Origin of the sequence: Variovorax paradoxus (genome assembly GCF_000834655.1) — a bacterium.
Classification (GTDB): domain Bacteria; phylum Pseudomonadota; class Gammaproteobacteria; order Burkholderiales; family Burkholderiaceae_C; genus Variovorax; species Variovorax paradoxus_F.
Genome location: NZ_JXQQ01000097.1, coordinates 1 through 56169 on the forward strand (window position 1 = coordinate 1; position 56169 = coordinate 56169).

The window sequence follows — 56169 nt, forward strand, 5'->3', positions numbered from 1 at the left end:
ACGACGGCGTTCGATACGCAGCAGCGCCTCAAAGAGCGCCGCGTGCCCCCACCCCTGCCCTCCCCCGGAAGGGGAGGGAGCCAATCCAGGCCGAGTTGAGCAAAGCCCATCGTCGTAGACAGAGCCAAGCCAAGCCAAGCCAAGCCAAGCCAAGCCAAGCCAAGCCGAGCGAAGCAAAGGCCCGAGCGACCGCCGAGCGCAGCGATGGCGTGTCCGGTGTCGAAATCCCTTCTGGCTGCGCCGAGGAGCGGAGCGCTTCGCGGACAAGGGCTCGCCGTTGTCTGAGCGAAGCGAGTTCGGCGAGACCCCGCGAAACGCGAGCACCGCAGGTTGCCCGTAGCGAAGCGCAGGGACGCAGACAGCAGGGTCGCCTTTTCTTTGCTTACGTTCTTTTGGCGAAGCAAAAGAAAGTAAGTCGGCCGCCGGGCCGAGACCCGGCCTCGGGAAAGAAAAGAAAGCACATCCCTCATCAAACCCAGGCCCGGTGGCGAGGGCGACGGCAATGCCAATGCCCCGTCTGAGTGCCATATGCACCATAACAAGGGTATTCACGGACAAGCTGGCTCCATCCCCCCAACCTCGCTGGTACTTCCTGGCTGCACCCGTTGCGTGCAAAGTCGCAGCCGAGATTCACCTATTGGAGAAACCCGATGACCACGTCCCGCCGTCTCCCCCTCCAGCTGGCCCTGCTGGCCGCCACCCTCACGCTCTGCGGCATCTCGAACGCACAGACCAAGGAGGTCACCTTCGCCCACCAGGACATGCTCGTCCCACTGCGCCTTGTCATGGAATCGGGCGAGGTCGAAAAGGCCACCGGCTACAAGATCAACTGGCGCATGTTCTCCGGCGGTGGCGACGTCATCCGCGCGATGGCTTCAGGCGACGTGCAGATGGGTGAAACCGGCTCCAGCCCGCTCACTGCGGCGGCGAGCCAGGGCCAGGACATCAAGCTCTTCTGGATCTCGGCGGACATCGCCAACGCCGAGGCGCTCATCGCCCGCAATGCCTCGGGCATCAACAGCATGAAGGACCTCGCGGGGAAGAAGGTGGCCACGCCATTCGTGTCGACCGCGCACTACCAGCTCATGGCCGGCATGAAGATGGACGGTGTCGACCCCAAGAGCGTCAACGTGATGAACATGCGCCCGCCGGAAATCGCCGCCGCATGGGAGCGCGGCGACATCGACGCCACCTTCATCTGGGACCCGGTGCTCTCCAAGATCAAGGGCACGGGCAAGACCATCGCCACCTCGGGCAGCATCGGCAAGCGCGGCGCGCCGACGTTCGAGGGCATCGTCGTCAACGCCAAGTGGGCCGCGGCCAACGAGCCTTTCATGATCGCGTTCGTGAAAGCACTGAACCGCGCCAACGAGGAATACAAGGCCACCGGCAAGAGCTGGACGCCCGATTCGCCGCAGACGAAAGCGATGGCAAAGTGGACCAAGGCCGACCCGAAGGACGTGGGCGCGGCCATGTCGCTCTACACCTTCCCGACCATGGCCGAGCAGGTCTCGCCCACGTGGCTGGGCGGCGGTGCGGCCAAGGCAATGGCGGGCACGGCGGCGTTCCTGAAGGAGCAGGGCCGCGTGCAGGAAGTCAAGCCCGACTACGGCGCCTACGTGACCACCGTGTACGTCGACAAGGCGATGAGCAGCAAGTAAGCGGGGCCCACTCGATGCCCACGCTCGACATCCGCGACCTCACGGTCAACTACGCCGTCAAGGGCGGCACGCTGCAGGCGCTGGCGCCCGTCAACCTCACGATGCACGACGGCGACTTCGTCGTCGCGCTCGGTGCCTCGGGCTGCGGCAAGACGACGCTGCTCAACAGCATCGCGGGCTTCCTGCCGCCATCGACCGGCGAGATTCTTCTGGACGGCAAGCCCGTGGTCGGCCCCGGCGCGGACCGCGGCGTGGTGTTCCAGAAGCACGCGCTCATGCCGTGGCTCAACGTGCGCGACAACGTGTCGCTGGGGCTGCGGCTGGCCGGCACGGGCAAGGCCGAGCGCGACCGCATCGCCGAAGACAAGCTCGCGCTCGTCGGCCTGCAGCAGTACGCCGACCGCGCGGTGTACGAACTCTCGGGCGGCATGCAGCAGCGCGTGGGCATTGCGCGCGCGCTCGCGAGCGACCCGGCCGTGCTGCTGATGGACGAGCCCATGGGCGCGCTCGATGCGTTCACGCGCGAGCAGGTGCAGGAGATCCTGCTCAAGGCCTGGTCGAAGTCGAACAAGATGGTCTTCTTCATCACGCACTCGGTGGAGGAGGCGCTCTTTCTCGCGACGCGCCTCATCGTGATGAGCCCGAGCCCGGGGCGCATCTCGCACGTCTACGACAACGTGCCGTTCTCGCGCCAGTTCCTCGCGCACGGCGATTCGCGCAAGGTGAAGTCGGAGCCCGAATTCATCCGCATGCGCGAGGAGGTCTTGTCGATCATTCATCATCGCGAGGCCGCCCATGCCTGAGGTCACCATCGCATCGCCTGCCGCCGTTGTTGCCATGACGCCGCCTTCCAAGCCCGCCGCATCGCCGCCGCCCGCACCGGGCACCAAGCTCAAGACCAGCGCATTCAAGGTGCCGGGCGAGGGCTCCAGCGTGACCATCAGCGTGGTCACCGTGGTGGCGCTGGTCGTGCTGTGGTTCGTCGTCACCAACATGGGCTGGGTCAAGCCGCTCTTCCTGCCGACGCCGCAGGCGGTGTTCCAGCAGTTCTACGAATACCTCACGGGCCAGGCCAACGACAAGCCGCTGTGGCAGCACTTCCTGGCGAGCATGTTCCGCGTGTTCTCGGCCTTCTTCCTGGCGTGTGCCACCGCCATCCCGGTGGGCATCGCGATGGGCATGAGCCGCTTCTGGCGCGGCATCTTCGATCCGCCGCTGGAGTTCTATCGGCCGCTGCCGCCGCTCGCGTACCTGCCGCTCATCATCATCTGGTTCGGCATCGACGAGCTGCCCAAGGTGCTGTTGATCTTCTTGAGCTGCTTCGCGCCGCTGGCCCTTGCCGCACGCTCGGGCATGCGCAGTGCGTCGCAGGAGCAGATCAACGCCGCGTACTCGATGGGTGCGAGCTACATGCAGGTGATCCGCCACGTCATATTGCCCTCGGCGCTGCCCGACATCCTCGTGGGCATGCGCATCGCCATCGGCTTCGGGTGGACCACGCTCGTGGCCGCCGAGATGGTCGCGGCCAACATGGGGCTGGGTCAGATGGTGCTGAACGCGTCGAACTTCCTGCGCACCGACATCGTGATCATGGGCATCATCGTCATCGGCGTGGTGGCGTATCTGTTCGACCTGCTGATGCGGTGGCTCGAGCGACGTCTTGTGCCCTGGAAAGGGCGCATGTAGGCGGCGAGACGGGCGACGTGACGGTCGAGATCGGCGACACCTGCAACGCGGGCGGCATCGCCGGCATGGCGGGCGGGTCGCCCAGCGGCGCCATCGATTTCTCGAGGAAGTCGAGCATCGCCCGCATCGCCGCGCTGTTGTGGCGGCGCTGCGAATACGCTGCGTAGAGCCAGTGCTCGTGCGGCATGTGGTCGCGCAGCACCGGCACCAGCGCACCGCGCTCCAGGTGCGATTGCGCCAGCGGTTCCGGCACATACGCCACGCCCACCCCGCGCAGCGCGAGCTCGATGAGCGCGATCGCGTCGTTCGCCTCCATGCGGCTGTGCACCGCCACGTCGTGCGCGCGGCCATCGGTCTCGAAGGGCAGGTGCGTGGTCGGCATCGACGAATAGCTCAGCACGTCGTGCCGCGCCATGTCCTCGGGCACCTGCGGAATGCCGCGCCGCGCCCAGTAGGCGGGCGAGGCGCACACCACCATGTCGTATTGCACGAGGCGGCGCACGATGAGGTTCATGTCGTCGATGCGCCCGCCGGTCAGGTGGATGTCGATGCCTTCCTCGATCAGGTCGATGGCGTTGTTCGTGAACACCAGGCTCACGTACACATCGGGGTAGAGATTGATGAACTCGGCGATCACGTCGGACATCCAGCCCGCGATCAGCCCGTTGGGCGCGCTCATGCGCAGCCGCCCGCGCGGCGTGGCGCCGTGGCCCTGCAGGTCGTTGAGCGTGTTCTCGGCCATCGCCACCAGTTCGGTGCTGCGATCGAGCAGCACCTGGCCGGCATCGGTGAGGCTCAACGCGCGCGTGGAGCGGTTCAGGAGCCGCACGCCGCTGCGCGTTTCGAGCTCGGCCACGTAGCGGCTCACGGTGGCCTTGGACATGCCGAGCGAATCGGCGGCGCGGGAAAAGCTGCGGCGGAAGGCAACTTCGCGGAAGGTTTTGATGAGGTCGAGGCCGTCCATGGGGGCGCATTGTTCCAGCATCGGGGGAGGGGCTGCCCGGTGTAGGGGCATCGGCCTGGCCGGCGGCCGGCCAGGCTCAGGCCCTCATCGCCTCGGCCGGCGCAGGCGGATCGGCCCGCCGGGAGACATCGCATCGACCTCTTCCGCGCCACGGGTCACCGTCAGCGAGCCCCTGGCTGCCAACGCGGCGGCCACCCGGCGCACCTCGGGCATGAGCGCCCGCCAGGCGGGCTCCCCGGTCGCCAGCGCGCGTGCGACATCCGACGGGCAGATCGAGGCCGTGGCATCGCGCTCGTGCAGCAAGGCGAAGATCGTCTTCGCGATCTTCTCGTCGCTGGCGTGCAGGGGTGCGTGGCTTGTCATCGGTCGATCGGCTTGGCCTGTGGGAGCCTAAAGAGAATCCGGCCGTTGGCGCATGCGATCGGCGGTGCGCCGTATCGCGGCAAGCTCATCGGCGCTGAAGCGCCGCAGGTTCTGCGTCATCACTTTCGTGCGCGGGTTGTTCTCGAGCATGCGCGCATGGCGCGCCACGAAGTCCCAGTACATCACCGTCATCGGGCAGGCATCTTCGCCGCTGCGCGTGCCCGGGTTGTAGCGGCAGCCGTCGCAGTAGTTGCTCATGCGGCGGATGTAGGCGCCGCCGGCGGCGTAGGGCTTGGTCACGAAGCGCGCGCCATCGGCGTAGAGCGACATGCCCACCGTGTTCGGCAGCTCGACCCACTCCACCGCATCCACATACACCGACAGGTACCACGCATGCACCTGCGCGGGCGCCACGCCGAAGGTGAGCGCGAAGTTGCCCGTGACCATCAGCCGCTGGATGTGGTGCGCATGGCCGCTTCGCAAGGTCTGGCCGATCGCCTGCTTCATGCAGTTCATGCCGACGTCGCCTGTCCAGTACCAGCCGGGCAGGTCTTCGTGATGGTCCAGCGCGTTGGCATCGACCAGCTGCGGCATGCGCCACCAGTACACCCCGCGCATGAACTCGCGCCATCCGAGGATCTGCCGCACGAAGCCCTCCACCGATTCCAGCGGCGCGACGCCCGCGCGCCACTGCGCCACGGCCGCATCGATCACCTCGCGCGGATCGAGCAGCTTCAGGTTCAGCGACGACGACAGCAGCCCGTGATAGAGCACCGGCTCGTCGGTCCACATCGCGTCCTGGAAGCGCCCGAAGTCCTGCAGCCTGAAAGCCATGAAGTCGTTCATGGCAGCGAGCGCCTGCCCGCGCGTGACCGGCCAGTCGAACTGCGCGGCGCTGCCGTAGTGATCGCCGAAGTGCGCTTGCACATCGGCCAGCACCTCGCGCGTGATGGCATCGGGCGCGAAGGAGGGCGGTGGCGGCAGCATGCCCGGCCCGTTGCGCCCGAAGGCGCCGCGGTTGTCGTGGTCGAAATTCCATTGACCGCCTTCGGGCTTGCCGCTCTCGTCGAGCAGCACCTCGTGCTTGAGCCGCATGCGGCGGTAGAAGTCTTCCATCACGAGGCGGCGCTTTCCGTGCGCGTGCTCGGCGAATTCGGCGCGGGAGGCCATGAAGTGCAGGTCGTCGCGCACCGCGAGCCGCACCTGCGCGGCCTGGCACACCCTTGCGATCGTCTGTTCGAGACGCCATTCGCCTGCCTCGACCATCACGACCGCATGCGGGCGATGGTGAGACAGCGCGTGCGTCAGCGCGGCTTCGATCGAGGCGAAGTCGTGCGTGCCCAGCTTCAGGTAGTCGATCGGCATGCCGCGCGCGGCGATGGCCTCTGCAAAGTGGCGCATCGCGGACAGGAAGAGGGCCGTGCGCATCTGGGTGCTCGGCACGTGCTCCGATTCGTCGCGCACCTCGGCCATCCACACGCGGTCTTGCGCGGCATCGAAGCCGTCGAATGCCACGCTGGAGAGGCTCAGTTGGTCGCCGAGGACCACGACGAGGTTGCGGATGGGCACGTTTCGATGAAAGGAAGGAAGTGCCTGAAGCGTCGGGCGGTTGGCTGTCTGGCGATGTCAGCGCGGGGCTGATCTTGTTGTGGTGCGTGGCTATACTGCGCCGGTCATGTCAAAAACAGGCGTGATCGGGATTGGTCTCCCGAAGCATCTCTGCGACGCAAGCCGCAGTTACCCCCGCAGGGTCTGCGGCTTCGTCATTCGTGCCCCAATAGTTTTTTGGCGGCTCGACGGGCGGGCGCAAGCCCGGCCGGTTCTCGCAAGAGGTGCCCGGTAGACCAACTCGTCGAGTCGCCGCCTCCGATTGGTCTCGGGAGCGGCGGTTTCAGTAAACCGCACCTCTTGGAGGCCATTGATGGCTCACGTTCCCTCGTTTCCCGGACCGCCCGAAACCCTCAGCGCGCAATCGCTCGCGCTGCATGCAAGCGATGGCATCGACAGCCTTCGCGTTGTGCAGCGCGCGTATGCGTGCATTGAAAAACTCATCGGCCCGCATCACACGAGCAATGCGGAGGAGTTCTGTCCGGACCGCACGGAGCTCAGCGCGTTGGTCGGTCTGGTCAATGAAGAATTTCAGCGGCGGATCGATGCGGCCGATGCGACGGCGCAGTCGCTGCGCACCGCCTTGAGCGAGGCCGGAAAGGCCAAGCAGACATAGAAAGAACGAGCACCTGCTCCGGATTTCTTCAGGCGTCGGCAGGTTGCGCTTGCGTTCCCGCCAACGCCTGCGCCAGAAACTCCACCAGCGCCGCCACGCGCCGGCTCGGCGTGCCGTTGGCGTGAACCGCATACAGGTCGACCGGCCCTGCCACGTAGTCGTCCAGCGCAGTCTCCAGTTGACCCGTCGCCAGTTCGCGGCGCACATCGCAGCCGTTCTTCAAGACCACGCCGACGCCTTCGATGGCCCACTGCCGCAGCACGTCGCCATCGCTGGCCTGCCGGTCGCCCACGACTTTGACGTGGAACGGCCGCCCGCCATCGCGAAACGGCCATGCGGCCAGCGGTGCCCCGGGCCTCGCCAGGATCAGGCAGTTGTGGCCCGCCAATTCGTCCGGATGCGCCGGCCGGCCGCGACGACGCCAGTACGCCGGTGAAGCGCACACGTGCCGCGTGCCGGGCACCAGCAGCCGCGCGTGCAGGCCCGAGTCGGGCAGCGGTCCGTAGCGAAGGGCGAGGTCGATGCGCTCGTCGATCAGGTCGATCGTGTTGTCGCCCAGCAGCAGGTTCACCGACAGCCCCGGATGCTGTGCCTGGAACCGGTCCAGCAACGGCCGCAGCTGGGCCCGCCCGAAGTCGTTGGTGGCCGTGACGCGGATGGGCCCCGACAGCGCGCCGTCCTGGCGCATGCCCTGCCAGGCCGCGTCCCATTCGGCGACGATGCGGCGCGCGTCCTCGAGCAGCGTTTCGCCTTCGTGGGTCAGGGCGAGGCGCCGCGTCGATCGCGCCATCAGGCGCGCGCCGAATTCCTGCTCCAGCTGGCTGACCGCAAGCGTCGCGGTCGAGGTGGCAATCGACCGCTCGCGCGCCACGCGCGAGAAGCTGCCCGCCTCGGCCACACCAATGAAAAGACGCAGGGCGTCGATGCGATCCATCTTTTGAAAACCTCGAACAGTGATTTGCGAAGCCGGCGAATTGTGCGCCGTTGCAAGCAGAAATACGATCCGGGCAATCCATCGATACGGCTTTTAGCCCCCGGGCTTTTCTCACCACCATGCACATCCAGTTCAACCAGCGCCGCGTTCTCGTCACCGGCTCCACGAGCGGCATCGGCTTCGCTGCGGCCCGCGCCTTCCTGGCGGCGGGGGCCCACGTCGTCATCAATGGGCGCAGCGACGCCAGCGTGGCCGCCGCGCTGTCGCGGCTCGGCGATGTGCCGCAAGTCGCGGGGTTCGCCGGCGACCTCGCGACGCAAGCGGACTGCGCGCGGCTGTTCGAGGCGCACCCGTCCTTCGACATCGTCATCAACAACCTCGGCATCTACGGGCCTGAGGATTTCTTCGAGACGTCCGACGACACCTGGGCGCACTTCTTCCAGACCAACGTGATGTCGGGCGTCCGGCTGGCACGCCACTACGCGCCCGGCATGGTGGCGCGCGGGTGGGGCCGCATCGTGTTCGTGTCGTCGGAGTCCGCGCTGAACATACCGGCGGACATGATTCATTACGGCTTCACCAAGACCGCGCAACTGGCCATCTCGCGCGGCCTGGCCAAGCGCCTTGCCGGAACAGGCGTGACGGTCAACGCCGTGCTGCCGGGCCCGACGCTCTCGGACGGCGTGGCCGACATGCTCAAGGCCGACGTCGAGCGCTCGGGATCGAGCCTGGAACAGGTGGCCGCCGACTTCGTCATGGCGCACCGCGGCTCGTCGATCCTGCGGCGCGCAGCCACCGTGGACGAGGTCGCCCACATGATCGTCTACGCCAGCTCGGAGCAGGCGTCGGCCACCACCGGCGCGGCCTTGCGCGTGGACGGCGGTGTCGTCGACAGCATCGCGTAGCGCAACTCCCTTCTTTTCTTCCGCTTCGTCTCTGCGTGCGCCGCCCTGCGTTCGGGCAGGGCGGGGATGTCGCACGCTTTTTTTCGCAACCACAGAGGACCCCTCATGACCCATCCCGCACTGAGCGCCATCCACGAGCGCCGCACCACCAACCTGTTCGACCCCGCGCATCGCATCACCGACGCGCAGATCGAGGAACTCGTGCGCCTGGCCACCAGCGCGCCCACGTCGTTCAACCTGCAGAACTGGCGCTTCATCGCCGTGCGCACCGACGAGGCCAAGGCGCGCCTGCGTGCGCTGGCCTGGGACCAGGCCAAGATCACCGAGGCCGCGGTGACGTTCATCGTCGTCGGCCAATTGGCCGATCACCGCGTGATGGCGGACCGCCTCGCCCCGGCAGTGGCGGCCGGAATCATGCCGGCGGCCATGGTGCCGGGCTGGGAGGCGGCGGCCAAGAGCCTGTACTTCGAGCAGCCCCAGCGCCAGCGCGACGAGGCGGTGCGCAGCGCCACCTTTGGCGCGGGCACGTTGATCCATGCCGCACAGGCCCAGGGGCTGGGCTCCGCGCCGATGATCGGCTTCGATGCGTCGGCGGTCGCAGAGGCGTTCGGGCTGGCCGAGGACGAAGTTCCGGTGATGCTGCTCGCAATCGGCCAAGCCCTGCCGGAGAACTGGCCGCGCAAGCCGCGCCGCCCGCTGCAGCAAGTGCTGGCGCTGGTGTGAGCAAGGGCTCCCACGCATGACGCCCCTCGTCGAAGCCATCTTGCGCAGCCGCTGGTTCGTGCTGCTTGCGCGGCTCGCGCTGACCTTCGTGTTCTGGAGCGCCGGGCTGGCCGGCATCTTCGACTTTCCCGCGAAGGTTGCCGAGATGCGCCAGGTCGGGCTCTCGCCCGCACCGGCCTACGCGGTCGCCGTGACGCTGGTGCAACTGGGCGGCGCCGCGCTCGTCATCTCCAATCGGTGGGCCTGGCTCGGCGCGGGCGGCCTTGGCGTGTTCCTGGCGATGACGATCCCGATCGCGCATCCCTTCTGGACGATGAGCGAGCCGCAGCGCACCTTCGAGTTCTACGTGGTGCTGGAGCACGTGTCGCTGATCGGCGGGCTCATGGTGGCCGCCGCGCTGGGGCAGCGAACGCATGCGGGCCGATAGCCCGGCCGCGCGGCACCGCGTTTCGTTACTTTCTTTTCTTCGTGGCCACGACCTTCAAGACGATGAAAAGGACGACTGCGAGCGCGCCAGTGGCAATCGAGATGATGGTCAGTAGGTCGATGGCATTGTCCAGGTCCATGCGGGGTGCTCCTTTTGCGGCCAGTGTGGGGTAGTGCGGTCGGTGCGTCGATTGCTCGAAGGCGCTACGTCTTTTGGCAGGCGCCGGGGCGTTGCATTGCATTCGGTGGGGGCGCCGCGCCGTCGATGAGCGAGCGCTCCGCCTGAGTAAGGAAGACTGCTTTGCGGTCGCGTGAGGGCAGGGTATCGTTATCGGGAACGTCGATGGCCTCTTCGGCCACGGACATCCAACCGGTGTCACCCATCCTCATGAGCGAAGCATCTTCCAACGCGCCGCCGCTGCAACCCCGGATCGAAAGCCGCATCCTGTCGCTCCGCGACCAGCGCGTGATGCTCGACTCCGACCTCGCGATGCTCTACGACGTGCAGACCAAGGTGCTGGTGCAGGCGGTCAAGCGCAATGCCGAGCGCTTTCCGGCCGACTTCATGTTCCAGCTCTCGCCCAAGGAGTGGGCGGCTTTGAGGTCACAAACCGTGACCTCAAACCCCGGCCGCGGCGGCCGTCGCACAGCGCCTTATGTGTTCACGGAGCAGGGCGTGGCGATGCTCTCGTCGGTGCTCGGGAGCCCGCGCGCCATCGCGGTGAACATCGAGATCATGCGCACCTTCGTGCGCGTGCGCGCGCTGATCGCCACGCACCAGGATCTGGCCAAGCGGTTGAGCGAACTGGAGCAGAAAACCGGGCAGATCGATATGCGGCAGGACGCCTTCAGCCGGAATACGCGCAATCAATTGCTGCAGGTGTTCGAGGCGATCAAGGCGCTGACGGTGCCGGATGATCCGCCGAGGCGGCCTATCGGGTTTGGGACGGGGGAGGAGAAGAAGGCGAAGGGGCGGGGGGAGAAGTAAGCAATTGCGAAGGGCGGGTGCCCGTTGGGCTCGCAGCCGAGGATCGGCGGCTTGCTGCTCGAAAAGCGCCCTGGACGATCCCGGAATACATCCCAAAAGCCGGAAACCGCCACCCGATAGCCGGCGGCTCATCCAAAGCTCGACTTGCTGCGTACATCTCCCAGCAGCACCCACCTGGCGTGCCCACCGAGGAGAACCCGCCATGCCCCAAGCCCTCACCTCCGCCCTCCACTGGGTAGAAAAAGGCCTAGTCCCCGACCCCTTCATCCGCCGAGGCATCCGCCGCCTCCTCAAGGACCGCCTGACCGAACTCCACGCCGGCGACCCCTTGACCGCGGCCGACCTCACCCAAGCCTTCGTGGCCCAGATGCGCTCATCCCACCTGGCGCCTCTCCCCGAAAAGGCCAACGAACAACACTACGAAGTCCCCGCCGCCTTCTTCGCCCAGGTGCTGGGCAACCACCGCAAATACAGCAGCTGCTACTGGCCCGAAGGTACCCAGACGCTGGAGCAAGCCGAAGCCGCCGCCCTCTCGGCCACCTGCGAACGCGCCGGCCTCGTCGACGGCCAGGACGTCATGGAACTGGGCTGCGGCTGGGGCTCCCTCACGTTGTGGATGGCCGAGAAGTACCCGAACAGCTGGATCACGGCCCTGTCCAACTCCAATTCCCAGCGCGAATACATCGAAGCCCAGGCCGCGCAGCGGGGCCTGGCCAACGTGCGCGTGCTGACCCGCGACATCAACGCCTTCGACACCGACGACCGCTTCGACCGCATCGTCTCCGTCGAGATGTTCGAGCACCTGCGCAACTGGCCGCAGGCCTTCGCCAACGTGGCTCGCTGGCTCAAGCCGGAGGGCCGGTTCTTCATGCACGTGTTCGCGCACCGCGAGGCGCCGTATCCGTTCGAAGTGCGCGATGCGAGCGACTGGATGAGTAAGTATTTCTTCTCCGGCGGCATGATGCCCAGCGACGACCTCGCACTGCACTGCCAGGACGACCTGCGCCTCCTGCGGCGCTGGCGGTGGGAGGGCAGCCACTACCAGCGCACGGCCGAGGCGTGGCTGCGCAACATGGACGCGCGCCGCGACGAGCTGCGCCCGCTGTTCAAGGCCACCTACGGCGCGGAGGCCAATGTGTGGTGGACGCGATGGCGGTTGTTCTTCATGTCGGTGGCGGAACTGTTCGGCTTCGATGGCGGGCAGCGCTGGTGGGTGAGCCACTACCTCTTCGAGCGACGCGCATCATGAGGCTCGTCCCCAGGCTTCGCGCACTTCGTGCCGCTTCTCCTTCCCCCTGCCGGGGGCAACAACGATGGCCCGGCGAAGCCGGTTCCATGGTGTTCCTCGAAAGTCCGGGAGCGGCTGTCTTATGAGCGGTATCGCCCTGGCTGGATTGGCATGGACCGCGCTGGTCGTGCTGCTGACCTGGCTCGCCAGCCTCGCGCGCCATGACGTGAGCCTTGTCGATCGCGTGTGGCCCGTCTGCATCGTGGGCGCGGGGCTCGTGTATTTCGCGCTGGTGCCGGGCCACACGCCGCGGGGCCTGTGCATGGCGGTGCTGGGCACGGCGTGGGCGGTGCGGCTGTGCCTCTACATCACCTGGCGCAACTGGGGGCACGGCGAAGACCGCCGCTACCAGGCCATTCGCGCGCGCAACCAGCCGGGCTTTGCGTTCAAGAGCCTGTACCTCGTGTTCGCGCTGCAGGCGGTGCTCGCGTGGATCGTCTCCGCGCCGTTCCTGCCGGGCATGACGGCGGCGCGGCCGCTCGGGTGGATCGACGTCGTCGGCATCGCGCTCGCGCTGTTCGGCCTGTTCTTCGAGGCCATCGGCGATGCGCAGATGGCGCGCTTCAAGGCCGACGCCGCCAACAAGGGCAAGGTGATGGACCGTGGCCTCTGGCGCTACACACGCCATCCCAACTACTTCGGCGAGGCCTGCGTCTGGTGGGGGCTGTGGCTCATCGCCATCGGCGGCGCGGGCCTGGGGGGCGCATGGACCGTCGTCTCTCCGCTGCTCATGACGTGGCTGCTGCTGAAGGTGTCGGGCGTGAGCATGCTCGAAGCCGACATCGGCGAGCGCCGCCCCGCGTACCGCGACTACATCGCGCGAACCAATGCTTTCGTGCCGGGGCCGGTGCGCCACTCAAAGTCCGAGGCATCATGAAAAAAGAACACTGGCTCTTCGCGTTGGCGCTGCTGGCGAGCGGCGCTGCGTCGGCAAGCGGCACGGCCACCGGGCCCGCGAGCGGCGAATGGAACTTCCGCGTGCTGCTCGACGATGCGCCCATCGGCGAGCACCGCTTTGCGCTCGCGGCCAACGGCGAAGAGCGCAGGCTGACGAGCGAGGCGGCGTTCGCGGTCAAGCTGCTGGGTGTCACGGTCTACCGATACCGGCACACCGCCACCGAGAACTGGCGCGGCGACTGCCTGCGCCAGCTCGTCTCCAGGACCGACGACGACGGCACGCCCGAGAAGGTGGACGCCAGCGCAACCGGCGACAACGTGCTGGCCGTCACCACGCCCAAGGGCACGCAGCCGGTCGACGGCTGCGTGATGAGCTTCGCTTACTGGAACCCCGCCATCCGCAAGCAGGAACGGCTGCTCAATTCGCAAAGCGGCAAGCTCGAGGCGGTGCAGGTCAGCCGCGCGGGCAGCGGCACGGTCGAGGTGCGCGGCCAGGCGGTGGCGGCCACGCGCTGGCGCATCGCGACGCCGGCCCAGCCGATCGACGTCTGGTACTCGGCGCAGGGCGAATGGATCGGCCTGGACTCCACCGTCAGCGGCAGCCGCAAGCTCAGCTACCGGCTGAAGTAGATCGCCGCCTCAACGCGAGGCGACGACGACGGGCGCATCCGCCGCATCCGCGGGTGAGGGGCTGCGCCCGATCATCCATGCGCACAGCGCCGACACCGCCCCCGCGAACAGCACGTACATGCAGATCTGCCACGGATCGCCGCCGCCCGATTTGAGCAGCGCGGTCGCGATGATCGGCGTGATGCCCGAGGCGAAGATGCCCGAGAACTGGTAGACGAAGCTGATGCCGGTGTAGCGCACCTTCGCGTCGAACAAGTCGCAGAACAACGCCGCTTCGGGCCCGTACACCGAGGCATACAGGATGCCGAACGGCACGATGATCGCGAGCCACACCAGCAGCACGTTGCCGCCGCTGTGCGTCATGAGCCAGAAGCCGGGGAAGGCCGACACCGCGGTGATGATCGATCCCCACATGTAGACCCTGCCGCGCCCCATCTTGTCGGAGAGCCGGCCGAAGAAGGGGATGAAGAAGATCATCACGATCGCCGCGGCCATCACGCCCAGCAGCGCATCGGTGCGGCTGATCTTGATGGTGCTCGTGAGGTAGTTGATCGAGAACACGCCGAAGATATTGAAGAACACCCCGTCGATGTAGCGCGCGCCCATGCCCTTCAATACATTGCCGGGGTAGCGGCGGATCATGTCCATGAACGGAATGCGCAGCTCGGCGTTGCGCGCCTTCACGGCCGCGAACTCGGGCGTTTCCTGCACGTGCAGGCGGATGTACATCCCCACCAGCACCATTACGCCGGAAATTAGGAAGGCGATGCGCCAGCCCCAGGACATGAACTGCTCGTCGGTGAGGAGCGACGACAGCAGCGCCACCACGCCCGAGGCCAGGCACAGGCCGATGGCCAGCCCGATCTGCGGCAGCGAGGCATAGAAGCCGCGCTTGTCCTTCGGCGCGTATTCGTATGCCATGAGCACCGCGCCGCCCCATTCGCCGCCCAGGCCAATGCCCTGCGCGATGCGAAGCAGCAGCAGCAGCACGGGCGCCGCGATGCCGATCTGCGCATAGGTGGGCACCAGGCCGATGAGGAAGGTGGCCACGCCCATGATCATCAGCGTGATGATGAGCATGCTCTTGCGGCCGATCTTGTCGCCGAAGTGGCCGAAGATCACGCCGCCCAGGGGCCGCGTGACGAAGCCCACCGCGAAGGTCGTGTAGGCCAGCAGCACCGACACCACCGGATCGCTCCCCGGAAAGTACAGCTTGCTGAACACGATGCCGGCCACCACGCCGTACAGGAAGAAGTCATACCACTCGATGGTGGCGCCCACCAGGGCGGAGATGACCACCCTGCGAATCGCTTTCTCGTCGGTTGCGCTCATGTGTTTGTCTCCAATGCGTTGTTGTCGGGGTGGCCTCTGCGGGCCTTCGGGTGCTAGTGCCTGGCGTCCTCTCTGATCAGGTCGACGGCCTTCTCGGCCATCATCACGGCGGGTGCGTTGGTGTTGCCGGACACCAGCGTCGGCATCGCCGAGCAATCGATCACCCGCAGGCCCGCGATGCCGTGCACGCGAAGGCGCGCATCGACGACGGCGAGCGGGTCGCTTCCCATGCGGCAGGTGCCGGTGGGGTGGAAGATGGTGGCGCCGTTGTTCCGGCAGAACTCGAGCAGGTCTTCGTCGCTCGCCGCCGCGGGGCCGGGCTTCACTTCGCGCTTCACATACGGCTTCATCGCGGGCGCGTCGGCAATGGCACGCGCGGCCCGCACGCCGGCGACGGTGGTCGCGCGGTCGAGCTCGGTCGCCAGGTAGTTGGGCTGCATCTCGGGCGGCTCGGCCGCATCGAGCGAGCGGATGCGGATGTGCCCGCGCGACTCGGGCCGCAGCTGGCACACCGACATCGTGAAGCCCGAGTACGGATGCACCTTGCCGCCGGCCATGTCGGCCGAGAGCGTGGCCACGTGGAACTGGATGTCGGGCGTCGCGGCCACGGGGTTGCCGTGCCGGTCTTTCAGCGCGCGCATGAAGCAGCCGCCCTGGTTGATGCCCACCGCCAGCGGGCCGGTGCGGTGCAGCAGCCACTCCATGCCCATGCCGATCTGGCCGGTCCAGGAGTTGAGCTGGTCGTTGGTGGTGATGGGCTTCGTGCACTCGTAGCCGAGGCGGATCTGCAGGTGGTCCTGCAGGTTTTCGCCGACGCCGGGAAGTTCGTGCACGACAGGGATGCCGAAGCGATCGAGCAGCGCGCGCGGCCCGATGCCCGAGAGCTGCAGCAGCTGAGGCGACTGGATCGAGCCGGCCGAAAGCAGCACCTCGCCGCGGCAGCGCGCGGTCTTCGATTCACCGCCTTGCCGGTAGGTGATGCCGACGGCGCGCCGGCCTTCGAACACGAGCTTGCCCGCGAGCGCGTCCGTCTCGATGCGCAGGTTGGGGCGGTGCTTCGCTGGCGTGAGGTAGGCCTTGGCCGTGCTGCAGCGCCAGCCCCTGTGCGTGGTCAGCTGGTAGTAGCCCGCGCCTTCCTGCGCTGCGCCGTTGAAGTCTTCGGTGCGGGGCACGCCGGTCTGCCGGGCGCCGTCGATGAAGGCTTCGATCAGTTCGTGTTTCGCAGCGATGTCCGACACCTTCAGCGGCCCGTCGCCGCCGTGGAAGGCGTCGCCGCCGCGCTGGTTGCCCTCGGACTTGATGAAGTAGGGCAGCACGTCGTCGTAGCCCCAGCCCGCGTTGCCGAGCGCGGCCCAGTGGTCGTAGTCCTCGCGCTGGCCGCGGATGTAGATGAGGCCGTTGATCGCGCTCGATCCACCCAGCGTCTTGCCGCGCGGCCAGTAGATGCGGCGGCCGTTCATGTTGGGGTCGGGGTCGGTCTCGAAGCGCCAGTTGTAGGTGGGGCTCCACATGGTCTTGCCGTAGCCGATGGGCAGGTGGATCCAGAGCGACTTGTCGGGCGGCCCGGCTTCGAGCAGCAGCACGCGCGTGGCCGGGTCTTCGCTCAGCCGGCCCGCCAGCACGCAGCCGGCCGATCCGGCGCCGACGACGATGTAGTCGAACTCTTCATCACGCATGCTGGGCACCCGGGGAGTGGAACAATCGCTTCCGATCCGCCGCATCCTAGGTTATTGTTTTTCGGAACGCAATGTTCCATTTTTAAGGTTTACCCGCATGCCACGAGCCGCGCGCGCGCCTGCCGCAGTGATTCCTGCCGTTCCTGCCGCACCTGCTGTGGAGGAGTCGGCCTCCGGTTCGTCCGCCGAGCGCAGCTTGCGTCTGCTGGCATTGCTGGCCAACGAAGGACGGGCGCTGACGCTCGCCGAGCTGGCCGCGCAGCTCGGGTTGCCCAAGGGCACGGCGCACCGCATCTGCACGCAGTTGCTGGCCACGGGGTTCCTGGCACGCGACGTGGACGAGCGCTCTTTCAGCGTCGGGCCCGCGCTGCGCAAGCTCGCCTTCGATACGCTGAATCACGGCGTGGTGCGCGGCCTGCGGCACGAGGTGCTGTCCGAGCTCGTGCGCAAGGTGGGCGAGACCTGCAACCTCACCACGCTCGACGGCGCGCAGGTGCTGTACCTGGACCGCGTCGAGGCGCAATGGCCGCTGCGCCTCACGCTCGACGTGGGCTCGCACGTGCCGCTGCATTGCACCGCGAGCGGCAAGCTCTTCCTCGCGCAGATGCCCAAGACGGCGCGCGATGCGCTCATCGACAACCTGCCGCTCGAACGCATGACGGCCAACACGATCACCAAGGCCGATGCGCTGCGCACCGAGTGCGACGAGATCGCCAAGCGCGGCTATTCGCGCGACCGCGAGGAGTTCATCGCGGGGCTGGTGGCGGTGGCGGTGCCGGTGCGCGATGCGGCCGGCGACGTGCGCGCCGCGCTCGCGGTGCATGCGCCGACGGCGCGGATGTCGATGGAAGATGCGGTCAAGCGCATCGATGCGCTGAAGGCGGCGGCGGGGAAGATGAGCGGGCTGCTCTGAAGGTTCTTGTTCGCGCTGCGTTCAGGGCATGCGCACAGGCCACCGGGTGCTCCCCTCCGCGAATGTCCCCCGGGGCTTCGCCCCTCCTCCTTGATTTCGCTGCGGGGAGCACCCGATGCCCTGCGCGCACAGAGCGCTGTCGTGGTGCGGAGCGATCAACCGCTGCGGCGGTGGCGCACGCGGCTCATTGCTCGTAGCAGATGTCCAGTCGGGTCAAGGCGCCGCGACTGTCGATGCGGTCGGCGCGGAAGTAATAGCGGCCGCGGTAGCTGTCCAGGTGCAGGGGCAGGTCGACCGGATCGCCCCAGCTCGTCAATGCGAAGCCTTGTTCGCGCAGCCATTGCAGCAGGGCGTTCAGGCGCTGAGGGTCTGCGTCGGTGCGGATGTCGGCGTCCGCGGGAGGTGTGCCTTGCGGATCTTGCTGCCAGCGCGCGAAGCTCCCGAGCAACGTGAAGGCGTGGCCTTGTTCGCGCAGCGCGTCGAGCAGCGCGGCGGTGGCTTGCAGGTCGATGCGCTCGCGCTGCTTGCGGAAGACCAGCGCGTATTCGTGGCGGCGGTCGGTGCGCCCATCGACATGGGTTTCGTCGCTCTCGTGCGGATAGACGAGCACGCGCTCTTCTTCCATGACGAAGAGCGAGCCGAGGATGCGTGCGAGGTCGAAGGCCAGCGGCAGCACGCGGTCGCCGAGGCGGATGTTCTCCACCATCGCGATGCAGGCGCCGCCTTCGGGCAGGCCTGAGCGGACGCGGTGGAACACGTCGCGCAGGCCGTCGAGGTGTTGTGCGTAGCTTCGGCTGTCGTAGAGCTGGGAGGCCGCGGGCGCGCCGGTCCAGCGGCAGCCGAAGTAGGGCACGTTGGTCAGGCAGAGGTCGAAGGGCGGGAGCGCGTTGTCGTCGAGCGCATCGCACGAGCCATGCAGGATCGTCGTGCCCTGTGCGAGTTCATGGCGTGCCAGCCGTTCGCGGATGAGGTCGATGCGGCCTGCATCGACCTCGCAACCCGAGGCCAGTCGGTCTTCGAGGCGCGCCGCCAGCAACGTCGTGCCGAAGCCCGCGAACGGATCGAACACCGTGTCGCCCGGTCGCGAGAACTGCCGCACGAAGGGCAGCATCTGCTCGACCCACCCGCAGTCGCGCCCATTCATCGGATCCCGGGCGCGCAGGTCGTCCGGCAGCCGGTAGCGCGGCGTTTCGCGATCGAGCATCGACCAGCTGTGGCTAGCCATGGGCGAGAAGCTGCTCGCTGCGGGTGTCGAGCAGTACGTCGTGCCCCGGCTCCCAGCCGGCGCAGAGCTGGCCGTCTGCAAAGTAGACGAGCTTGTAGATGTCGCCGGTCGCGTGGCGTTCGTGCATGGCGCCGTAGTCGGCGCTCTCGAAGACGACGTCCAGCCCGACCGAAGTGCGCAGGCGCAGGTTCCAGAAGTAGTAGCCCTCGGTGAGGGCGTCGAGGGTCCATCCGCGCGAGACCCCGGGGTCGTCGAAGCAGGCGGTCAGCAGCGCGTCCATCGACACGCGCTCCGCGCGCAGGTAGCGCGCGGTGGCGTTGTCGCGGTAGCCGTCGTCCAGGCGCGAGAACTCGCGGAAGACGACGGTGCCGGCGCCGCATTGACGTGCCCACGAAAGGTAGGCCGCCACGTCCTGCGGATGCGCGACGCCGCCGCGCTGGAGGATGCACACGAGGCGCAGCGGCACCGCATCGGCCAGGTGCCGCGCGGTGCGCTCGAACACGGCCTGATCGCCGATCGCCACCTCGGGGCGGAACCGCATGATGGCCTGGTTGGCCGTGCCGTCGTGGTGATGGCGGGACAACTCCAGCCAGCTGAGGCCGAAGCGCTGCAGCGCACGCCGCAGCACCTCGCCTTGCGGCGCTGCGAAGCCCGCGCCGTTGGTGTAGAGCACGCGGTCTTCGATGACCGGGCCGTCGCTTTCGCCTGCGGCCAGCGTCTCTAGCAGCCGAAGCATCCAGTCGGCATCGTCGCTGGTCTCCAGGCCCGAGAGCGACCAGGAGAGCGGCACGCCGCGCAACGCGCGAAGTGCGCGGGACAGGCCGTCGAAGTAATCGGGTGCGGGCCGCAGCCGCGAGGCCGGTGTTCCGCCATCGGTCTTGCGCAGGTTCTCCGAGCAGAAGGTGCAGCGCGCCGAGCAGGGCCGCACCGATGCATACGGCGTGAAGGTGATCGGCTGCGCAAAGCGCCGCTCGATGCCGCCGATGGTGTGCGTGTGCCAGCGCGCGGCTTCATGCGGGGGCGGCGCCCGGCGGATCACCCGGCCTACCGATTCGCGAAGCCGTTCGAAAAGCGGCGAGCCCGCGCTGCGTGGCAGGTCGGCAAGTGCAATTTCGAAGAGATTGGCTGGGCGCATGGCGGGCGTTGGAAGAGGGCGAAAATCGCAGCAGCCGCAACGATACGACAGCGCCGGCGCCGATTGGGAAATAGCGCGCAATCTGTTAGAACCGCCCCATGCGCACCTCCGCCTTTTTCATTCCGCTTCTGTTCGCCGCCCTGGCCGCGAATGCGGACGTGGTGCGCTGCACCGATGCCAACGGCAAGATTTCCTATACCGACGGCAAGTGCCCCTCGGACAGCAAGCAGTCGCGGCAGGTGGCGATCGACGAGTCGCCTCCGCCGCCGGTGCCGATGCCGCCCCCTCCGCCGCAGGAATCGCGGCAGCCGGCCTATACGCCGCCGCCGGTGGCCACGCCCTCGGGTCCGGCCATCATTCCGCGCAGCCCGGTCGCCGAGGGGCCTGCGACCGATCCGCCGGTCTACATCCTCGGGCCCGAGCCTTACTACGACGGGCCGCAGCGCAACGCCCAGCGTCCGCCCCGCGTGCGCGATCCGGGCCCGCCGCCCGGACAGCGGCCGTGCCAGAACCTGGCGGGCATCAAGCGCAACAACTGCTGACGGCTGCGGGGCGCCTGCCCTGCAGCGCCTGTATTCCATCCATGTCTCTTTCCGCGCCCGAGCGCCCGCGCCGCTGGACCATCCATTGCGACGGCAGTGCCATGCCCAACCCGGGGCGCATGGGCATCGGTGCCGTCATCACGCAGCCCGACGGCACCCGCCACACGCTCTCGCAGGCCACGCACACGACCGGCTGCAACAACGAGGCCGAACTGCGCGCGCTCACGCTCGCCCTCGAGGAAGCGCGCGCCCGCGGGGCCAGCGCCGTGGTGGCGTACAGCGACAACAGCATCCTGGTCGAGCAGCTCGGCGCGGCAGACGCCCGGCCGATCGCACGCCTGGCCCCGCTGTTCGACGACGCCCGCGCGCTGCTCGGCACGTTCGAAGAGGTCAGCGTGCAGTGGATTCCGCGCCATCGCAACGGCGAGGCCGACGCGCTGGCGCGGGCCGCGCTGGGCGCAGGGCCGAAGCCGCCGCCCAAGCCCTGGAAGAAGCGGCGCTGACCGAGGTCCTTATCATTCGGGTCGTTCCCGAACCACAGACTCCCATGACCGAAGAAACTTCCCGTCCGCCCCTTCCCGATCACCTCTCCACCGATGCGCGCAGCCCGCACCACGTGGCGGCCGTCTTCGAATTCCCCATCGGCATCCGCTTCAACGGCAAGGAGCGGCTGGACGTGGAGGAGTACTGCATCAGCGAAGGCTGGATCAAGGTGCCGGCGGGCAAGGCGGTGGACCGCAAGGGCTACCCGCTGCTGCTCAAGCTCAAGGGCACGGTCGAGGCCTACTACCGCTGAAGCCGCCGCGTCTGCCTCAGCGCCACTGCAGCAACAGCGACCAGGGCTGGCGGCTCATGTGGCGGTCGATGCAGACGGCCGCGCCTGTCGTGCCGGGCGCGCATCCCTCGGGCAGATAGCTCGGATCCAGCAGCCGCGTGCCGGGCGCGAACGCCAGCCGCCGCAAGGTGACCGACTGGATCACGTTGCCGCCCACGGTGTCGAAGCCCGCGGCATCCACGTTCACCACCACATCGCAATGCATGGGCAGCGCCTCGCCGCCCGTGGGGCGCTGGGCCAGCACTTCGCCGATCCGCTCGAAGGTGTCGTAGCCCGCGCCGATGCCGCGCGCCTGGCAGACGAGGTCGCCCACGCGCGGCGGCGTGCGCATGAGGTCGCAGGCGCGCATCGCGGAGCGGGTCGGCCGGCCGGCGGCTTCGTCCAGGCCCGCTTTCCAGGCGGCGCCGGCGTAGTCGGCATGCGCTTCGGAGAAAACGAACTCGTCCGCAGCGAGCCCGGCCCGCTGCGCGATCCAGCTGACGAAGGCCGCGGACCACGGCGCATCGATCACCGCGGCGCGGCTCAATGCGGCGTCGATGGATTGCGGCTCCGATGCATCGGGCGCGGCATCGGGGTCGGTGCCGCGAAGGCGCACGCCGGTCGCACGCCAATAGCCCAGCACGCGCTGCCATGGCGCGAGGTTCTGCGGCGCGCGGCGGATGTCTTCGGCCTCCCAGTCGCCCGCGTAGGTGAGGCGGCCTTCGGCATCCATGGTCTGTGCGCCGAAGGCCTGGTGCTCCTGCTGCGCGAAGGTCGCCATGGCGAGTGCGCGGGAGGGCGGCGGGATCTGCGTGGCGGTGTCCATGCAGGCCGCCGCCGACGCGACGTTGCCTGCGGCCGTCAGCAGAAAAAACAAAAGGCCCACGGCCGAGGTCTTCCACGACGAAGAAGAAAGGGCGGTGGGCGGCGTCATGCCGGGGGAGCATAGCCTGTAGGCTGCGCTCCCCTGCAACTGCCGGTTGCAGTACGCAGTACCGCGCATCCTTGCCGGCGGCCCGCGCCGCCACGCCTCAGGCGAGCAGGCTGAAGAGCGATCGCAGCACGCTCACGGTGGCCAGCGCGATCAGCAGGTTCAGCACGTGCTTCCTGAACTGCTCGGGCGACACGCCCTTGAACGAGCGCTGCCCCCACCAGATGCCCGCCAGCATCGCGGGCGCGAGCCACACCGCCCACTTGAGCGTGTTCGGCCCGAGCAGGTTGCCCGATGCATGCGCGGTCGACGGCATGAGCGCGGCGGCAATCAGCGACACCACATCGCTGAACAACAGCAGCGCGATGAGCGTCGCGCGCAGCACGGCGGGCGCCATCTTCGCGGTGCTCAGGAGCACCGCGATGGCGATGCCGCCGATGGCCGCCACGCCGTTGATGAAGCCCGAAGCCAGCCCCGCCGCGAGCCGCACCCCGCGCGTGGGCACGAGCGTGACGTGCGCGCCCCCGCGCAGCAGCAGGGCCGCGGCCATCAGCAGCGCGCCGATCAGGAGGCGCAGCGGCGTCTCCGGCAGCCAAGCGAGCAACGCCACGCCGAGGGGAATGCAGAGGAGGTTGCCCAGCATGAGCCAGCTGAGCCAGGGCATGTCGACATCGCGCGCGATGCCGCGCAGCTGGCTCAGGCTGGCGAGGATCTCCAGCATGAAGATGGCAGGCACCACGAGCGCGGGCGACACCACCAGCGACATGCCCGCCACCGTGATCGCCGAGAAGCCGAATCCCGCGAAGCCGCGCACGATGCCGGCCGCGAACACCACGCAGAGGCTGTAGACCAGAAGAACCGGCGCGATCGGCGGTACCAGCAGTTCGGCCGCCGTCATGCCTCGAAGAGCGGCAGCAGCTTCAGGCGCTGCACCTTGCCGGAGGGGCCGCGTGGCAGGTCGGCGACGAAGCGGTAGTGGCCGGGCGTCTTGTAGCGGCCGAGCGCGGTGGCGCTGAAGGCGCGCAGTTCGTCCTCGGTGCAGGCGCAGCCTTCGCGCAGCACGATGCACACGCCGATCTCCTGGCCGTAGTGGCGATCGGGCACGCCCACGGCCGCAGCTTCGAGCACCGCGGGGTGCTGCAGCAGCGCCTCGTCGATCTCGCGCGGCGCGATGTTCTCTCCGCCCTTGATGATCAGCTCCTTGATGCGGCCGGTGACGAAGAAGAAGCCGTCCGCGTCGCGGTGGCCGAGGTCGCCGGTGCGCAGCCATCCGTCGGGCGTGAAGCTCGCGCACGTGGCCTCCTCGTTCTTGTAGTAGCCGAGCATCACGTTCGGCCCGCGGATCACGAGCTCGCCGGTCGTGCCGTCGGGCACGGCTGCAAGCTGCGCATCGACCACGCCTGCCATGCAGCCCGAGGCGCGGCCGACCGAGCCGAGCTTGCGCGCGGCGGGGTCCATGGGGTTGGAGAACGACGGCGCCGCGGTCTCGGTGAGACCCATGGTCTCGACGATGCCGATGCCGAACATCTGCTCGAACGCGCGGTGGTGCTCGGGCGGCAGCGCGGCCGAAGCAGAGCGGCAGAAACGAATGGCGAGCGTCTGCGCGAGCGGCGGCTTCGCGCCTTCGAGCAGGTACGAGATCATCGTGGGCACCACGTTGATCCAGCTGCACTGCGTTTGCGTGGCCTGCTCCCAGAAGCGGCCGGCCGAGAACCTGGGCGGCATCGCAAGGCTGCCGCCGTGCGCGAGCGGCGCGAGCATGGTCACCGCGAAGGCGTTGATGTGATAGAGCGGCAGCACCGCGAGCACGCGGTCCGCGGGCTGCAGCGCATGCTCGGCGCTGATGGCATGCGCATTGGCCGCGAGGTTGCGCTGCGAGAGCATCACGCCCTTGGGCATGCCGGTGGTGCCGGAGGTGTACATCAGCAGCGCGACGGCGTCGGGTGAGGGTGAGGGCGAGGGACCATGGGCCACCGCGTCGGTTTCGCCCGGCAGCGCATCTGCATCGGGATCGACGACGATCACCGTCACGGGCCGGTCGAAGGCCCGCACCATCTCGCGCACGCGCGCTTTCCATTCGGGCGCCACGCAGACCACGCGGCAGTCGGAGTGCGCGAGCACGTAGCGCATCTGGTCGGGTTGCGACAGCAGGTTGACCGGGTTCACGCAGTAGCCCGCGTGCATCGCACCCAGCAGCAGGCGCAGCGTCTGCAGGCCGTTGGGCATGACGACCGAGATCGTCTCGCCCGCCGCTGCGCCGTGCCTGGCCAGCACATCCGCCACGCCGCGGCAGCCGCGCGCGAGTTCGCCGTAGGTGATGTGGCGCTCGCTCTCGGTGCTGCGGGCATACACCGCGTGCGGCTGCAGCGCCGCCTGGCGCTCGACGAGCGCGTGGACGGTGGAGGCTGCCGCGCTGTTCATTTCACTCCGTGCCTGGCGAAGTACGCGCCGAAGATCTCGTCTTCGCTCGGCACCTTCTCCGGAATCGGCCGCGACACGCGCGTGATGTTCAGGTAGTGCCGGTAGTTCATGTTGTCGGAAAAGTTGTTCTTGCCCCAGGTGCCGCAGCCCATCGAGAGCGAGAAGGGCAGGCCGTTGTCGAAGCTGCCGCCGGTGGCGATGCAGTGCGCCTGGTCGACGATCACGCGAGACACCGGGAGCGTGAGGCCCAGCGTCGTTGCGCGTTCCGGCACGGCGCTGTGCAGGCCGACCGAATGGCCCGCACCTTCGTAGGCGTAGATGCGTTCGACCGTGGCGGCCGCTTCGTCGAAGTCGCGCGCGGCGTAGATGGCGAGCACGGGGCTGAGCTTCTCGCCCGAGAACGGATGGTCGTGGCCCACGCCGTCTTCGGCCACCATGAGGATGCGCGGGTCGGTGGCCGCGATGGCGAGCCACCCTTCGCGGTTGGCGCCATCGACTTGCGCCGCGCGCTCCGCGATCGTGCGGGCCGACTGGCCGATGACGGCGGCCGAGAGCTTGCCCTCTGGCCACATCAGAGCCTGGAGCGTGGCCTTCTGCGCAGCGGCGAGCATGACGGCGCCGCGGTCCTTGAGCGCGGCGAGCATCGAGGCGCGCACCGCATCGACGATTACCAGGCTGTTCTCCGACGAGCAGCTCGTCGCGTTGTCGAAGGTCTTGGAGCGCACGATGCGCTCGGCCGCGGCATGCACGTCGGCCGTTTCATCGACGATGCCCGCCACGTTGCCTGCGCCCACCCCGAAGGCCGGCGTGCCGCTCGCATAGGCGGCGCGCACGTTGGCCTGCGAGCCGGTCGCCACCACCAGGTCGCACAGGCGCATGAGCTCGGCCGTCGCCTGCTTGTTGATGGGCAGGGGCAGCAGCTGCACCAAGTCGCGCGGCGCGCCGATGCGGTCGAACTCCGCGTGGATGAATTCGATGAGCCGCGCCGCCGTCGACCAGCCCTTGGGCGAGGGCGCGACGATGACCGCGTTGCGGCCCTTGAGCGCATTGATGATCTTGTTGGCCGGCGTCGCGCCCGGGTTGGTCGACGGCGTGACCGCGCAGACCACGCCCACGGGCCGCGCGATTTCCACGATGCCGCGCGCCGGGTCTTCGCTGATCACGCCGACCGAGCGCGCGCCGTGTAGGTCGCGCAGCAGGCCGAAGGTCTTGCGATGGTTCTTGCGGACCTTGTCCTCGACGTTGCCCACGCCGGTGTCGGCCACAGCCAGTTGGGCCAGCTCGCGGTTGCGCGCCGGCTCGACGATGGCCCAGCCGGCCGCGACGACGGCGGTGTCGACCTGCGCTTGCGACCAGGTCTGGTAGATGCGCTGCGCAGCGCGTGCGCGCGCCACGAGCTCGGCGATGGGGGAAGAGGGCGGTGAATATTCGATGGTCATTTCGGCTGTCTCGTGTATTCAGTCGGGGAACACCGCGGAACCGGCTTTGCCGGGCCGCAGGTGTTGCCCCCGGTAGGGGGTTGGAGAAGCGACACGAAGTGCGCGAAGCCTGGGGGCGAGTTCAATCTACTTTGATGCTGGCTTCCTTGGCGAGCTTCTGCCAGCGCACGAGTTCGGTCGTCACGACCTTGCCCAGTTGTTCGGGCGTGCCGCCGACGCCTTCGCTGCCTTGCGCAAGCAGCTTCTCGCGGATCTCCGGTTCCTTCACCACGGTGTTGATCACGCGGTTGAGCCTGTCGATGGCGGGCTGCGGCGTCTTCGCGGGCACGAACACGGCATACCACGAGTCCACGTCGAAGTCGGGAATGCCGGCCTCCTGCATCGTCGGCACATCGGGGAAGGCGGCGCTGCGCTTGGTGGTCGAGACGGCGAGCGCCTTGAGCTTGCCGGCCTTCACGAACTGCGCGGCCGCGGGAATCGACACCCACAGCAGCGGCACCTGCCCGCCCATCACGTCGGTCACGGCCGGGCCGCCGCCGCGGTAGGGGATGTGCGTCATCTGCGTGCCGGTGCGCAGCTTGAGCAACTCGCCGGCCAGGTGCCCGGGCGAGCCGTTGCCCACCGAGGCGAAGGAGATGCTGTCGGGCTTGGCCTTGGCCAGCGCGACCAGCTCTGCCACGGTGTTCGGCGCGAACTGGTTGTTGGCCACCAGGATCTGCGGCAGCGAGGCGACCAGGCCGACCGGTGCGAAGTCTTTCGCGGTGTCGAAGCTCAGCTTGGTGTAGATGGCCGGGTTGATGGTGTGCGAGGAGAGCGTAAAGAGCACCGTGTAGCCGTCGGGCGCCGACTTGGCGACGACCTCGGTGCCGATGGAGCCGGCCGCGCCGCCGCGGTTGTCGATCAGTACCTGCTGGCCGAGCAGCGTGGAAAAGCGCTCCTGCACGATGCGCGCGATCACGTCGGTGCCGCCGCCGGGCGGGTAGGGAACGACCAGGCGGATCGGCTTGTTGGGGTAGTCGCCGGCGCTCTGCGCCTGCGCCGCGAAAGGCACGGCGAGCGCCGAAAGCATTGCGGCGGCCAGCAGCCCGGCGCGCAGCCAGGGGGCGGGGAACAGGTTCATTCGAGTCTCCTTCTCTTTGTGGTGGATGTCGGCAGCGCGGTCGCGCGGTAGCCCAGCGTCGCGCTCGCGTCGCGCGCGCAGGCCACGAGGCGGTCGGCGAGGCCGCGTGCCTGCGTGCGCGCGAAGCGGATCGAGGGCACGCTCATGCCGACGGCCGCGACCGCCTCGCCGCGTGCGTTGAACACGGGCACGCCGAGGCCGCAGACGCCCAGGCGCCATTCCTCGCGGTTTTCGGCGTAGCCGCGGGCGCGCGTGCGTTCGAGTTCGAGAAGGAGCGCATCGAAGTCGGTGATGCTGTTTTTCGTGTGGGCGGCCAGCGTGCCCAGGCGCTCGTGCAATGCGGGCACGCTGGGCGTCGCCGCGGCCAGCAGCGCCTTGCCCGACGCCACGCAGTAGGCCGCGGCACGGCCGCCTATGCGCGAATAGGCGGCCACGGGCAGGGGGCTGTCGAACTTGTCGAGGTAGACGATCTCTGCGCCGTCGAGCACCGCCAGGTGGATGGTCTCGCCCGTCTGCTGCGCGAGCGCGGCGAGGTGCGGCCGCAGCAGCGCGCCGACGTCGGCCGCATCGGCCACCAGCGCACCGAGCTCGAAGAGGCGCAGGCTCGGCCGGTAGGCGCTGGTGTCCGGGTCCTGCACAGCCCAGCCGCAATCGACCAGCGTCTGCAGCGTGCGGTGCGCGTTGCTGCGCGCCATGCCGAACGCCTGGGCCAGGTCGGTGACGCGGCAGGGGCGTTGCTGGCGCGTCATCCATTCGATGGCGGCGAGGCCTTTGGCGAGCGTGGAATCCATGAGGCTTTCGATTGCGTTCCAAATATTGGAACGCCGTTCCCGGATGTGGAACTCAATGTAAGAACCACCGGTCCCCTTTGTCAATCAGGGACTTGGATGTAATCCAAAACACCTCAGCTTCGGCCTCGGCCTTTGCTTCAGCGTCGGTGACGCCCCGCCATGAGGTCGATCACCTCGCGAAAGATGGTGTTGCCGGTGGAGGTGGCCAGGTCGAGCACGTGGCTGCGGCTGTAGTAGGGGCTCAGGTCGAGCCCGACGCCGATGCCTGCGACTTCGATGTCGCCGCGCTGCTCCTGGCGCGCCACCACGTCGCGCAGGTGGTGGTCCAGGTAGTGCGCGTCGTTGGCCAGGTGGGTGGCGCTGTCCATCGGCGAGCCGTCGGAAATCACCAGCAGCAGCTTGCGCGCTTCGGGGCGCTCGCGCAGGCGCTGGCAGGCCCAGTCGACCGCCTCGCCGTCGATGCCTTCGCGGAACAGGTCGGCCTTGAGCAGCGCAGCCATCGCGGGGCGCGCGCGCCGCCACGGCGTGGCCGCGGCCTTGAAGACGAGGTGGCTGCGCTCGTTGAGGCGCCCGGGGTGCAGCGGCTTGCCCGCGCGCACCCATTCGCGCTGCGGCCGGCCGCCGGTCCATGCGCCCGTGGTGAAGCCCAGCACCTCGCTGGTCACACCGGCCTGTTCGAGCGCGCGCGCGAACACGTCGACCATCATCGCGACCGATTCGGCGTGCTCCTTCATCGAGCCCGAGCAGTCGATGAGAAAAGTCACCATGCAGTCGGCCACCGGCTCCATGCGCTCGGTGCGGAACAGGCGCCGCTCGGTCGGCGAGGCCACGAGCTGCGCGAGCCGGCGCCCGTCGATGAGCCCTTCTTCCTGCCCGCCGTCCCAGCCGTCGCGCGTGGGGTCGGCGAGCAGCGCGCGCAGTTCGCGCGCGAGGCGCGCGATGTTCACGCCCTGGGCGGCGATGCGGCGGTCGAGTTTTTCGCGGTGGTCGGCGAGCACTTCCTTGCGCGCGAGCGTGGCCGCGTCGTGCTCGCGGTCGTAGGCGGTGGTGAAGACGCGGTAGGCGCCGCCCGCCTCGTCAATCACCGCGCTGCGGCCCGACTCGGCGGTGGTGAAGCGCTCGACGATCTCGCGGTCCATGTCGGCCACGAGCATGAACACGCTGCGCTTGTCGTCCACGTGCGGGTCGCGCGCGTCGGTGCTTTCTTCGCCGGCCTCGTGCAGCATCGCCGCAACGGTGCGCGCGATGGCCAGGGCATGCACGGCGTAGGCGGCCTGGTCGGCGCGGTCGCGGCGCAGCCCCGCAAGCGCATGGCCGATGAGCGGGGCGAGGTGGAAGCGCGTGGCCTCCAGCATGTCTTCGGTTTCTTCCACCACCTGCTGGCCGCTCACGCGCGCACGGCAGATCTGCGCAACCGCATAGAGCAGCAGGCCGCGGGCGGTGTCGGTCAGGCCCGAATGGTGGAAGGCGAGCGACCACTGTTCGTGGCGGTGCCGCAGGTTCCGGCGCATGCCGGCCATGACCTCGGGCGCGAGCGCTTCGACGCGGAACTGCTCGAGCATCTCGAACAGCATGCGCTCGACCGGCTCCTCGGGGCGAAGGCTTTCATGCAATGCCGCATCGGACACGGTGAGCCGCAAAGCCAGCCCGTCGGCCACGCCGCGGAACGAGACGAAGTCGTCGGTCTCGGCCGAGGGATGCAGGTGCGGCGCGAACCACGGCAGCGCCACGCGCCCACGGTGCAGGCGCTTGCCGCGAAAGTGCAGGTCGCGCTCGCCGCTGAACGCGCGCACCACGCCCGCGCAGAGTTCGGCGACCTGCTCCTCCTGCCGCACGCGGCGCTGCATCGCGCTCGCGGATGCAGGCGTGTCGGTCATTCGCCCGAACCCGACGACAGCTGGTGCGACTCCTTCAGTTCCCGGTCGAAGCAGCGCTGGAAGTACTCGGCCACGAGCGGCCGCTCGGCGTCGTCGCACTTGTTGACGAACGAGAGGCGGAACGCGAGTGCCGGGTCCTTGAAGATCTCGACGTTCTCGGCCCAGGTGATGACGGTGCGCGGCGACATCAGCGTGGAAAGGTCGCCCGCCGCGAAACCTTTGCGCGTGAGATCGGCCACGGCCACCATCGATGCGACTAGCTTGCGGCCCGCATCGTCGGCGAGCGAGGGCACGCGCGCCTGCACGATCGCGATTTCCTCATCGGCCGGCAGGTAGTTGAGCGAGGCGACGATGTTCCAGCGGTCGATCTGCGCATGGTTGAGCCGCTGCGCGCCGTGGTAGAGGCCGTTGAGGTTGCCCAGGCCCACCGTGTTGGCGGTGGCGAACAAACGAAAGTACGGGTGCGGCCGCAGCACCTTGTTCTGGTCCATCAGCGTGAACTTGCCGTCGCGCTCCAGGATGCGCTGGATGACGAACATCACGTCGGGCCGGCCCGCGTCGTACTCGTCGAAGATCAAGGCCACCGGCCGCTGCAGCGACCACGGCACGATGCCTTCCTGGAACTCGGTGACCTGCTGGCCTTCGCGCAGCACCACCGCGTCCTTGCCCACGAGGTCGAGGCGGCTGATGTGGCCGTCCAGGTTCAGGCGCACGCAGGGCCAGTTCAGGCGCGCGGCCACCTGCTCGATGTGTGTCGACTTGCCGGTGCCGTGCAGGCCCTGCACCATCACCCGCCGGTCGCGCGTGAAGCCCGCGAGGATCGCCAGCGTCACGTCGGAGTTGAAGCGGTAGACCGCGTCGACCTCGGGCACGTGGTCATCGAGTCCCTCGCAATGGCTGAAGGCCGGCACCAGCAGGTCGGTGTCGATGCCGAACACCTCGCGCACGCTCAGCATCCGGTCGGGTCGCAGGTCTGCGGTATCGGTCACGGTGGGCTTTCGTTGAAGGGGAGTCAGGCCGAGGCGCGGTCGGTGCCCGCGTCGGCGTCGATGCGGCCGAGTGCGAGTGCGGCGCGTTGAAGTGCGGGCAGCAGCGTCTTGGCCTTCGCCGCGTCGAGCCGCATGATCGGCGCCTGCACCGCGATGCAGAGGTTGGAAGGTGCTTCGTCGCCCGAAGGCACCAGCGCGGCGATGCACAGCAGGCCGGGCAGAAACTCCTCGTTGTCGATCGCAAAGCCGTCCTTGCGCACTCGCTGCACTTCCTTCTCGAGCGCCTCTGCATCGGTCAGCGTCTTGGGCGTGTAGGTTTCGAGCGGCGCGTTGGACAGCAGCCGGCGGCGCTGCGCCGCGCTCATCTGCGAGAGAAAGATCTTGCCGCTCGCCGAACAATGCACCGGCACGCGCGAACCCGGATGCAGGTAGAAGCGTAGCGGCGCGGCGGTCTCCACGCGGTCGAGGTACACGACCTCGCTGCCCGAGAGCGAGGTGAGGTTGCAGCTCTCGCCGATTTCCTCGACCAGTTGGCGCAGCACCGTGTGGCGCGCGCCGTGCAGGCTGTCGTTGAAGAGCAGGTTCTCCGACAGGCGCCGCAGCCGCGTGCCGATGCCGTAGTGGCGCCCGTCGCCTTCGCGTTGCAGGAGCCCCGCGCCCTCGAGCTGCTGCAGCATGCGGTGCAGCGTGGGCTTGGGCATGCCGGTTTCTTCGACCAGGCCCTGCAGCGAGTAGCGCTGGTCTTTCGCGGCCATGACTTCGAGCAGTCCGAAGAGGCGCATGGTGGGCGTGTCGCCCGCCGGCTCGGACGCTTCGGGGATGGGGCCTTTGACGATCTTCATGCGGCGGATCATAGTTGTTTTACAAAAAACAAGACAAGGCGTACCGATTTTTGTAAATTGTTTGACGTCGAGGTGTTGCCGGCCTATATTCCGCCGGAAAGAAATTCGGAACAAGCGGTTCCGACTTTCGAGTTGCAGCATCCCGCCCGATCCCGCCTCATTTCCATCAGGAGACGCTTCCATGAGCCAGAAGAAACCCACTGCACCTGCCCGCGAAGCCGTCACCGGCGTGCAGAAGATGACGCCCTCCGAGGCCTTCGTCGAGACCATGGTCGCCAACGGCGTGACCGACATCTTCGGCATCATGGGCTCGGCCTTCATGGACGCGATGGACATCTTCGCGCCCGCCGGCATCCGCCTGATTCCGGTGGTGCACGAGCAGGGCGGTGCCCATATGGCCGACGGCTATGCGCGCGTGTCGGGCCGCCATGGCCTCGTGATCGGGCAGAACGGCCCCGGCATCAGCAACTGCGTGACGGCGATCGCGGCCGCCTACTGGGCGCACAGCCCGGTCGTGATGATCACGCCCGAGACCGGCACCATGGGCATGGGCCTGGGCGGCTTCCAGGAGGCCAACCAGCTGCCGATGTTCCAGGAGTTCACCAAGTACCAGGGCCACGTGAACAACCCCAAGCGCATGGCCGAATACACGGCGCGCTGCTTCGATCGCGCCATTTCCGAGATGGGCCCGACGCAACTCAACATTCCGCGCGATTACTTCTACGGCGAGATCACGGTCGAGATCCCCAAGCCGATGCGCGTGGAGCGCGGCGCGGGCGGCGAGAACAGCCTGAACGCCGCAGTCGAACTGCTGGCCTCGGCCAAGTTCCCGGTGATCCTCTCGGGCGGCGGCGTGGTGATGGGCGATGCGGTCGAAGAGTGCAAGGCCTTGGCCGAGCGCCTCGGCGCCCCGGTCGCCAACGGCTACCTGCGCAACGACTCGTTCCCTGCGAGCCACCCGCTAGCCGCCGGCCCGCTGGGCTACCAAGGCTCGAAGGCCGCGATGAAGCTCATCGCGCAGGCCGACGTGGTGCTCGCGCTCGGCTCGCGCATGGGCCCGTTCGGCACGCTGCCGCAGCACGGCATGGACTACTGGCCCAAGGACGCGAAGATCATCCAGGTCGAGGCCGACCACACCAACCTCGGCCTGGTGAAGAAGATCACCGTCGGAATCCACGGCGATGCCAAGGCCACCGCCAAGGAACTGCTCAAGCGCCTGCAAGGCAAGACGCTGGCCTGCGACGCCACCAAGGCCGAGCGCGCCGACAAGATCAAGGCCGAGAAGGCCGCCTGGGAAAAGGAGCTCGACGAGTGGACGCATGAACGCGACCAGTACAGCCTCGACGCCATCGAGGAAACCAAGGGCGAGAAGACGCCTACCGGCGGCAGCTACCTGCACCCGCGCCAGGTGCTGCGCGAACTGGAGAAGGCCATGCCGCCGCGCGTGATGGTCTCCACCGACATCGGCAACATTAACGCCATCGCCAACAGCTACCTGCGCTTCGAGGAACCGCGCAGCTTCTTCGCGCCGATGAGCTTCGGCAACTGCGGCTACTCGCTGCCCACGATGATCGGTGCCAAGTGCGCCGCGCCCGATCGCCCGGCCGTGGCCTATGCCGGCGACGGCGCCTGGGGCATGAGCATGTCGGAAATCATGACGGCGGTGCGCCACGACATTCCGGTCACGGCCGTGGTCTTCCACAACCGCCAGTGGGGCGCGGAGAAGAAGAACCAGGTCGACTTCTACAATCGCCGCTTCGTCGCGGGCGAGCTCGAGAGCGAGAGCTTCGCGGGCATCGCCAAGGCCATGGGCGCAGAGGGCATCGTGGTCGACAAGCTCGAGGACGTGGGCCCCGCGCTCAAGAAGGCCATCGACATGCAGATGAACGAAGGCAAGACCTGCGTGATCGAGATCATGTGCACCCGCGAGCTGGGCGACCCGTTCCGCCGCGATGCGCTCTCCAAGCCGGTGCGCTTCCTGGACAAGTACAAGGACTACGTCTGACCGAATCGCTGCTCACGCTGAACGCCGGGTCGTCGTCGATCAAGGTCGCGTTGTTCGAGGCGGCCGGCGACGGTGCGGCGCTGCCGACTGCACGCTGGTCGGGGCAGGCCGACGGGCTTGGCGCCGGGCTGAAGGCGCGGCTGCGCATCCGCGATGCGGAGGGGCGCACGCTGCACGACGCGGTGCTCGATGGGGACCATCGCTCGCACCAGGGCGCGCTCGCGGCGCTGCTCAAATGGCATGCGCAGCAAGGCGGAGGCGATCGGATCGCCGGAGTCGGCCACCGCATCGTGCATGGGGGCGTGAATTTCGTGGCGCCGGTGCGCATCGACGATGCGGTGCTTGCCGAGCTGGCCGCGCTGGAGCCGCTCGCGCCGCTGCACCAGCCGCACAACCTGGCGGGCGTGCGCGCCGCGACAAAAGCCTTCGACGGCGTGCCGCAGGTGGCGTGCTTCGACACCGCTTTCCATTCGACGCAGACCGGGGTCAACCGCCGCTTCGCGTTGCCGCGTGCGTTGCACGACGCGGGCGTGCGGCGCTACGGCTTCCACGGGCTTTCTTACGAATCGATCGTCGCGCAGTTCACGCGCCTTGCGCCAGAGCTCGCGGACAAGCGCGTGATCGTTGCGCACCTGGGCAATGGCGCCTCGATGTGCGCGATGGCGCAGGGCCGCTCGGTCGCGACGACGATGAGCTTCTCGCCGCTCGACGGCTTGACGATGGGCACGCGCTGCGGGCACCTCGATGCGGCCGTCGTGCTGTACCTCCTGCGCTCGCGCGGCATGTCGGCGGAGCAGGTCGAGACGCTGCTGTTCCGCGAATCGGGTCTTCTGGGCCTCTCGGGCGTGTCGAGCGACATGCGTGAGCTCGAAGCCTCCGCCGCACCGGAAGCCGCCGAAGCCATCGCGCATTTCGTCGAGCAGGTCGTGCAGCACATGGGCAGCCTCGCCGCCGCGCTGCGTGGTGTCGATGCGGTGATCTTCACCGGCGGCATCGGCGAGAACGCGAGTGCGCTGCGCGAGCGCATCCTCGAAGAGTGCGACTGGCTCGGCGTGAATGTCGATGCGGCCGCCAACAGTGCGGGCCATGCGCGGCTCACGACACCCGAGAGCCCCGTGAGCGCCTGGATGCTGCGCACCGACGAAGAAGCGGTCATCGCGCGTCACACGGCGCAGGTGTTGCAAGCGGCCGGCTGATCCGATCCAACCAGACACCGTTCGGGCTGAGCTTGTCGAAGCCTTGCGCGGCGCTTCGACAAGCTCAGCGTGAACGGTTTTGGGGGGCGCACTCACAATCAGCGTGCCGCGGAAGCACGAGGCACGGTCGCGCCGCAGTGCCGAAGGAAGTCGGCGGTCGCGCGGCCCAGCAGCTTGTCGCGGTGCATCACCGTCGCGAGCCGCCGCATGCCGGCGGGGAGGCGCGTGCGCAACTCGACCAGGTGCCCGTCTTCCAGCGCCTGCGCCACCGTGTAGCGCGAGAGGCACGCCAAGCCAGTGCCCGAGGCCACCACGCGCTTGATCGCCTCGGTGCTACCGAGTTCGAAACCCACGCGCACCTGCTCCAGGTTCTGGATCAGCCACGCATCGGTGACCTGCCGCGTGCCCGAGCCGTGTTCGCGCAGCACCCAGGTGGCCTGCGAGAGCTGGCGGTGCGTGGCGATGCGCCTCGCGAGCGCGTGGCCTGGCGCGGCGACGATGACCAGTTCGTCTTCGCGCCAGGCGCGCACCACGAGGTCGGGGTGCGTCTGCGGGCCTTCGATGAAGCCCACGTCCACCTCGAAACCAGCCACCGCCTCGATCACGTCGCGCGTGTTCGCAATGTGAAGGTGCACCTGGCTCTGCGGGTGCAGCGCGGTCCATTGCGACACGCGCTCGGGCAGCAAGTATTCGCCGATGGTGAAGCTGGCCGCCACGCGCAGCGGCGCCGCATGCTCGCCGCTGAAGAGTGCCTGCACCTCGCCCGCCTGGTCGAGCAGCGCCTGCGCCTTGGGCAGCAGCGCCCGGCCGTTCTCGTTGAGCACCAGCCGGCGGCCTATGCGGTCGAACAGCAGCGCGCCGACGGAGGTTTCGAGGTCGGCCAGCGCGCTGCTCGCGGCCGACTGCGACCGCGCCACTCGGTCGGCCGCCGCGCGGGTGCTGCCCCCGCGCGCGGTGGCCACGAACACCTCGAGCTGGCGCAGGTTCAGGCGCAGGCGCTGGGGGAGATGTTGATCTGTTTTTCCGGTCATGGTGAGCGATATTCTCCGCTTTTCCGATTGATCGCGGCTACTTACCATCGACTTCACCACGCTGGATGCCGAGTTGCGATCGAAGGCAAGGAGCCGTTCACGCCGAGCTTGTGGAAGCGCCGCGCAAGGCTTCGACAAGCTCAGCCCGAGCGGCTGTTGTCCATCGAGGCATGCCGTACAAGACAAAGGACCGACAAGTGTTCAGTTTCCTCTCCCGAGAGCCCGTGCACGATCCGCTCACCGCGCCAACGCCCGCGGCGGACACCGAGGTCAAGACCACCACCTGCTACATGTGCGCCTGCCGCTGCGGCATTCGCGTGCACCTGCGCGAGGGCGAGAACGGGCCCGAGGTGCGCTACATCGACGGCAACCCGAACCATCCGCTGAACCAGGGCGTGATCTGCGCCAAGGGCTCCTCGGGAATCATGAAGCAGGTGTCGCCCGCGCGCATCACGCAGCCGCTCTTGCGCAAGGCCGGCAGCGAGCGCGGCGCGGGGGAGTTCGAACCGATCAGCTGGGAACGCGCCTACGACATGCTGACCGAGCGGCTCGGCAAGATCCGCGCAACGGATCCGAAGAAGTTCGCGCTCTTCACCGGCCGCGACCAGATGCAGGCGCTCACCGGTTTGTTCGCACGCCAGTTCGGCACGCCCAACTACGCGGCGCACGGCGGCTTCTGCTCGGTCAACATGGCTGCGGGAATGATCTACACCATCGGCGGCAGCTTCTGGGAATTCGGTGGGCCGGACCTGGAGCGCGCCAGGCTGTTCGTGATGATCGGCACGGCCGAAGACCACCACAGCAATCCGATGAAGATCGCGATCAGCAAGTTCAAGCGCGCGGGCGGACGCTTCATCTCGATCAACCCGGTGCGCACCGGCTATTCGGCGATTGCGGACGAGTGGATTCCGATCAAGCCCGGCACCGACGGCGCGCTGTTCATGGCGCTGCTGCACGAGCTCGTCGGCAACGAGCTGGTGGACCACGCATTCCTCAAGCGCTTTACCAATGCGCCGCAGCTCGTGGTGCTGGACGACTGCGAGCGCGAAGGGCTGTTCGCGTTCGACCCCGAGCGCGGCCCGCCGGGCGATGGCCGTCATCCGCACAACAAGCTCGTGTGGGACAAGGCCAGCGGCAGCGTGAAGCCCGCGTACCCCGAAGGCATTGCCGACGGCTGCGACCCGGCACTCGAAGGGCACTACACGCTGGCCGACGGCACCCGCGTCGCGCCTTCGTTCCAGCTGCTGCGCGAGCGCGTGGCGCTCTGCACACCCGAGTGGGCAGAGGGCATCACCGGCATCGACGCGGCGCGCATCGGCAAGCTCGCGCGCGAGATGGGAGAAACCGCGCTGAAGCAGGCCTTCGAACTGCCGATTCCGTGGACCGATGCGTGGGGCAAGCAACACGCGACCACGCAGGCGCGGCCCGTGGCCTTCCATGCGATGCGGGGTCTGGCGGCGCATTCCAACGGCTTTCAGACCGTGCGCGCACTCGCAGTGCTGATGAGCGTGCTCGGCACCATCGATGCGCCGGGGGGCTTTCGCCACAAGGCGCCGTATCCGCGGCACATCGTGCCCAACTACCGCGCGTTCAACGACCCCGGGATGATCCAGCCGAACACGCCGCTCAACGCCGCGCCGCTGGGCTTTCCGGCGAACCCCGAGGAATTGGCGATCAACCCCGACGGCTCGCCGATCCGCATCGACCACGCGTTCTCGTGGGAGCACCCGCTGTCGGCGCACGGACTCATGCACAACGTGATCACCAATGCGGTCAAGGGCGACCCTTACCGCATCGACACGCTGCTGATCTTCATGGCCAACATGGCGTGGAACTCGAGCATGAACACCATGGGCGTGCGCGAGATGCTCAACCGCAAGGACGAGAAGGGCGAGCACATGATTCCCTTCCTCGTGGTGTGCGATGCCTTCCAGAGCGAGACCGTGGCCTTCGCCGACCTCGTGCTGCCCGACACCACGTACCTGGAGCGCCACGACGTGATGGGCATGCTCGACCGGCCGATCTCGGAGTTCGACGGGCCGGTCGATTCGGTGCGCGTGCCCGTGGTGGCACCGACCGGAGAGTGCAAGCCCTTCCAGGAGGTGCTGATCGAGCTGGCGTCACGCCTGAAGTTTCCGGCCTTCACCACGCCGGAAGGCGGGCGCAAGTTCACGGGTTACCCGGACTTTGTCGTCAACTTCGAGCCGCAGCCGGGCATCGGCTTTCTCATGGGGTGGCGCGGCAAGGACGGCACCGAGCACCTGCGCGGCGCGCCGAACCCGAAGCAGTGGGAAGCCTATGCAGAGAACAACTGCGTGTTCCAGTACCACATGCCCGAGACCATGCACTACATGCGCAACTGGAACCGGGAGTACCTCGATTTCGCGAAGGACAAGGGCTGGCGCCAGCGCAATGATCCGGTGCAGCTGGCGCTGTACTCCGACACCCTGCAGAGCTTTCGCCTCGCGGCGCAGGGCAAGAGCCCGGGGCGGCAGCCGCCCGATGCGCTGCGCGAGCGCATCGAGAAATACTTCGATCCGCTGCCGTTCTGGTATCCGCCGCTCGAGGAGGATGCGACCGACCTGAAGGCCTACCCGCTCAATGCGTTGACGCAGCGGCCGATGGCGATGTACCACTCGTGGGATTCGCAGAACGCGTGGCTCAGGCAGATCCACAGCCACAACTACCTGCATGTGAACCCGCTCACTGCCGAGGCCGCGGGCATCGCGGACGGCGGCTGGTGCTGGGTCGAGAGCCAGTGGGGCAAGGTGCGCTGCATGCTGCGCTACAGCGAGGCAGTGGAGCCGGGCACGGTGTGGACGTGGAATGCAATCGGCAAGGCCGATGGCGCATGGCAGCTCGCGCCGGGGTCGGACGAGGCGCGCAAGGGCTTCCTGCTCAACCACCTGATCAGCGAGGAGCTGCCGTGCGAAGGCACGGCGAGCGGGCGCATCAGCAACTCCGATCCGATCACGGGGCAGGCGGGCTGGTACGACGTGCGCGTGCGCATACGGCCGGCCGAGCCGGGCGAGCCCGAAGAGAGCTTTCCGCAGATGGCGAGCATGCCAAGTCCGCCCGGGGTGCTGGGCAAGGCGGCGAGTGTGTTGACCTACTTTGCGGGGAGGGGGAAGAAATGATGCAGTGGCTGAAAGACCTGATAGGCCCGGCTTCTCTCCCTCCCCTTCCGGGGGAGGGAGCAATACCTCCAAACGCGCGGAGCCAGGCGAAACGCTCGCCAAGCAACTCGCCCTCGTCATCGACCTCAACGTCTGCGTCGGCTGCCACGCCTGCGTGACCTCGTGCAAGCAATGGAACACCTCCGGCAGCGCCGGCCCGCTGGCCGACGAGCGGCCTTACGCCGCCAACCCGACCGGCACCTTCTTCAACCGCGTGCAGACCTACGAGGCCGGCGCCTTTCCTGCGACCGAGACGGTGCACCTGCCCAAGAGCTGCCTGCACTGCGAAGACCCGCCCTGCGTGCCTGTGTGTCCCACCGGCGCGAGCTACAAGCGCAAGGAAGACGGCATCGTGCTGGTCGACTACGACAAGTGCATCGGCTGCAAGTACTGCGCGTGGGCCTGCCCCTACGGCGCGCGCGAGCTCGATGAAGAACGCCAGGTCATGACCAAGTGCACGCTGTGCGTGGACCGCATCTATGACGAGCAGTTGCCGAAGGAAGACCGCAAGCCCGCCTGCGTGAAGGCCTGCCCGACGGGCGCGCGGATCTTCGGCGATGTGAAGGACCCGGACTCCGAGGTATCGAAGGCGATTCGAGAACGCGGCGGCTACCAGCTGATGCCGGAGTGGGAGACCAGGCCGGCGAACCAGTACCTGCCACGCCGCATCACGCAGTCGACCGACGCACAGGGATAACGAGATGCATCCCGCGTTCTCGATTCTTTTCTTCACCACGCTGGCCGGTGCGGCGCAGGGCCTTGTTTTCACGCTGGCGCTCGGCGCGCTGTTCGGCCTGGAGATGGCGCCGGGTTTTCTGACGATCGCATTGGGCGTGGCCGAGGTGCTGCTCGTCGCCGGGCTCGCGGCCTCGTTCATGCACCTGGGCCGCAAGTCACGCGCGTGGCGCGCGGTGCTGATGTGGCGCACCTCGTGGATGTCGCGCGAAGTGATCGTGCTGCCGGGCTTCATCGCGATCGTGGCGCTGTGGTGGCTCTCGCTGCGCCTCGGTGCGGGCGCGCCGTGGTCGTGGTTGTTGCCGGTGCTGGTGCTCGCCGGTGCCGTCGCGCTCTGGTACTGCACCGCGATGATCTATGCGTGCCTGCGCTTCATCGAGGAGTGGGCGCATCCGCTCACCGTCGTCAACTTCGCGCTGATCGGTTTGTCGTCGGGGCTGGTGCTGGCGTGCGCGATGGCGGCTGTGGCCGGCGAGGCGCGCTTCGTGCAGGTCTTCGGACCGTGCGCGCTCGTGGCCACGCTGGTGGCGTGGGCCGCGCGCGGGCAGGCATTGCGTCGCAACGCGGGCATCCGCCACAAGTCGACGTTGCAATCGGCCACCGGCATCCGCACCGAGAAGCTGGTGCAGAAATCGATGGGCATGTCGGCCGGCTCGTTCAACACGCGCGAATTCTTCCATGGCGCATCGCTGGCGGCGCTGAAGAACATCAAGCTCGGCTTCCTGCTGCTGGCCTTTGCATTGCCCGCGCTGTTGCTGGTGTGGGGCCTCGCAAGCGCGGCCGTGCTGCCGTGGCTGCTCGCGGTGCTGGTGCAGGCGCCCGGCCTCCTGGCCGAGCGCTGGTTCTTCTTCGCGCAGGCCAAGCACCCGCAGAACCTGTATTACCAGGTGGTGTCCTAGGCTTCGTAGTTCAGCGCGAGGCCGGGCGTCGGCCAATCGTCGATGGCGATCAAGCGCCCGCTGCCCGAGAGCGTGACGTAGGCCGTGCGCCGGTCGCGCCCACCGAAGCAGATGTTGGTGGTGTAGCGGTCGGGCAGCGGCACGTGTTCGACGGTGCTGCCATCTGGCGCGACGATGCTGATGCCTCCGTGCAGCAGCGTCGCCACGCAAAGGTTGCCGAGCGCATCGACGGCCATCGAATCGAAACGCTGGTAGTGCCCGCCCGGTGAGGCGCACAGCATGCGTCCGCCATGCGGAGAGGGCCAACCATCTTTTCGCACGCGGCCCGGTGCGGTGATGCCGAAGGCCCACACGCGCGCGCCTTCGGTCTCGGCGTAGTAGAGCGTGTCGCCATCGGGCGAGAGCGCGATGCCGTTGGGTGTCATCACCGGCCGCGCGATCGCTCGCGCGGCGCTGCCGTCGCTGTGGCCGTAGAAGAGGCCGCCGCGGTCCATGTCGCGCTCGCGTGTCTTGCCGAGGTCGGTGAAGTAGAAGCCGCCGTGGGCGTCGAACACGATGTCGTTGGGGCCGCACAGCGCGCCGTGTTCGACGGTGTCGAACAGCCGCTCGAAGCGGCCGGTCGCGAGGTTCACGCGCTCGATGCGGCCACCCGAATAGTCCTCGGCCTGGCCCACCGGCCGGTGGCAGCCGTCGGCCTCTGTGTGCCATTTGAAGCCGCCGTTGTTGCACACGTAGACCGCGCCGTCCGGTCCGATGGCTGCGCCGTTCGGACCGCCGCCCAGGTCGACCACCACCTGCACCAGCCCGTCGTGTCGCACGCGCGTGAGCGTGCCGCGAGCGATCTCGACCAGCAGCACCGAGCCATCGTCCATGGCGATCGGGCCTTCGGGGAATTGCAGGCCGGTGGCGAGTTCGCGGATTTGCATGGAGGCTCCTTGCGGCTGTTCCTGCCGTGCGCCATTTTGTGACTTCGCGGCGCGCTTGTCGCACGTTCGATCCGTGTTCGGGGAGCCAGCATTTCGAGCCCGCAACGGTCCTTCCCGACCGTGTGATGTGTGTCACGCCCCACAGTTACTTCACGATGGCATCGACTTGAGTAATCTGAAAGTAGCACTGACGTGTCGCTCGGCCCGCTTCGTCTCTGTTAACAAGATTGTGCGGGCTAGCAGGCACGGTAGCAGCCGTAGCTTCTGGTGTGGGGCTGGTGCTGTTGATCGTGGGCACAGGTGCCACCGTCTTTGCCATTGTGACCACTCGCACCGAACTGCAGCGTTGGGCTGCGCGAAGTTACTTCGGCAAAGACGGTGGCGAGGTGCCGCGATTCAAATCCGCAGCAGAAGAAGATGCCGAGCTTGTCAAAGCGTTGGGTGTCGCGTCGGCCGATGAAGTGAAGGGGTCCGTGCTGCTGGAGCGCGATCTCGCACCGGAGGCCTCGAGCTATGGTTGAGTTATCGATTCAAGGAGTTCGACCATGAAGCTGATCGGCTTTGACACCAGCGGTGAGAGTACGGACGAAACGCGGCTGGACGGCAAAGTTTTCGGCCTGACCAAGCGCTATGACAAGAAGCGGGCTGCGGGTGCACAGGCAGGGCACCAAGGAAGGCTTTCTGGGGTGTATCGCAATGTGATCGAGATCAACGGCGGTTCATTGGTGGCAGCGGGAGGCTATGCAACCACCTTGGGCCTGATTTGCGGATTGCTCGGCCTGTATTTCTTTCGTGATTCCTTTTTCGGAGACCTTGCGAAGGGCCACTATGCCCTCACTGCAATCGGCATCCTGTGCTTGTTCTGTGTTTTCTTCATCGGCATCTACTTCGAGATGTTCAGCCCAAGCGAATCGCCAATCTATTTCGATCGTGCCCGCCGCAAGGTTTACTACGTGCATCGCTCCGGCCGAAGACGCTTCATCCTGTTTGGCCCCTCGATGGTCGAGGCTCGTGTCATCGACTGGTCATTGGTCGATGCCGAGCATCACACGAAGGCTCGTGCCAGCACGGCCAGCGTTTCGCGGGATCACTATCTGGTGTTTCTCATGCGCAAGAGCGAAACCGATCCCACCATCGTCGATGCCTACCCTATCGGCCCCATCGACGTTCCCAGTGCTTTGTGGGAATACATTCGCCGCTATATGGAGCGCGACGCCGCTCCTCTGATAGCCGGCGAAGCGCCACCTTACAAAGGTGCGACGTTCGACATGATCGAAGCGTTGAAGCAACGCAAGCAGAACTACTGGCAGGACTGGAAGGAGCTGCCATTTACTCAGCTGTGGCAGCACCTGGCCTTGCCGCTGTTCGCTGTGTTCTTCGTGGTCAATCGCTTCGTGGTGTGGACTGCGCAGAAGGTGCACTGGCCACAGGAGGTCAAAGATGCGCTGGGCGCGGCGATTACCGAAGAAGACTTGATGGTCGATTCAATGCACAAGTTGCGACCCGAAAGAGAGGCCGTGAAGGACGGCATCTGATCACTGTCCCTCTGCCTCCCCACATCAAGACCCACTCCGCTCCCGCGAAGCCACAGCCGTCCGCACCTTCGGCGCCACCGGCGCTGGCACCTGCACCTGCGCCAGAACGCCATCCCCCGAATCCTTCTCCCCATCTTTCAAAGCCAACGCCCGATACGGCGTGACCTGCGCATTCACCTGCATGTTCGCCGACACGCTCGCAACGTTCCCCATCGCATCCACAGCCCGCGCCTCGATGCTCGCGTACCCCGCCGCACCCGGCGTCCAGCTGCACGTATACGGCGCGGCCTTCACGGTGCACAGCGTCTTCCCATCCACGATGAACTGAAGCTCCGCGATCCCCGCATTCGCCGCTGCCGCAGCGGAAAGCGTCGTCGTCCGGCTGACCCCCGTCGCCGCCCGCACGGCAACCGACACCATAGGCGGCGCCACATCCGCCGGCGCATTCACCATCACATTCGCAGTCGCCATCGCCGAGTTGCCCGCCTCATCCACGCCGATCACGCGGATCGTCTGCATGCCGGGCGTCATCGGCGTCCACGCGCAGGTGAAGGGCGGGGCTTCGAAGGTGCAGATCGGAATGCCATCGGCCCCCGCCACCTTTACGCCCCACACGCCCACGTTGTCGACCACCGCAGGCGCGATGGTGACCGGCTGCCCCAGCGTGGCCATCGCGGGTGCCGACACCGACACCGTCGGCGGCACGTTGTCCACGCCGCCCAGCGACATGTCGATGGTGAACGTCGACTGCCCCTTCACCGCCTTCTGCTCGAACGCATCAAAAATCGTGAACCAGCTCGCCGTCGGCGAACGCCCCGGGGCCGAGGCCTTCACCAGCAGCGTCGACTTCGCGCTGTTGAAGCAGGTGAAGCCGCACGCCCAATCGAACGCGAAGCGGCCCGCCTCGTCTGCCACGCCCTGCGCGAGCAGCACCATCGGCTGCTCCGTCGACGTGCCCGCATTGCGCCATACCGACACCTGCGCCCCGGGGAGCGCAGCGCCCGTCGCGCGATCGGTGATGCGCACCTGCGTGGCCGTCGTGCCCGCCATGAACTTCGACGTGCCGTACTTCGGCCAATCGCTCCAGTCGGTGTTGATGTTCGCCTTGGTGCCCGCCGTGAAGCGGATCATGTTCAGCGTGATGACGCGGTTGGTCGCCGGGTCGCGCCGCTGCTCGAACACCGTGCCCAGCAGCGGGTCGAGCCGCCAGCTCTGGCGTGTCCACCAATAGCGGTCGGTGTCGCTCATCAGGGCCAGGTCGGCCTGCGGTGCGGTGCCGGTGGTGTCCTTCACCATCGCGGCGTTGTAGTACTCGCCGGCACCGGCGCCGAACACGTGCTCCAGCTCGTGCAGCAGCGTCTTCAGCTGGCGGCCCAGGTAATCTTTTTCGGTGGACTCGGGCGCGGCCTTGGTGATGTCGCGCGACAGGCGCAGCGGGTCGTGGATCGCGATCCAGTTCAGGTTCCAGGCCACGCCTTTTTGCGGAAAGGTCCAGCTCGCGGCAAGGCCGCCGTGGCTGTAGCCCCGGGCAGACTTGGAGATGCACACCACGACCTCGCCGTTCACCAGCCCGCTGTGGCTGCATTGCGGCGCCGCGGCGGGGGCGACGAGCTGCAGGTCGGCGACCGGGTCGAACACGAAGCTGCGCACCGTCTCGCGCGTGAACACCGTGTTCACGTCGGCCACGTACTGCGCCAGGCGCCGGCCCGCTTCCGCCGCGCCGATGTCATCGGCCAGTTGCGGATCGACGAAAAGCTTCAGCCGATGGACGCTGGGCGTGGCCTTGCCGACCTCGTTCAAGCCCGCCCAGGCCGCAGCCGGGCCAAGGAAGAGGGCGCAACAGCCAAGCACCACACCCAGGTGACGCACGCGCGCAAACAGCGAAATGGAGACGTGCATCGGCCACGAAGTTGTTTCAAAAATGTAAGTTTAGTGTGATTAAAGTGTCACAACCATCTCTTACTTACATTACAGAAACACATTTCGTGCGTTTCCCGCAACTCACCGCGAGACGGGCCCGCCTGCAGGAGCAGCGCGTCAAGGGCGCGACTCCACCTTGCCGCGGATTGCCTCAACTCACCGTCTGGCGATGCCCCGAAGCTTCCCCGCGCCGCCCGTCGCTCTACGGCTGCACCACCATCCGGCGCCGCGTGTCGTCATCGAGCAACTCGCGCAACGCGCTGAAAAGCGGCGTCGTGCCCGTGTGCTTGCGGCCGTACCCCAGGTTGAACGCGTAGTCGAAGTCGGCAGGATTCGCGCCCTGGCTGTGCTGCAGGATCGTCTCCAGCTTGTCGAGCGCCTTCACCGCCTGGGCTTCGGGCGAGGCGGCGGCCTCGTACTCGTCCCACAGCGCGAGCAGTTCGCCGCGCAGCCTGGCATCGAGCGGCGCCATCAGCGTCAGCAGGTCGCGGCGCTCGCGCTCGCTCTTGTCGGGGTGCGCGTGCTGGCTGATGGCCGGAATGTCGCCGTGGATCGCCTCACCCAGGTCGTGCACCACGCACAGCTTCAGCACCTTCAAGAGGTCGAGCCCGGCCAGCTCGTCTTCGAACGCCATCGCCATGAGGCACAGCCGCCAGCTGTGCTCGGCCGTGCTCTCGGCGCGGCCGGTGGAGGTGTGGCCGCTGCGCAGCACGTCCTTGAGTTTTTCCGCCTCGCGCAGGAAGGCGAGCTTGCCCTTGAGTTGCTCGATGTTCATCGGCGGGATCGTAGGCAGGCGGGCTGGGACATGTCCACGCATGAAATATGCGCGGCACCTTCATTCATTCAGTCAGTCATCCATTCATCCGTTCGATCGATCGAACAAGAGACGAATCACCCCACCGCCTTGATCGTCCGGTCCCGCCCCGCCTTCGCCAGCATCGACGCCACCGCGCAAGACGCGAGCCGTGCCGACTCCGAATCCGCCCGGCTCGTCAGGATCACCGGCACCTTCGTGCCCAGAACGATGCCCGCCGCATAGGCGCCGCCCAGGAAGGTGAGGCTCTTGGCGAGCATGTTGCCCGCGTCCAGGTCGGGCACGATCAGCACGTTGGCGCGGCCGGCCACCGGCGAGACGATGCCCTTGATGCGCGCGGCCTCGGCGTCGATGGCGTTGTCCATGGCCAGCGGGCCGTCGAGCTGCGCACCGGTGATCTGGCCGCGGTCGGCCATCTTGCAGAGCACGGCGGCGTCCAGCGTGGAGGGCACCTTGGCGTTCACCGTTTCGGTGGCCGAGAGAATCGCCACCCGCACCGCGGGCATGTGCAGCGCGTGCGCGAGGTCGATGGCGTTCTGCACGATGTCGACCTTCTCTTCCAGCGTGGGCGCGATGTTGATCGCCGCGTCGGAAATGACCAGCGGCTGCGCGTGGCCCGGCACGTCCATCACGAAGCAGTGGCTGATGCGCCGCGAGGTGCGCAGGCCCCCCTCGCGCCGCACCACCGCGCCCATCAGCTCGTCGGTGTGCAGGCTGCCCTTCATCAACGCATCGACCTCGCCGCGCAAGGCCATGGCCACGGCGGCGTCGGCCGCGGCGTGGCTGTGCGGCGCATCGACGATGGCGAGGTGCGCGATGTCGGCGCCGGCCTCGCGCGCCGCGGCCTCGATCTTGGCGCGCGGGCCGATCAGCGTCGGCGCGATGAGGCCGAGCGCGGCGGACGCGAGCGCCGCATCGAGCGACACCGCGTTGACCGGGTGCACCACCGCGACGCGCAGCGGGGGGAGGGCGCGAGCGGCGGCGATCAGGCGGTCGTAGTGGGGGTGCGATGCGGCGGGAGAAGGGGTAGACACCATGCGGGCTCCGGAAGATGGGTGAGAGGCGAACGGGGCGAACAACGCGAACTGGGCGATCGGCGTCGATCAGGCCGAAGGTGAGTTTGCCGCATCCCCATGAAGGTCCGGGTGATGGTCCGCGCGCTGGTGGCCAGCCCCTCCATGCCCTGCCGTCGTGGCCGAGGCCTTCACCGTCGTCACCATCATCATCAAAGCGTTTCGACCAACCGTGCCGACGTGCCATCGGACAGCATGAGCCGCGTCCACCGGCAACGGCTCTGCGCAATGGGCACGAGCTGCGAATCGTTGGTGCCCGTCGCGAACTCCAGCGAGGGCGGCGCGAGCGCATCGCGCCAGCCGATGCCGTCGAGCATCGCCTCCTTGCCTGCGATCTCCGGCGTGGCATAGCGCCAGAGCGAGCGGCCCAGCAGCAGCGAGAGCGGCGCGCCGAACTCGGCCGCCCTGCGCGCGGACGAGGCCAGCAGGCGATGCGTGATGTCGCACACCAGATGCGCCGGCCGCGGGCTCTCGTTGACGAGCCTGGCCAGCGCATGGTCGGCGGCCGCATCGAGCCGCGCTGACAACAGCGCCTCGGCGCGTGCGCGCTCGGCGGGCTCCATCGCCTGCGTGCCGGACTCCCAGCGCGAGATGGTCGATTGATTGACGTTGAAGAGCTCGGCCGCGTGCGATTGCTTCACGCGATGCAGCAGGCGCCAGCGCTTCAGGGCTGTGCCCAATTGCGGATGCGTGGCGGGGGTGGTGATGGTGATGACGGGGTCTTGCATGTCGTCGATTCATTGCCGATTTGTTGCCGCGACCAACGCCGAGACAGAGGGCATTTTGTTTTGGTTTGCCGATGTGGGCAAAGTTGGCGCGATGCGCGATTTGCTCGCCGCACAAGCGCTCCGTTGAAACGCTTCTCTTCGTATATTTGTCGACCGCCGCGCCTCACGGCGGGACATCGAAATGCACACCGCAGCGATGTCGATGTGAGGCAGAAAAGGCGACGGCCAAGGTGCGCTAACACCATGGCTGTCTGACCAATCAACGTGCAGTAACTTTGCAGGAAAGCACATCAAATGGCTGATCGAATTATCGCCGGGCAAAACTCGCCCACTTCCCACGACGCAATCGCCCAGCAGGATGCCGTCGACATTCTTGAGAACAAGTTGACTCAGCTGCGGTCTCTGCTGCACTGCTGCTATGGGGAGGAGCAGGATCTGCTCGAGGCGATTGGGGCGGAGCACCGAGGCAACATCATGTGGATTGCTGCGGACCTTGCAGAGGACTCTATTCGACTATTCCAAGAAATGCAGAGAACTCCTGCGTAGTAGTCTCAAGTCCCTCGGTATCAAACAGCCTGTCCAAGCTGCTAGTTTGCTGTCTACAAGGGCCCATAAGGAATGTTTCCTGATATAACTCATGCATTAACGCTTGAGAACCAAAATGCAACTCGAAACAGAAATTGAACAATCAAAGCGGCTTGTAAGAACGGACGCTTATCAAATGTCGATTGGCGAAATCGTCAATATGTATAAGGATGGAGAGCTCATTATAAATCCTGATTTTCAGAGGCTTTTTCGATGGGAACAGAGTCAAAAGTCTAAATTGATCGAATCTGTTTTGCTTGGTATCCCGCTTCCCCCAATATTTGTTTTTGAGACGCAAAACTCAAAATGGGAACTAATAGATGGGCTGCAAAGAGTTTCCACTCTCCTCGAGTTCATGGGTCTGCTGAAAAATGATAAAAAACTCCAGCCCCCATCGGTAATGGAGTCGACCAAATATCTGCCATCACTTAGAAATTCTGTATGGGAGCTTAGCGACCAAGTTGTGGGTGTCGATGTTAAGGATCAGCAGCCTTTAGCTATGAGTCAACAATTGGCTATACGTCGATCACGACTAGGTGTGGAGATTTTGAAACGGCCAAGTGACGACAATACAAAGTACGATCTATTTCAGCGTTTGAATTCTGCTGGCACTCCAGCAAATCCGCAGGAAATAAGAAACTGCGTGATCATCATGATCAACGGTGATTATTTTAAGTTTGTACGAGGACTAGCAGAAACTGCCTCATTTCTCGAAATCGCAGGTGTGAGCGAAGAGCAGCGAGAAAGACAACGAAACCTTGAGTACGCTTCTCGTTTTTTGACCCATACCTTTGTGAATTACGATGGAAAATTAGATGTCGAGGAATTCATTGACGAAGGTATGAAAGAACTCGCTGCTGTCGGGGAACAAAAGAAGGCCAAGAAGGTTTTTGTAGGAACATTTAAACTGCTTCATGAAACATATGGGAGCAATTCTTTGCGGCGGCGCCAACCCAATGGTCAACATACTGGGCGTATTGGGTTGGCAGCATTTGAAGCTATCGCTGTGGGGATTGGCCGAAACTACGAGGCAATAATGAAGCTAAAAAGCCCAAAAGAATACGTGGAAGGGCGAATAAATCAGTTCTGGAAAAGCACACAGATCGATAAATTCTTCACTCCCGGCTTGAGAGGAACTATTCGAATCGATCGAACGATTCCTTTTGGAACAAAATGGTTTAAGCCGTGAGTAAAGCGCGTAGCGAGGCAGAGCTTTCTGATCAGTTGGATGCTGACTTGACTTGGCGTCTTAAAGAACTTTCTGACCTTAAGCAAGCAATCAAAGATGCTCCAGCAATAAATAGAAAAGTACTGCTAAAGGCTTTGGTGGCACTTTCTTACGCGCATTGGGAGGGGCTTGTGAAGTCGTCGGCGCAACGCTACTTCGACTACGTCACGAATCGGCGACTCCCATATTTGCAGCTGGAGCGTCAAACCTATGTTAATTCGTTCTTGGTTCGATTGGCTGCCTTCTCGCATCAAAAGCCTGCTTTGGCCGAGCGAATCGATTTAATTAATGAGGTTTTAGATTCTCAAGAAAAAAGGTTTGTAAAAATTCATCCTGACTTAATTCACACTGGTTCAAACTTGAAACACGAAGTGCTGGTGAATATTTGCAAAATATGCGGGATAGATTTTTTGCAGTTTAACGGAGACGTTACTTTCATTGATGAAATACTACTGAAGCGGCGTAACGCAATTGCTCATGGGGACGATTCTGCGGTAGCGTTCGATGAGATCGATGGCTTGGTGGATGGCACAATTAGATTGATGCGAACTTTCAAGAACAGCCTCGAAAAATAAGGTGTATGAACGAAAATATTTAGCTGCCCCGACCTAGGCGAAGCTAGTTGCCACGCGCTCTCCTTGGTTAAGGCCAACAATCTTTTTAATTGAGAAATGAAAAAGCCCCTGCATCTTGCGATACAGGGGCTTTCATTTGGTGCCGGAGAGATGAATCGAACACCCGACCTTCTCATTACGAATGAGCTGCTCTACCGACTGAGCTACACCGGCGAAGCCTCAGATTATAGCCACCTCATCAGGCCTTTTCGGCGTGGTACTGGGTCAAACGCTCAACTTCGTTACGCGAACCCAACATCACGCTCACCCGCTCGTGCAGCTTGGTGGGCTTCAGGTCCAGGATGCGCTGCTTGCCGTTGGTGGCCGCGCCGCCGGCCTGCTCGACCAGCCAGCTCATCGGGTTCGCCTCGTACATCAGCCGCAGCTTGCCGGCCTTCTCGGGCTCGCGCTTGTCCCACGGGTACATGAACACGCCGCCGCGCATCAGGATGCGGTGCACGTCGGCCACCATGCTGGCAATCCAGCGCATGTTGAAGTCCTTGCCGCGCGGGCCTTCCTTGCCGGCCAGGCACTCGTCGATGTAGCGCTTCATCGGCACGTCCCAGTGGCGCATGTTGCTCATGTTGATCGCGAATTCCTTGGTGTCCGCCGGAATCTGGATGTCTTCCTGCGTCAGCACGAAGCTGCCTTGCTCGCGGTCGAGCGTGAACATGGCCACGCCGTTGCCCACGGTGAGCACCAACGTGGTCTGCGGGCCGTAGATGCAGTAGCCCGCGGCCACCTGTTGCGTGCCGGGCTGCAGAAAGTCGGCCTCCTGCACGCCGGGGGTGTCGTCGGGCTTCTTCAGCACGCTGAAGATGGTGCCGATGCTCACGTTCACGTCGATGTTGCTGCTGCCGTCCAGCGGGTCGAACATCAACAGGTATTCGCCCTGCGGGTAGCGGTTGGGCACCACATAAATGCTGTCCATTTCCTCGCTGGCCATGGCCGCGAGGTGGCCGCCCCATTCGTTGGCCTCGATGAGCACTTCGTTGGCGATGATGTCCAGCTTCTTCTGGATCTCGCCCTGCACGTTCTCGCTCTCGGCCGTGCCGAGCACACCGCCCAGCGCGCCCTTGTTGACGGCCTGGCTGATGCTCTTGCACGCACGGGCCACCACTTCGAGCAGCAAGCGCAGCTGGCCCGGAATGAGGCCGTCGGCGCGCTGTTGTTCGACGAGGTAGCGGGTGAGGGAAATCTTCTGTTGTTGAGCCATGTGCTTCCTGGAGAGGGATCGATTCGGTTCGATTCGATGGGGTAATGGTTGTGGTGGTCTGCCGGCGTCAGTCGGCGTTGTCTTCGGGCCAGGGGGCGCCGAGGTCGTAGGCGATGCGTATCGCAACGTCGGCCGTGGCCTTGGCCAGCCCCTCGTTCAGCAGCTTGCCTTGGTCTGCGAGCCAGAGCGCGCGGCGGGTGCTGCGCTGGGTGTTGGCGTCCTTGCCGCGCAGCTCCTGCTTGAGCGAAGGGCCGACGAGGTCGGCAAGGCTCACGGTCGAACGGTACGAATATTCGTGCCACAGCGTTCGCTTGTCGGGGGAGCCGATGCGCACGTTGGCGCGCACCACGGCTTCGTCCTCATCGTCGGAAACGTTGGCCCAGCCTTCGACCACGGTCTGCGCGCTGTCGGGGTTCAGCGGGCTGCCCCGGAACATGCTGGAGGCAGGCTCGCGGTAGGTGGTGCCCTGGAAGTTGGGGCTGGTGCGCAATGCCTTTTCGAGGCGCGGACTGAGCAGGGGCGCCAGTTCGTAGTTGCCCATCACTGCAAGGTAAAGGGCCGAGCGCGACTGGATCTCTTGCTGCTGCGAGTCCTGGTAGCTCTTGTTGGCCGCGCCGGTCGCGCCGCCGAGCGCGATGGCGCCGAGGATGCCAACGCCGGGAATCGCCGACATTCCGGCGCCGATGACGCGCATGCGCTTGGCGCCGGCGTCGGGGTCGCTTTCCACCTCGACGCCGATGCTGGGCACGACCACCTGCACGGTCGAGCCGGGCAGGGTGGCGAGTTGCGACTTCTTGATCCACGGCTGGCGCGAGCTACCTCCGGAGCCCGCACAGCCGGCGAGGGCCGCGCAGAGCAGCAGCACCGTCGCCGTCGTCAGCGCGAGCGCCGGCCGCCGTTTCGGCCGGGGCCGCTCAGTTGCCGGCGAGTGCACGCGTCACCACCTCATGCGTGTCCTTGCTGAGGTCCGGCTTGGCTGCCACACGCGCAATCGCTTCGCGCGCGGCGCTGCGGTACGGCTCGGCCAGCTTGCTCCAGCGGTCGAGCGCGCGCGCCAGGCGTGCGGCCACCTGCGGGTTGATGGCGTCCAGCTCGATCACGCGGTCGCTCCAGAACACGTAGCCGGCCGCGTCGGGGCGGTGGAAGGCGCCGGGGTTCGCGCTGCAGTAACTGAAGATCACGCTGCGCGCGCGGTTCGGGTTCTTGAGCGAGAAGTCCGGGTGCTTCATCAGCTGCTTGACCAGCGGCAGGATGTCGCCGCCGCGGTCGCTGGCACCGGCCTGCAGCGAGAACCACTTGTCGATGACCAGCGCCTCGTCCTTGAAGATGGCGTGGAACCGCGCGAGCGCCTGCGCCGCGAGCGTGTGGCCCGACGACACGAGTGCGTTGAGCGCGTTGAAGCGGTCGGTCATGTTGCCCGCGTCCTTGAAGCGCTGCAGCGTCTTGCCCGGCCACACGGTGTCGCCGGATGCGCGTGCCGCCAGGCACAGGAAGTTGAGCGCCATGCCGGCCAGCGCGCGGCGGCCCGAGGAGGTCGGGTCGGGCGTGTAGGCGCCGGTGTCGTGGTTCTCTTCGTACACCTGTTCCCAGTCGGCGAAGAGGGCGGTGGCGAGCTGGGCGCGCATGGCTTCGCGCACCAGGTGCACGCGCTGCGGATCGACCACGTCGAGCTGCTCGGCGATGTAGGTTTCCGACGGCAGGGTGAGCACCAGTTCCTTGAAGGCGGCGTCGAGCTGCGGGTTGCGCAGCACGCTGCGCATGGCGTCGATGTAGGCGTCGTTCAGCACGGGGCTGGTGTCGGTCGCGAGCGCCGCAATGCCCTGCAGCGCGGCGCGCAAGCCCAGGCGCTGGCCGGCTTCCCAGCGGTTGAACGGGTCGGGGTCGTTGGCCAGCAGGGTGAGCAGCTGGGCGTCGGTGTACTCGAAGTCGAGGATCACCGGCGCGCTGAAGCCACGCAAGATCGACGGCACGGGCTCGGCATCGAGGCCCACGAAGGTGAGCTGTTCGCCAGCGCGCGAGAGCACGATGGTTCGTGTGCCGCGCGTTACATCCGCTTCGCCTTCGAGCTGAATCGGCAGCTCGCGCCCGTTGGCATCGAGCAGGCCGATATTCAGCGGAATGACGAAGGGCTCCTTCGTCGGCTGGCCCGGCGTGGGCGGGCAGCTCTGCACCACGCTCAGCGTGTAGCTGCGGTTCTGCGCGTCGTACACGCCGTGCGCCGCAAGGCGGGGCGTGCCGGCCTGGCTGTACCAGCGCTTGAACTGGGGCAGGAGGCGCGCCAGTTCCGAATCGGGGTTGGCATCGGCAATGGCCTGCGCGAAATCGTCGCAGGTCACGGCCTGGCCGTCGTGGCGTTCGAAGTAGAGCGTGATGCCCTTCTCGAAGCCCTTGCGGCCGACCAGCGTCTGCATCATGCGAACGACCTCGGCACCCTTTTCGTAGATGGTGACGGTGTAGAAGTTGCTGATCTCGATGTAGCTGTCGGGCCGCACCGGGTGGGCCATGGGGCCGGCGTCTTCGGGGAACTGGGCGGTGCGCAGCACGCGCACGTCTTCGATGCGCTTCACGGCGCGGGCCGAAGCGTCGGCGCACAAATCCTGGCTGAACTCCTGGTCGCGGAAGACGGTGAGGCCTTCCTTCAGCGAGAGCTGGAACCAGTCGCGGCAGGTCACGCGGTCGCCGCTCCAGTTATGAAAGTACTCGTGGCCGACGACGCTTTCGATGTTGCTGTAGTCCGCATCGGTGGCGGTGGCCTGGTTGGCCAGAACGTACTTCGTGTTGAAGATGTTCAGGCCCTTGTTCTCCATGGCGCCCATGTTGAAGTCGCTGGTCGCAACGATCATGAAGCGGTCCAGGTCCAGCGGCAGGCCGAAGCGGGCCTCGTCCCACAGCACGGAGTTGATGAGCGAGTTCATCGCGTGCTCGGTCTTGTCGAGGTCGCCGGCGCGCACGTACACCTGCAGCAAATGCTCCTTGCCGTTGCGCGCGGTGATGCGCTGCTCGCGCGCCACCAGTTTGCCGGCCACGAGCGCGAAGAGGTAGCTGGGCTTGCGGAACGGGTCGACCCACTTGGCGAAGTGACGGCCCTCGGGCAGGTCGCCCTGCTCGACGAGGTTGCCGTTCGACAGCAGCACCGGGTACGCGGCCTTGGCGGCGCGCAGCGTGACGGTGTAGGTCGACATCACATCGGGGCGGTCCAGAAAGTACGTGATGCGGCGAAAGCCCTCGGCCTCGCACTGCGTGAAGAAGGTGTCTTCGCTCACGAACAGGCCCATCAGCTTGGTGTTCTTGATGGGGCAGCAGGTGGTGAAGATCTCGAGCTCGAAGTCGCCTTCTTCGGCGTAGGGCAGGCCATCGATGACGAGCTGGTCGCCTTCCATGCGGAACGAGGCGCCCTGGCCGTTGACCAGCACGCGCGCCAGGTTGAGCTCGTCGCCGTGCAGGCGCAGCGGCTGGATGGGCGCATCGGGGTTGCGGCGAAGGCGCATGCGATTGAGCACGCGGGTCTTGGCGGGGTCCAGGTCGAAGGTCAGGTCGACGGTGTCGATCCAGTAGCCGGGAGCCGCATAGTCTTCGCGGCGAATGGCAATGGGTTGGCCTTGAGCATCACGCAGCATCATCGAGGGTCTCCAGAAAATTCGAATGGGCGAGTTCGTTGTAGTCACGAACCGCGGCAATGACATGGGGGCCGGCAAGCTCGGCGGCGGTATGGGTGCTGCACACGGCCACGGCACGCATGCCGCCGCGGCGGGCGGCCTCGATGCCGAAGGGGGCGTCTTCGAAAACGATGCAGCGCTCGGGCGCCACGCCGATGCGGCGCGCGGCTTCCAGGAAGATCGCGGGAGTGGGCTTGCCACTGAAGCCTTCGTCGCCACCGACTATTGCGAGCGGCAGCGGGTCCATCTTCAGGCGCGACATGGCGAACTCGATGTTGCCCTTGTCGCCCGCCGTGCCCACCGCCACCTTGAGGCCGCGCGCAACGGCGGCCTTGGCGAAGGCGGTGAAGCCAGCGACTTCGGTGAAGTTGTCGCTGAACATGGCGCGGTAGATCTCTTCCTTCTCGTGCACCAGCACCTGGGCTTCGTCGTCGGAGAGCTTGCGATCGAACAGCTCGTGCATGCACTCGAGGCCGGTGCGGCCCGTGGTGCGCGCGAGGATGTCGCTCACATCGAGCTTCAGGCCGTGGCGCGCCACGAACTCCACCCACGAGCGCGCATGCCAGGGCATGGAGTCGATCATGGTGCCGTCCATGTCGAAGATGAAGGCTTCGACCTTGCCGTGCGTGAGCGTCATCGGTTTACACGCCTTGCTTCAGCGAAGCTTCGATGAACACATCGAGGTCGCCATCGAGCACCTTCTGCGTGGCCGAGACTTCGACGTTGGTGCGCAGGTCCTTGATGCGGCTGTTGTCCAGCACGTAGCTGCGGATCTGGTGGCCCCAGCCCACGTCGGTCTTGCTGTCTTCCAGCTTTTGCTGCTCTTCCTGGCGCTTGCGCATCTCGTGGTCGTACAGGCGCGAGCGCAGGCGCTTCCACGCCACGTCGCGGTTGCTGTGCTGGCTGCGGCCGTCCTGGCACTGCACGACGATGCCGGTCGGAATGTGCGTCAGGCGCACGGCCGAGTCGGTCTTGTTGATGTGCTGGCCGCCCGCGCCCGAGGCACGGAAGGTGTCGGTGCGCACGTCCGAAGGGTTGATGTCGATCTCGATCGAGTCATCGATTTCCGGGTACACGAAGATGCTGGCGAAGCTGG

General features: G+C 66.6%; 53 protein-coding genes and 1 tRNA gene (1 of these 54 only partly in view). 25 read left to right on the forward strand and 29 right to left on the reverse strand.

What is annotated here, in order from left to right; genetic code table 11:
• Nucleotides 1–650: 650 nt before the first annotated feature.
• Genes tauA through RT97_RS27860 form a run of 3 tightly spaced genes read left to right on the forward strand, consistent with a single transcriptional unit; the run spans nt 651 to nt 3347 of the window.
• Complete coding sequence (tauA, locus tag RT97_RS27850; RefSeq protein WP_042582103.1) at nt 651–1661, forward strand: taurine ABC transporter substrate-binding protein; 1011 nt, start codon at nt 651–653, stop codon at nt 1659–1661.
• Between the two features lie 14 nt (nt 1662–1675).
• Nucleotides 1676–2464, forward strand: coding sequence for a taurine ABC transporter ATP-binding protein (locus RT97_RS27855; protein ID WP_042582104.1), 789 nt, complete (start codon nt 1676–1678; stop codon nt 2462–2464).
• Nucleotides 2457–3347: an ABC transporter permease subunit gene (locus RT97_RS27860; RefSeq protein WP_042582105.1), complete on the forward strand. Its 891-nt coding sequence runs from the start codon at nt 2457–2459 to the stop codon at nt 3345–3347. The genes RT97_RS27855 and RT97_RS27860 overlap by 8 nt, the downstream gene beginning before the upstream one ends.
• Here RT97_RS27860 and RT97_RS27865 read toward each other — a convergent pair.
• The 3 genes from RT97_RS27865 to RT97_RS27875 all read right to left on the reverse strand — a co-directional run bounded on the left by RT97_RS27865 (nt 3265) and on the right by RT97_RS27875 (nt 6243).
• Nucleotides 3265–4311, reverse strand: coding sequence for a LysR family transcriptional regulator (locus RT97_RS27865; RefSeq protein ID WP_042582106.1), 1047 nt, complete (start codon nt 4309–4311; stop codon nt 3265–3267). The two genes, RT97_RS27860 and RT97_RS27865, sit on opposite strands and share 83 nt — an antisense overlap.
• A gap of 84 nt (nt 4312–4395) precedes the next feature.
• On the reverse strand, nt 4396–4674 hold the full coding sequence (locus RT97_RS27870) for a DUF3253 domain-containing protein (protein ID WP_042582107.1): 279 nt from the start codon (nt 4672–4674) through the stop codon (nt 4396–4398).
• Between the two features lie 27 nt (nt 4675–4701).
• Entirely contained in the window at nt 4702–6243 is a 1542-nt protein-coding gene (locus tag RT97_RS27875) for a cryptochrome/photolyase family protein (RefSeq protein WP_042582108.1), read from the reverse strand.
• 352 nt (nt 6244–6595) lie between these two features.
• On the opposite strand from RT97_RS27875, the gene RT97_RS27880 reads away from it, so the two are divergent.
• Nucleotides 6596–6898, forward strand: coding sequence for a hypothetical protein (locus RT97_RS27880; RefSeq protein WP_042582109.1), 303 nt, complete (start codon nt 6596–6598; stop codon nt 6896–6898).
• Nucleotides 6899–6926: 28 nt separating this feature from the next.
• On the opposite strand, the gene RT97_RS27885 is transcribed toward RT97_RS27880, so the two are convergent.
• Nucleotides 6927–7832 carry a LysR family transcriptional regulator gene (locus RT97_RS27885; protein ID WP_042582110.1) on the reverse strand — a complete coding sequence of 302 codons (906 nt, stop codon included), beginning with the start codon at nt 7830–7832 and terminating at the stop codon, nt 6927–6929.
• 119 nt (nt 7833–7951) lie between these two features.
• On the opposite strand from RT97_RS27885, the gene RT97_RS27890 reads away from it, so the two are divergent.
• The 7 genes from RT97_RS27890 (at nt 7952) to RT97_RS27920 (ending at nt 13689) form a co-directional block, all read left to right on the forward strand.
• Nucleotides 7952–8737, forward strand: a complete 786-nt coding sequence (locus RT97_RS27890; protein WP_042582111.1) for an SDR family NAD(P)-dependent oxidoreductase — start codon at nt 7952–7954, stop codon at nt 8735–8737.
• A 105-nt stretch (nt 8738–8842) separates the two neighbouring features.
• Entirely contained in the window at nt 8843–9460 is a 618-nt protein-coding gene (locus tag RT97_RS27895; protein ID WP_042582112.1) for a nitroreductase family protein, read from the forward strand.
• A 16-nt stretch (nt 9461–9476) separates the two neighbouring features.
• Nucleotides 9477–9887 carry a DoxX family protein gene (locus tag RT97_RS27900; protein ID WP_042582113.1) on the forward strand — a complete coding sequence of 137 codons (411 nt, stop codon included), beginning with the start codon at nt 9477–9479 and terminating at the stop codon, nt 9885–9887.
• A 387-nt stretch (nt 9888–10274) separates the two neighbouring features.
• Nucleotides 10275–10874, forward strand: coding sequence for an ORF6N domain-containing protein (locus RT97_RS27905; protein WP_042582191.1), 600 nt, complete (start codon nt 10275–10277; stop codon nt 10872–10874).
• A gap of 202 nt (nt 10875–11076) precedes the next feature.
• Nucleotides 11077–12123, forward strand: coding sequence for an SAM-dependent methyltransferase (locus RT97_RS27910; protein ID WP_042582114.1), 1047 nt, complete (start codon nt 11077–11079; stop codon nt 12121–12123).
• Between the two features lie 121 nt (nt 12124–12244).
• Nucleotides 12245–13039: a DUF1295 domain-containing protein gene (locus RT97_RS27915; RefSeq protein WP_042582115.1), complete on the forward strand. Its 795-nt coding sequence runs from the start codon at nt 12245–12247 to the stop codon at nt 13037–13039.
• The gene (locus RT97_RS27920; protein ID WP_042582116.1) at nt 13036–13689 is read left to right on the forward strand and encodes a DUF6134 family protein; all 654 of its coding nucleotides are present in this window, start codon (nt 13036–13038) and stop codon (nt 13687–13689) included. Before RT97_RS27915 ends, RT97_RS27920 begins: the two co-directional genes overlap by 4 nt.
• A gap of 9 nt (nt 13690–13698) precedes the next feature.
• Here the strand turns inward: RT97_RS27920 and RT97_RS27925 are convergent, their stop codons facing one another.
• On the reverse strand, nt 13699–15021 hold the full coding sequence (locus RT97_RS27925) for an MFS transporter (protein WP_042582117.1): 1323 nt from the start codon (nt 15019–15021) through the stop codon (nt 13699–13701).
• A gap of 53 nt (nt 15022–15074) precedes the next feature.
• Complete coding sequence (locus tag RT97_RS27930) at nt 15075–16697, reverse strand: GMC family oxidoreductase (protein WP_042582118.1); 1623 nt, start codon at nt 16695–16697, stop codon at nt 15075–15077.
• A gap of 97 nt (nt 16698–16794) precedes the next feature.
• On the opposite strand from RT97_RS27930, the gene RT97_RS27935 reads away from it, so the two are divergent.
• Complete coding sequence (locus RT97_RS27935; protein WP_080898459.1) at nt 16795–17610, forward strand: IclR family transcriptional regulator; 816 nt, start codon at nt 16795–16797, stop codon at nt 17608–17610.
• Nucleotides 17611–17794: 184 nt separating this feature from the next.
• On the opposite strand, the gene RT97_RS27940 is transcribed toward RT97_RS27935, so the two are convergent.
• Complete coding sequence (locus RT97_RS27940; protein ID WP_042582119.1) at nt 17795–18835, reverse strand: DNA methyltransferase; 1041 nt, start codon at nt 18833–18835, stop codon at nt 17795–17797.
• Entirely contained in the window at nt 18828–19970 is a 1143-nt protein-coding gene (locus RT97_RS27945; protein WP_042582120.1) for a hypothetical protein, read from the reverse strand. The genes RT97_RS27940 and RT97_RS27945 overlap by 8 nt, the downstream gene beginning before the upstream one ends.
• Nucleotides 19971–20068: 98 nt before the next feature.
• Here RT97_RS27945 and RT97_RS27950 point away from each other — a divergent pair, with 98 nt between their 5' ends.
• The 3 genes from RT97_RS27950 to RT97_RS27960 are packed head-to-tail and all read left to right on the forward strand — an operon-like array spanning nt 20069 to nt 21308.
• On the forward strand, nt 20069–20512 hold the full coding sequence (locus tag RT97_RS27950; protein ID WP_042582121.1) for a DUF4124 domain-containing protein: 444 nt from the start codon (nt 20069–20071) through the stop codon (nt 20510–20512).
• 41 nt (nt 20513–20553) lie between these two features.
• Nucleotides 20554–21015 (forward strand): ribonuclease HI family protein, encoded by a 462-nt coding sequence (locus RT97_RS27955; RefSeq protein ID WP_042582122.1) that lies wholly within the window; start codon nt 20554–20556, stop codon nt 21013–21015.
• A gap of 44 nt (nt 21016–21059) precedes the next feature.
• Nucleotides 21060–21308, forward strand: a complete 249-nt coding sequence (locus RT97_RS27960; protein WP_042582123.1) for a DUF3297 family protein — start codon at nt 21060–21062, stop codon at nt 21306–21308.
• Nucleotides 21309–21324: 16 nt separating this feature from the next.
• On the opposite strand, the gene RT97_RS27965 is transcribed toward RT97_RS27960, so the two are convergent.
• The 9 genes from RT97_RS27965 to RT97_RS28005 all read right to left on the reverse strand — a co-directional run bounded on the left by RT97_RS27965 (nt 21325) and on the right by RT97_RS28005 (nt 31748).
• Nucleotides 21325–22260, reverse strand: coding sequence for a DUF2272 domain-containing protein (locus RT97_RS27965; protein ID WP_080898460.1), 936 nt, complete (start codon nt 22258–22260; stop codon nt 21325–21327).
• A gap of 97 nt (nt 22261–22357) precedes the next feature.
• On the reverse strand, nt 22358–23155 hold the full coding sequence (locus RT97_RS27970; RefSeq protein ID WP_042582124.1) for a sulfite exporter TauE/SafE family protein: 798 nt from the start codon (nt 23153–23155) through the stop codon (nt 22358–22360).
• Nucleotides 23152–24678: an AMP-binding protein gene (locus RT97_RS27975; RefSeq protein WP_042582125.1), complete on the reverse strand. Its 1527-nt coding sequence runs from the start codon at nt 24676–24678 to the stop codon at nt 23152–23154. The genes RT97_RS27970 and RT97_RS27975 overlap by 4 nt, the downstream gene beginning before the upstream one ends.
• Nucleotides 24675–26117 (reverse strand): acylating sulfoacetaldehyde dehydrogenase, encoded by a 1443-nt coding sequence (sauS, locus tag RT97_RS27980; protein WP_042582126.1) that lies wholly within the window; start codon nt 26115–26117, stop codon nt 24675–24677. Before sauS ends, RT97_RS27975 begins: the two co-directional genes overlap by 4 nt.
• 121 nt (nt 26118–26238) lie before the next feature.
• A complete protein-coding gene (locus tag RT97_RS27985) occupies nt 26239–27237 on the reverse strand; it encodes a tripartite tricarboxylate transporter substrate binding protein (RefSeq protein ID WP_042582127.1) in 999 nt (332 codons plus the stop codon).
• Nucleotides 27234–28028 (reverse strand): IclR family transcriptional regulator, encoded by a 795-nt coding sequence (locus tag RT97_RS27990; RefSeq protein ID WP_042582128.1) that lies wholly within the window; start codon nt 28026–28028, stop codon nt 27234–27236. The genes RT97_RS27985 and RT97_RS27990 overlap by 4 nt, the downstream gene beginning before the upstream one ends.
• Nucleotides 28029–28165: 137 nt before the next feature.
• Nucleotides 28166–29905 carry a cobaltochelatase CobT-related protein gene (locus tag RT97_RS27995; protein WP_042582129.1) on the reverse strand — a complete coding sequence of 580 codons (1740 nt, stop codon included), beginning with the start codon at nt 29903–29905 and terminating at the stop codon, nt 28166–28168.
• Nucleotides 29902–30894 (reverse strand): AAA family ATPase, encoded by a 993-nt coding sequence (locus RT97_RS28000; RefSeq protein ID WP_042582130.1) that lies wholly within the window; start codon nt 30892–30894, stop codon nt 29902–29904. Before RT97_RS28000 ends, RT97_RS27995 begins: the two co-directional genes overlap by 4 nt.
• A 23-nt stretch (nt 30895–30917) precedes the next feature.
• Entirely contained in the window at nt 30918–31748 is an 831-nt protein-coding gene (locus RT97_RS28005) for an IclR family transcriptional regulator (RefSeq protein WP_080898461.1), read from the reverse strand.
• A gap of 169 nt (nt 31749–31917) precedes the next feature.
• Here RT97_RS28005 and xsc point away from each other — a divergent pair, with 169 nt between their 5' ends.
• Nucleotides 31918–33741 carry a sulfoacetaldehyde acetyltransferase gene (gene xsc / locus RT97_RS28010; protein ID WP_042582131.1) on the forward strand — a complete coding sequence of 608 codons (1824 nt, stop codon included), beginning with the start codon at nt 31918–31920 and terminating at the stop codon, nt 33739–33741.
• Nucleotides 33738–34937 carry an acetate/propionate family kinase gene (locus RT97_RS28015; protein ID WP_042582195.1) on the forward strand — a complete coding sequence of 400 codons (1200 nt, stop codon included), beginning with the start codon at nt 33738–33740 and terminating at the stop codon, nt 34935–34937. Before xsc ends, RT97_RS28015 begins: the two co-directional genes overlap by 4 nt.
• Before the next feature lie 98 nt (nt 34938–35035).
• Here the strand turns inward: RT97_RS28015 and RT97_RS28020 are convergent, their stop codons facing one another.
• Nucleotides 35036–35968, reverse strand: a complete 933-nt coding sequence (locus tag RT97_RS28020; protein ID WP_042582132.1) for a LysR family transcriptional regulator — start codon at nt 35966–35968, stop codon at nt 35036–35038.
• 197 nt (nt 35969–36165) lie between these two features.
• Between RT97_RS28020 and RT97_RS28025 the strand changes: the two genes are divergently transcribed.
• Genes RT97_RS28025 through RT97_RS28035 form a run of 3 tightly spaced genes read left to right on the forward strand, consistent with a single transcriptional unit; the run spans nt 36166 to nt 40778 of the window.
• The gene (locus RT97_RS28025; RefSeq protein ID WP_042582133.1) at nt 36166–39105 is read left to right on the forward strand and encodes a molybdopterin oxidoreductase family protein; all 2940 of its coding nucleotides are present in this window, start codon (nt 36166–36168) and stop codon (nt 39103–39105) included.
• Between the two features lie 4 nt (nt 39106–39109).
• Nucleotides 39110–39841 carry a 4Fe-4S dicluster domain-containing protein gene (locus RT97_RS28030; protein WP_080898462.1) on the forward strand — a complete coding sequence of 244 codons (732 nt, stop codon included), beginning with the start codon at nt 39110–39112 and terminating at the stop codon, nt 39839–39841.
• Between the two features lie 4 nt (nt 39842–39845).
• The gene (locus RT97_RS28035; protein WP_042582134.1) at nt 39846–40778 is read left to right on the forward strand and encodes a dimethyl sulfoxide reductase anchor subunit family protein; all 933 of its coding nucleotides are present in this window, start codon (nt 39846–39848) and stop codon (nt 40776–40778) included.
• Here the strand turns inward: RT97_RS28035 and RT97_RS28040 are convergent.
• A complete protein-coding gene (locus tag RT97_RS28040) occupies nt 40775–41704 on the reverse strand; it encodes an SMP-30/gluconolactonase/LRE family protein (protein WP_042582135.1) in 930 nt (309 codons plus the stop codon). The two genes, RT97_RS28035 and RT97_RS28040, sit on opposite strands and share 4 nt — an antisense overlap.
• A gap of 278 nt (nt 41705–41982) precedes the next feature.
• On the opposite strand from RT97_RS28040, the gene RT97_RS28045 reads away from it, so the two are divergent.
• Both RT97_RS28045 and RT97_RS28050 read left to right on the forward strand, forming a co-directional pair.
• Nucleotides 41983–42225, forward strand: coding sequence for a hypothetical protein (locus RT97_RS28045; protein WP_155403912.1), 243 nt, complete (start codon nt 41983–41985; stop codon nt 42223–42225).
• 24 nt (nt 42226–42249) lie between these two features.
• On the forward strand, nt 42250–43239 hold the full coding sequence (locus RT97_RS28050; RefSeq protein ID WP_042582137.1) for a DUF6708 domain-containing protein: 990 nt from the start codon (nt 42250–42252) through the stop codon (nt 43237–43239).
• 24 nt (nt 43240–43263) lie between these two features.
• On the opposite strand, the gene RT97_RS28055 is transcribed toward RT97_RS28050, so the two are convergent.
• The 4 genes from RT97_RS28055 to RT97_RS28070 all read right to left on the reverse strand — a co-directional run bounded on the left by RT97_RS28055 (nt 43264) and on the right by RT97_RS28070 (nt 47774).
• Nucleotides 43264–45138: an Ig-like domain-containing protein gene (locus tag RT97_RS28055; protein ID WP_042582138.1), complete on the reverse strand. Its 1875-nt coding sequence runs from the start codon at nt 45136–45138 to the stop codon at nt 43264–43266.
• A gap of 223 nt (nt 45139–45361) precedes the next feature.
• Nucleotides 45362–45934 carry an HD domain-containing protein gene (locus tag RT97_RS28060; RefSeq protein ID WP_042582139.1) on the reverse strand — a complete coding sequence of 191 codons (573 nt, stop codon included), beginning with the start codon at nt 45932–45934 and terminating at the stop codon, nt 45362–45364.
• Between the two features lie 116 nt (nt 45935–46050).
• Nucleotides 46051–47010 carry a phosphate acetyltransferase gene (locus tag RT97_RS28065; protein WP_042582140.1) on the reverse strand — a complete coding sequence of 320 codons (960 nt, stop codon included), beginning with the start codon at nt 47008–47010 and terminating at the stop codon, nt 46051–46053.
• A 188-nt stretch (nt 47011–47198) separates the two neighbouring features.
• Complete coding sequence (locus tag RT97_RS28070; protein WP_042582141.1) at nt 47199–47774, reverse strand: helix-turn-helix domain-containing protein; 576 nt, start codon at nt 47772–47774, stop codon at nt 47199–47201.
• A gap of 294 nt (nt 47775–48068) precedes the next feature.
• On the opposite strand from RT97_RS28070, the gene RT97_RS28075 reads away from it, so the two are divergent.
• From RT97_RS28075 to RT97_RS33255, 3 genes are all read left to right on the forward strand, one after another.
• Nucleotides 48069–48320 (forward strand): hypothetical protein, encoded by a 252-nt coding sequence (locus RT97_RS28075; protein ID WP_042582142.1) that lies wholly within the window; start codon nt 48069–48071, stop codon nt 48318–48320.
• 115 nt (nt 48321–48435) lie between these two features.
• Entirely contained in the window at nt 48436–49548 is a 1113-nt protein-coding gene (locus RT97_RS32825) for a DUF262 domain-containing protein (RefSeq protein WP_080898464.1), read from the forward strand.
• The gene (locus RT97_RS33255; protein ID WP_155403913.1) at nt 49545–50162 is read left to right on the forward strand and encodes an MAE_28990/MAE_18760 family HEPN-like nuclease; all 618 of its coding nucleotides are present in this window, start codon (nt 49545–49547) and stop codon (nt 50160–50162) included. Before RT97_RS32825 ends, RT97_RS33255 begins: the two co-directional genes overlap by 4 nt.
• 137 nt (nt 50163–50299) lie before the next feature.
• Here RT97_RS33255 and RT97_RS28080 read toward each other — a convergent pair.
• From RT97_RS28080 to prfB, 6 genes are all read right to left on the reverse strand, one after another.
• Nucleotides 50300–50375 (reverse strand) — tRNA-Thr (locus RT97_RS28080).
• 25 nt (nt 50376–50400) lie between these two features.
• Nucleotides 50401–51417: a class 1 fructose-bisphosphatase gene (locus tag RT97_RS28085; RefSeq protein ID WP_042582143.1), complete on the reverse strand. Its 1017-nt coding sequence runs from the start codon at nt 51415–51417 to the stop codon at nt 50401–50403.
• A 67-nt stretch (nt 51418–51484) separates the two neighbouring features.
• Nucleotides 51485–52282, reverse strand: a complete 798-nt coding sequence (locus RT97_RS28090; protein ID WP_042582144.1) for a hypothetical protein — start codon at nt 52280–52282, stop codon at nt 51485–51487.
• A gap of 49 nt (nt 52283–52331) precedes the next feature.
• Nucleotides 52332–55037 carry an aminopeptidase N gene (gene pepN / locus RT97_RS28095; protein WP_042582145.1) on the reverse strand — a complete coding sequence of 902 codons (2706 nt, stop codon included), beginning with the start codon at nt 55035–55037 and terminating at the stop codon, nt 52332–52334.
• Nucleotides 55024–55710 (reverse strand): HAD family hydrolase, encoded by a 687-nt coding sequence (locus RT97_RS28100; protein ID WP_042582146.1) that lies wholly within the window; start codon nt 55708–55710, stop codon nt 55024–55026. The genes pepN and RT97_RS28100 overlap by 14 nt, the downstream gene beginning before the upstream one ends.
• A gap of 4 nt (nt 55711–55714) precedes the next feature.
• The gene (gene prfB / locus RT97_RS28105) for a peptide chain release factor 2 (protein ID WP_155403914.1) occupies nt 55715–56169 on the reverse strand (it continues 650 nt past the right edge of the window). Within the gene, nt 55715–56169 belong to an annotated coding region that runs on past the window's edge; the region does not span the whole gene.

Coding starts and splice junctions, on each gene's coding strand:
- RT97_RS28005 (WP_080898461.1), bottom strand. CDS start 31,748: ATGATCCGCCGCATGAAGATCGTCAAAGGCCCCATCCCCGAAGCGTCC.
- RT97_RS27960 (WP_042582123.1), top strand. CDS start 21,060: ATGACCGAAGAAACTTCCCGTCCGCCCCTTCCCGATCACCTCTCCACC.
- RT97_RS28040 (WP_042582135.1), bottom strand. CDS start 41,704: ATGCAAATCCGCGAACTCGCCACCGGCCTGCAATTCCCCGAAGGCCCG.
- RT97_RS27895 (WP_042582112.1), top strand. CDS start 8,843: ATGACCCATCCCGCACTGAGCGCCATCCACGAGCGCCGCACCACCAAC.
- RT97_RS32825 (WP_080898464.1), top strand. CDS start 48,436: ATGCAACTCGAAACAGAAATTGAACAATCAAAGCGGCTTGTAAGAACG.
- RT97_RS27945 (WP_042582120.1), bottom strand. CDS start 19,970: ATGCGCCCAGCCAATCTCTTCGAAATTGCACTTGCCGACCTGCCACGC.
- RT97_RS28035 (WP_042582134.1), top strand. CDS start 39,846: ATGCATCCCGCGTTCTCGATTCTTTTCTTCACCACGCTGGCCGGTGCG.
- RT97_RS27900 (WP_042582113.1), top strand. CDS start 9,477: ATGACGCCCCTCGTCGAAGCCATCTTGCGCAGCCGCTGGTTCGTGCTG.
- RT97_RS28055 (WP_042582138.1), bottom strand. CDS start 45,138: ATGCACGTCTCCATTTCGCTGTTTGCGCGCGTGCGTCACCTGGGTGTG.
- RT97_RS27965 (WP_080898460.1), bottom strand. CDS start 22,260: ATGACGCCGCCCACCGCCCTTTCTTCTTCGTCGTGGAAGACCTCGGCC.
- RT97_RS28070 (WP_042582141.1), bottom strand. CDS start 47,774: ATGCAAGACCCCGTCATCACCATCACCACCCCCGCCACGCATCCGCAA.
- RT97_RS27925 (WP_042582117.1), bottom strand. CDS start 15,021: ATGAGCGCAACCGACGAGAAAGCGATTCGCAGGGTGGTCATCTCCGCC.
- RT97_RS27855 (WP_042582104.1), top strand. CDS start 1,676: ATGCCCACGCTCGACATCCGCGACCTCACGGTCAACTACGCCGTCAAG.
- RT97_RS27935 (WP_080898459.1), top strand. CDS start 16,795: ATGCCACGAGCCGCGCGCGCGCCTGCCGCAGTGATTCCTGCCGTTCCT.
- RT97_RS28085 (WP_042582143.1), bottom strand. CDS start 51,417: ATGGCTCAACAACAGAAGATTTCCCTCACCCGCTACCTCGTCGAACAA.
- RT97_RS27870 (WP_042582107.1), bottom strand. CDS start 4,674: ATGACAAGCCACGCACCCCTGCACGCCAGCGACGAGAAGATCGCGAAG.
- RT97_RS27950 (WP_042582121.1), top strand. CDS start 20,069: ATGCGCACCTCCGCCTTTTTCATTCCGCTTCTGTTCGCCGCCCTGGCC.
- RT97_RS27865 (WP_042582106.1), bottom strand. CDS start 4,311: ATGGACGGCCTCGACCTCATCAAAACCTTCCGCGAAGTTGCCTTCCGC.
- RT97_RS28060 (WP_042582139.1), bottom strand. CDS start 45,934: ATGAACATCGAGCAACTCAAGGGCAAGCTCGCCTTCCTGCGCGAGGCG.
- RT97_RS27885 (WP_042582110.1), bottom strand. CDS start 7,832: ATGGATCGCATCGACGCCCTGCGTCTTTTCATTGGTGTGGCCGAGGCG.
- RT97_RS28020 (WP_042582132.1), bottom strand. CDS start 35,968: ATGACCGGAAAAACAGATCAACATCTCCCCCAGCGCCTGCGCCTGAAC.
- RT97_RS27880 (WP_042582109.1), top strand. CDS start 6,596: ATGGCTCACGTTCCCTCGTTTCCCGGACCGCCCGAAACCCTCAGCGCG.
- RT97_RS27990 (WP_042582128.1), bottom strand. CDS start 28,028: ATGGATTCCACGCTCGCCAAAGGCCTCGCCGCCATCGAATGGATGACG.
- RT97_RS27915 (WP_042582115.1), top strand. CDS start 12,245: ATGAGCGGTATCGCCCTGGCTGGATTGGCATGGACCGCGCTGGTCGTG.
- RT97_RS27995 (WP_042582129.1), bottom strand. CDS start 29,905: ATGACCGACACGCCTGCATCCGCGAGCGCGATGCAGCGCCGCGTGCGG.
- RT97_RS27920 (WP_042582116.1), top strand. CDS start 13,036: ATGAAAAAAGAACACTGGCTCTTCGCGTTGGCGCTGCTGGCGAGCGGC.
- RT97_RS27970 (WP_042582124.1), bottom strand. CDS start 23,155: ATGACGGCGGCCGAACTGCTGGTACCGCCGATCGCGCCGGTTCTTCTG.
- RT97_RS28065 (WP_042582140.1), bottom strand. CDS start 47,010: ATGGTGTCTACCCCTTCTCCCGCCGCATCGCACCCCCACTACGACCGC.
- xsc (WP_042582131.1), top strand. CDS start 31,918: ATGAGCCAGAAGAAACCCACTGCACCTGCCCGCGAAGCCGTCACCGGC.
- RT97_RS28050 (WP_042582137.1), top strand. CDS start 42,250: ATGAAGCTGATCGGCTTTGACACCAGCGGTGAGAGTACGGACGAAACG.
- RT97_RS27860 (WP_042582105.1), top strand. CDS start 2,457: ATGCCTGAGGTCACCATCGCATCGCCTGCCGCCGTTGTTGCCATGACG.
- tauA (WP_042582103.1), top strand. CDS start 651: ATGACCACGTCCCGCCGTCTCCCCCTCCAGCTGGCCCTGCTGGCCGCC.
- RT97_RS27985 (WP_042582127.1), bottom strand. CDS start 27,237: ATGAACCTGTTCCCCGCCCCCTGGCTGCGCGCCGGGCTGCTGGCCGCC.
- RT97_RS27955 (WP_042582122.1), top strand. CDS start 20,554: ATGTCTCTTTCCGCGCCCGAGCGCCCGCGCCGCTGGACCATCCATTGC.
- RT97_RS28100 (WP_042582146.1), bottom strand. CDS start 55,710: ATGACGCTCACGCACGGCAAGGTCGAAGCCTTCATCTTCGACATGGAC.
- RT97_RS27940 (WP_042582119.1), bottom strand. CDS start 18,835: ATGGCTAGCCACAGCTGGTCGATGCTCGATCGCGAAACGCCGCGCTAC.
- RT97_RS27975 (WP_042582125.1), bottom strand. CDS start 24,678: ATGAACAGCGCGGCAGCCTCCACCGTCCACGCGCTCGTCGAGCGCCAG.
- RT97_RS27910 (WP_042582114.1), top strand. CDS start 11,077: ATGCCCCAAGCCCTCACCTCCGCCCTCCACTGGGTAGAAAAAGGCCTA.
- pepN (WP_042582145.1), bottom strand. CDS start 55,037: ATGATGCTGCGTGATGCTCAAGGCCAACCCATTGCCATTCGCCGCGAA.
- RT97_RS27905 (WP_042582191.1), top strand. CDS start 10,275: ATGAGCGAAGCATCTTCCAACGCGCCGCCGCTGCAACCCCGGATCGAA.
- RT97_RS27930 (WP_042582118.1), bottom strand. CDS start 16,697: ATGCGTGATGAAGAGTTCGACTACATCGTCGTCGGCGCCGGATCGGCC.
- RT97_RS28075 (WP_042582142.1), top strand. CDS start 48,069: ATGGCTGATCGAATTATCGCCGGGCAAAACTCGCCCACTTCCCACGAC.
- RT97_RS27890 (WP_042582111.1), top strand. CDS start 7,952: ATGCACATCCAGTTCAACCAGCGCCGCGTTCTCGTCACCGGCTCCACG.
- sauS (WP_042582126.1), bottom strand. CDS start 26,117: ATGACCATCGAATATTCACCGCCCTCTTCCCCCATCGCCGAGCTCGTG.